Origin of the sequence: Vibrio hepatarius (genome assembly GCF_043642085.1) — a bacterium.
GTDB classification, from domain to species: Bacteria; Pseudomonadota; Gammaproteobacteria; order Enterobacterales; family Vibrionaceae; genus Vibrio; species Vibrio hepatarius_C.
Genome location: NZ_JBHZSA010000009.1, coordinates 57,672 through 115,342, shown reverse-complemented (window position 1 = coordinate 115,342; position 57,671 = coordinate 57,672). Strand labels below are relative to the sequence as shown.

The 57,671-nt window shown below is 45.3% G+C and carries 43 protein-coding genes (1 of these 43 only partly in view); 19 read left to right on the top strand and 24 right to left on the bottom strand.

All coding sequences use genetic code 11. From position 1 onward, the window contains the following. Positions 1-24 precede the first annotated feature (24 nt). The 4 genes from alaS to pncC form a co-directional block, all read right to left on the bottom strand. A complete protein-coding gene (gene alaS / locus ACHUFZ_RS16705) occupies positions 25-2,607 on the bottom strand; it encodes an alanine--tRNA ligase (protein WP_394128028.1) in 2,583 nt (860 codons plus the stop codon). Between the two features lie 142 nt (positions 2,608-2,749). Then, positions 2,750-3,214: a recombination regulator RecX gene (gene recX, locus ACHUFZ_RS16700; protein ID WP_134835016.1), complete on the bottom strand. Its 465-nt coding sequence runs from the start codon at positions 3,212-3,214 to the stop codon at positions 2,750-2,752. 73 nt (positions 3,215-3,287) lie between these two features. After that, entirely contained in the window at positions 3,288-4,334 is a 1,047-nt protein-coding gene (recA, locus tag ACHUFZ_RS16695) for a recombinase RecA (protein WP_134835017.1), read from the bottom strand. 192 nt (positions 4,335-4,526) lie between these two features. Beyond that, complete coding sequence (gene pncC, locus ACHUFZ_RS16690) at positions 4,527-5,018, bottom strand: nicotinamide-nucleotide amidase (RefSeq protein ID WP_394128027.1); 492 nt, start codon at positions 5,016-5,018, stop codon at positions 4,527-4,529. Positions 5,019-5,144: 126 nt separating this feature from the next. Here pncC and mutS point away from each other — a divergent pair, with 126 nt between their 5' ends. Then, positions 5,145-7,682, top strand: a complete 2,538-nt coding sequence (gene mutS, locus ACHUFZ_RS16685) for a DNA mismatch repair protein MutS (RefSeq protein ID WP_394128040.1) — start codon at positions 5,145-5,147, stop codon at positions 7,680-7,682. Positions 7,683-7,742: 60 nt separating this feature from the next. On the opposite strand, the gene lptG is transcribed toward mutS, so the two are convergent. Both lptG and lptF read right to left on the bottom strand, forming a co-directional pair. After that, a complete protein-coding gene (gene lptG / locus ACHUFZ_RS16680) occupies positions 7,743-8,813 on the bottom strand; it encodes an LPS export ABC transporter permease LptG (protein WP_394128026.1) in 1,071 nt (356 codons plus the stop codon). Positions 8,814-8,816: 3 nt separating this feature from the next. Continuing rightward, positions 8,817-9,923: an LPS export ABC transporter permease LptF gene (gene lptF, locus ACHUFZ_RS16675; protein WP_394128025.1), complete on the bottom strand. Its 1,107-nt coding sequence runs from the start codon at positions 9,921-9,923 to the stop codon at positions 8,817-8,819. A gap of 191 nt (positions 9,924-10,114) precedes the next feature. Between lptF and pepA the strand changes: the two genes are divergently transcribed. From pepA to ACHUFZ_RS16660, 3 genes are all read left to right on the top strand, one after another. After that, a complete protein-coding gene (gene pepA / locus ACHUFZ_RS16670; protein ID WP_394128024.1) occupies positions 10,115-11,623 on the top strand; it encodes a leucyl aminopeptidase in 1,509 nt (502 codons plus the stop codon). Between the two features lie 69 nt (positions 11,624-11,692). Further along, entirely contained in the window at positions 11,693-12,142 is a 450-nt protein-coding gene (locus ACHUFZ_RS16665; RefSeq protein ID WP_394128023.1) for a DNA polymerase III subunit chi, read from the top strand. Positions 12,143-12,380: 238 nt separating this feature from the next. After that, positions 12,381-15,269, top strand: coding sequence for a valine--tRNA ligase (locus ACHUFZ_RS16660; RefSeq protein ID WP_394128022.1), 2,889 nt, complete (start codon positions 12,381-12,383; stop codon positions 15,267-15,269). Positions 15,270-15,351: 82 nt separating this feature from the next. On the opposite strand, the gene ACHUFZ_RS16655 is transcribed toward ACHUFZ_RS16660, so the two are convergent. From ACHUFZ_RS16655 to rapA, 3 genes are all read right to left on the bottom strand, one after another. Then, positions 15,352-16,314, bottom strand: a complete 963-nt coding sequence (locus tag ACHUFZ_RS16655) for a D-2-hydroxyacid dehydrogenase (RefSeq protein WP_394128021.1) — start codon at positions 16,312-16,314, stop codon at positions 15,352-15,354. Positions 16,315-16,351: 37 nt separating this feature from the next. Further along, positions 16,352-17,089, bottom strand: a complete 738-nt coding sequence (gene rluA, locus ACHUFZ_RS16650) for a bifunctional tRNA pseudouridine(32) synthase/23S rRNA pseudouridine(746) synthase RluA (RefSeq protein ID WP_394128020.1) — start codon at positions 17,087-17,089, stop codon at positions 16,352-16,354. A gap of 135 nt (positions 17,090-17,224) precedes the next feature. Continuing rightward, entirely contained in the window at positions 17,225-20,134 is a 2,910-nt protein-coding gene (gene rapA / locus ACHUFZ_RS16645) for an RNA polymerase-associated protein RapA (protein ID WP_394128019.1), read from the bottom strand. Between the two features lie 472 nt (positions 20,135-20,606). Here rapA and ACHUFZ_RS16640 point away from each other — a divergent pair, with 472 nt between their 5' ends. Next, positions 20,607-21,983 (top strand): PhoH family protein, encoded by a 1,377-nt coding sequence (locus tag ACHUFZ_RS16640; RefSeq protein ID WP_394128018.1) that lies wholly within the window; start codon positions 20,607-20,609, stop codon positions 21,981-21,983. A gap of 158 nt (positions 21,984-22,141) precedes the next feature. On the opposite strand, the gene ACHUFZ_RS16635 is transcribed toward ACHUFZ_RS16640, so the two are convergent. Continuing rightward, a complete protein-coding gene (locus tag ACHUFZ_RS16635) occupies positions 22,142-23,164 on the bottom strand; it encodes a Mal regulon transcriptional regulator MalI (RefSeq protein ID WP_394128017.1) in 1,023 nt (340 codons plus the stop codon). A 251-nt stretch (positions 23,165-23,415) separates the two neighbouring features. On the opposite strand from ACHUFZ_RS16635, the gene malX reads away from it, so the two are divergent. The 3 genes from malX to manA all read left to right on the top strand — a co-directional run bounded on the left by malX (position 23,416) and on the right by manA (position 27,348). Continuing rightward, positions 23,416-24,993, top strand: coding sequence for a maltose/glucose-specific PTS transporter subunit IIBC (gene malX, locus ACHUFZ_RS16630; protein WP_394128016.1), 1,578 nt, complete (start codon positions 23,416-23,418; stop codon positions 24,991-24,993). An 85-nt stretch (positions 24,994-25,078) separates the two neighbouring features. Continuing rightward, positions 25,079-26,251: a MalY/PatB family protein gene (locus ACHUFZ_RS16625; RefSeq protein WP_394128015.1), complete on the top strand. Its 1,173-nt coding sequence runs from the start codon at positions 25,079-25,081 to the stop codon at positions 26,249-26,251. Beyond that, positions 26,248-27,348, top strand: a complete 1,101-nt coding sequence (gene manA, locus ACHUFZ_RS16620) for a mannose-6-phosphate isomerase, class I (protein ID WP_394128014.1) — start codon at positions 26,248-26,250, stop codon at positions 27,346-27,348. The genes ACHUFZ_RS16625 and manA overlap by 4 nt, the downstream gene beginning before the upstream one ends. A gap of 70 nt (positions 27,349-27,418) precedes the next feature. Here the strand turns inward: manA and ACHUFZ_RS16615 are convergent, their stop codons facing one another. After that, entirely contained in the window at positions 27,419-28,324 is a 906-nt protein-coding gene (locus ACHUFZ_RS16615) for a DMT family transporter (RefSeq protein ID WP_394128013.1), read from the bottom strand. Positions 28,325-28,382: 58 nt separating this feature from the next. On the opposite strand from ACHUFZ_RS16615, the gene ACHUFZ_RS16610 reads away from it, so the two are divergent. From ACHUFZ_RS16610 to ACHUFZ_RS16590, 5 genes are all read left to right on the top strand, one after another. Further along, the gene (locus ACHUFZ_RS16610; RefSeq protein WP_394128012.1) at positions 28,383-29,195 is read left to right on the top strand and encodes an AraC family transcriptional regulator; all 813 of its coding nucleotides are present in this window, start codon (positions 28,383-28,385) and stop codon (positions 29,193-29,195) included. 75 nt (positions 29,196-29,270) lie between these two features. Next, on the top strand, positions 29,271-30,275 hold the full coding sequence (locus tag ACHUFZ_RS16605; RefSeq protein ID WP_394128011.1) for an ornithine carbamoyltransferase: 1,005 nt from the start codon (positions 29,271-29,273) through the stop codon (positions 30,273-30,275). Positions 30,276-30,530: 255 nt separating this feature from the next. Continuing rightward, positions 30,531-31,460 carry an aspartate carbamoyltransferase gene (gene pyrB, locus ACHUFZ_RS16600; protein WP_394128010.1) on the top strand — a complete coding sequence of 310 codons (930 nt, stop codon included), beginning with the start codon at positions 30,531-30,533 and terminating at the stop codon, positions 31,458-31,460. A 17-nt stretch (positions 31,461-31,477) separates the two neighbouring features. Then, complete coding sequence (gene pyrI, locus ACHUFZ_RS16595) at positions 31,478-31,939, top strand: aspartate carbamoyltransferase regulatory subunit (protein WP_394128009.1); 462 nt, start codon at positions 31,478-31,480, stop codon at positions 31,937-31,939. 135 nt (positions 31,940-32,074) lie between these two features. Continuing rightward, positions 32,075-32,464: a RidA family protein gene (locus ACHUFZ_RS16590; protein ID WP_134835030.1), complete on the top strand. Its 390-nt coding sequence runs from the start codon at positions 32,075-32,077 to the stop codon at positions 32,462-32,464. A 71-nt stretch (positions 32,465-32,535) separates the two neighbouring features. Here the strand turns inward: ACHUFZ_RS16590 and ACHUFZ_RS16585 are convergent, their stop codons facing one another. Both ACHUFZ_RS16585 and mdh read right to left on the bottom strand, forming a co-directional pair. Further along, positions 32,536-32,727: a hypothetical protein gene (locus tag ACHUFZ_RS16585; protein ID WP_134835031.1), complete on the bottom strand. Its 192-nt coding sequence runs from the start codon at positions 32,725-32,727 to the stop codon at positions 32,536-32,538. Positions 32,728-32,824: 97 nt separating this feature from the next. Continuing rightward, the gene (gene mdh, locus ACHUFZ_RS16580; protein ID WP_004415726.1) at positions 32,825-33,760 is read right to left on the bottom strand and encodes a malate dehydrogenase; all 936 of its coding nucleotides are present in this window, start codon (positions 33,758-33,760) and stop codon (positions 32,825-32,827) included. A 331-nt stretch (positions 33,761-34,091) separates the two neighbouring features. Here mdh and argR point away from each other — a divergent pair, with 331 nt between their 5' ends. The 5 genes from argR (at position 34,092) to ACHUFZ_RS16555 (ending at position 39,767) form a co-directional block, all read left to right on the top strand. After that, positions 34,092-34,562 (top strand): transcriptional regulator ArgR, encoded by a 471-nt coding sequence (argR, locus tag ACHUFZ_RS16575; protein WP_004415727.1) that lies wholly within the window; start codon positions 34,092-34,094, stop codon positions 34,560-34,562. 332 nt (positions 34,563-34,894) lie between these two features. Beyond that, on the top strand, positions 34,895-35,863 hold the full coding sequence (locus tag ACHUFZ_RS16570) for a TAXI family TRAP transporter solute-binding subunit (RefSeq protein ID WP_134835032.1): 969 nt from the start codon (positions 34,895-34,897) through the stop codon (positions 35,861-35,863). A gap of 227 nt (positions 35,864-36,090) precedes the next feature. After that, on the top strand, positions 36,091-38,670 hold the full coding sequence (locus tag ACHUFZ_RS16565; protein WP_394128008.1) for a TRAP transporter permease: 2,580 nt from the start codon (positions 36,091-36,093) through the stop codon (positions 38,668-38,670). Between the two features lie 100 nt (positions 38,671-38,770). Further along, a complete protein-coding gene (locus ACHUFZ_RS16560) occupies positions 38,771-39,208 on the top strand; it encodes a universal stress protein (protein WP_053437936.1) in 438 nt (145 codons plus the stop codon). Between the two features lie 166 nt (positions 39,209-39,374). Beyond that, positions 39,375-39,767 carry a DUF2061 domain-containing protein gene (locus tag ACHUFZ_RS16555; protein WP_134835034.1) on the top strand — a complete coding sequence of 131 codons (393 nt, stop codon included), beginning with the start codon at positions 39,375-39,377 and terminating at the stop codon, positions 39,765-39,767. Here the strand turns inward: ACHUFZ_RS16555 and ACHUFZ_RS16550 are convergent. Together ACHUFZ_RS16550 and rraB are read right to left on the bottom strand one after the other, a co-directional pair. Further along, positions 39,764-40,564, bottom strand: a complete 801-nt coding sequence (locus ACHUFZ_RS16550) for a glycosyl hydrolase 2 galactose-binding domain-containing protein (protein WP_394128007.1) — start codon at positions 40,562-40,564, stop codon at positions 39,764-39,766. The two genes, ACHUFZ_RS16555 and ACHUFZ_RS16550, sit on opposite strands and share 4 nt — an antisense overlap. Positions 40,565-40,694: 130 nt before the next feature. Beyond that, positions 40,695-41,105: a ribonuclease E inhibitor RraB gene (gene rraB, locus ACHUFZ_RS16545; RefSeq protein WP_394128006.1), complete on the bottom strand. Its 411-nt coding sequence runs from the start codon at positions 41,103-41,105 to the stop codon at positions 40,695-40,697. Between the two features lie 565 nt (positions 41,106-41,670). Between rraB and arcA the strand changes: the two genes are divergently transcribed. Continuing rightward, positions 41,671-42,891 (top strand): arginine deiminase, encoded by a 1,221-nt coding sequence (gene arcA, locus ACHUFZ_RS16540; protein ID WP_394128005.1) that lies wholly within the window; start codon positions 41,671-41,673, stop codon positions 42,889-42,891. 176 nt (positions 42,892-43,067) lie between these two features. On the opposite strand, the gene tldD is transcribed toward arcA, so the two are convergent. The 9 genes from tldD to ACHUFZ_RS16495 all read right to left on the bottom strand — a co-directional run. Continuing rightward, on the bottom strand, positions 43,068-44,513 hold the full coding sequence (gene tldD, locus ACHUFZ_RS16535; protein ID WP_394128004.1) for a metalloprotease TldD: 1,446 nt from the start codon (positions 44,511-44,513) through the stop codon (positions 43,068-43,070). A 9-nt stretch (positions 44,514-44,522) separates the two neighbouring features. Then, entirely contained in the window at positions 44,523-45,341 is an 819-nt protein-coding gene (locus ACHUFZ_RS16530) for a carbon-nitrogen hydrolase family protein (RefSeq protein ID WP_394128003.1), read from the bottom strand. Between the two features lie 12 nt (positions 45,342-45,353). Next, positions 45,354-49,223, bottom strand: a complete 3,870-nt coding sequence (locus tag ACHUFZ_RS16525) for a YhdP family protein (protein ID WP_394128002.1) — start codon at positions 49,221-49,223, stop codon at positions 45,354-45,356. Positions 49,224-49,232: 9 nt separating this feature from the next. Beyond that, positions 49,233-50,702 carry a ribonuclease G gene (gene rng, locus ACHUFZ_RS16520; RefSeq protein WP_134835041.1) on the bottom strand — a complete coding sequence of 490 codons (1,470 nt, stop codon included), beginning with the start codon at positions 50,700-50,702 and terminating at the stop codon, positions 49,233-49,235. A gap of 21 nt (positions 50,703-50,723) precedes the next feature. Further along, complete coding sequence (locus ACHUFZ_RS16515) at positions 50,724-51,284, bottom strand: Maf family protein (protein ID WP_134835042.1); 561 nt, start codon at positions 51,282-51,284, stop codon at positions 50,724-50,726. Between the two features lie 3 nt (positions 51,285-51,287). Then, on the bottom strand, positions 51,288-51,776 hold the full coding sequence (mreD, locus tag ACHUFZ_RS16510; protein WP_004415751.1) for a rod shape-determining protein MreD: 489 nt from the start codon (positions 51,774-51,776) through the stop codon (positions 51,288-51,290). Between the two features lie 6 nt (positions 51,777-51,782). Continuing rightward, entirely contained in the window at positions 51,783-52,652 is an 870-nt protein-coding gene (gene mreC / locus ACHUFZ_RS16505; RefSeq protein WP_394128001.1) for a rod shape-determining protein MreC, read from the bottom strand. Between the two features lie 56 nt (positions 52,653-52,708). Further along, positions 52,709-53,752: a rod shape-determining protein gene (locus ACHUFZ_RS16500; protein WP_004415753.1), complete on the bottom strand. Its 1,044-nt coding sequence runs from the start codon at positions 53,750-53,752 to the stop codon at positions 52,709-52,711. A gap of 152 nt (positions 53,753-53,904) precedes the next feature. After that, positions 53,905-57,671, bottom strand: the 3' portion of a protein-coding gene (locus ACHUFZ_RS16495) for a DUF6701 domain-containing protein (protein WP_394128000.1). 157 nt of this gene lie beyond the right edge of the window; the window shows 3,767 of its 3,924 coding nt (coding positions 158-3,924); the start codon falls outside the window, past its right edge; its stop codon occupies positions 53,905-53,907.

Genomic DNA, 57,671 nt, shown 5'->3' with positions numbered 1-57,671 from the left:
GCGCAAATATTTATAAAGTTTGATTTATAGGCGTTCTTCTAGCCATGGTTGCACAGACTGAATAGCATCAGGCAGTGCAGCAACATCAGTACCACCTGCTTGAGCCATGTCTGGACGACCACCACCTTTACCACCAACTTGCTCAGCAACCATCTTAACTAGGTCGCCCGCTTTCACTTTGCCAATAAGATCTTTAGTTACGCCAGCAATTAGGCCAATCTTATCGTCGTTGATGTTAGCCAGTAGAATCACACCACTACCTACTTGGTTTTTGATGTCATCAACCATAGTACGTAGGTTCTTGTTATCCGCACCTTCTAGAGCAGCAACTAACACTTTAGTACCGTTGATATCCTGAACTTTACCCATGATGTTTGCGCTTTCCGCAGCAGCCATCTTGTCTTTAAGCTTCTGGATCTCTTTCTCTAGAGATTTCGCCTTTTGCGCCGACTCAACAAGCTTCTCTTCGTATTTAGCTTGTTGTTCTTCGATCGCATCTAGTGCTGCTTCGCCAGTCACCGCTTCGATACGACGGATACCTGCTGCGATACCACCTTCAGAGGTAATCTTAAACAGACCAATATCGCCCGTGTTAGAAGCGTGGATACCACCACAAAGCTCCGTTGAGAACTCGCCCATAGACAGTACGCGAACTTCGTCATCGTACTTCTCACCGAACAGGGCCATTGCACCTTTCTGCTTAGCAGATTCGATGTCCATGATGTTAGTTTCAATCACGTGGTTGCGACGAACTTGAGCATTCACAAGACGCTCAACTTCTTTCAGTTCCGCTGGCGTTACTGCTTCTAGGTTCGAGAAGTCGAAACGTAGGTTTTCAGGTTTAACAAGCGAACCTTTCTGCGCAACGTGCTCACCAAGTACTTGGCGTAGAGCTGCGTGAAGTAAGTGTGTTGCTGAGTGGTTTAGAGAGATAGCCGCGCGACGCTCTGCATCTACAACCGCTTCAACTTCATCACCTTTCGCGAGTACACCTTCCGCTAGGACGCCGTGGTGCGCAATTGCATTACCTAATTTCTGAGTGTCTTCTACCTTGAATAGACCTGACTCAGTTTTAAGAACACCAGCATCACCACACTGACCGCCTGATTCTGCGTAGAATGGTGTTTCACTAAGGATGATGATCGCTTTGTCACCTGCCGATAGAGAGTCAGCCGCTTCACCTGCAACGAAGATTTCAGCCACGTTGCTGTTACCTTGAGTACCTGCGTAACCACAGAATTCAGTTTCAGCTTTGGTTTTGATCGTTGCGTTGTAGTCGGTACCAAATTGGCCGGCTTCACGAGCGCGTTGACGCTGCTCTTCCATCGCTTTCTCAAAACCCGCTTCATCGATAGTGAAATCACGCTCACGAGCAACGTCGTTAGTTAAATCAGCTGGGAAACCGTAAGTATCGTAAAGCTTAAATACCGTTTCACCGTCAAGTTCTTTGCCTTCAAGTGCATCCAGTGCTTCATTCAGGATAACCATTCCGCGCTCTAGTGTGCGACCAAAGTTCTCTTCTTCGATGCGAAGGACTTTTTCCACAACGGCTTGTTGCTTCTTCAGTTCATCAGCAGCAGAGCCCATCACTTCAGCCAATACGCCGACAAGTTTATGGAAGAATACGCCTTGTGCGCCTAGCTTGTTACCGTGACGAACTGCACGACGAATAATACGACGTAGAACGTAACCGCGACCTTCGTTTGAAGGCATCACGCCATCAGCGATTAGGAATGAACAAGAACGGATATGGTCAGCAATAACGCGAAGTGATTGGTTTGATAGATCTTCATGACCAACAACTTCTGCAGTCGCTTTGATTAGCTTTTGGAATACATCGATTTCGTAGTTTGAGTGAACGCCCTGCATGATTGCAGAAATACGCTCAATACCCATGCCTGTATCAACTGCAGGCTTAGGTAATGGTTCCATCGTGCCATCAGCATGACGGTTGAACTGCATGAATACGTTGTTCCAGATCTCGATGAAACGGTCACCGTCTTCTTCAGGCGTGCCTGGACGACCACCCCAGATGTGTTCACCGTGATCGTAGAAGATTTCAGTACATGGACCACAAGGACCTGTGTCACCCATCGTCCAGAAGTTATCTGATTCGAACTGCTTACCGCCTTCTTTGTCACCGATACGAACGATACGATCAGCAGGAACACCTACTTTTTTGTTCCAGATATCGAATGCTTCGTCATCTGTCTCATATACCGTTACCAATAGACGATCTTTTGGCAGTTGTAGCGTTTCAGTTAGGAATTCCCAAGCAAAAGCAATCGCATCTTCTTTGAAGTAATCACCAAAGCTGAAGTTACCTAGCATTTCGAAGAAAGTATGGTGACGAGCTGTAAAACCAACGTTCTCAAGGTCGTTATGTTTACCACCCGCACGTACACAACGCTGAGCCGTAGTTGCTCGTGTGTAGGCACGCTTTTCGGCGCCTAAGAAGCAATCTTTAAATTGGTTCATACCTGCGTTTGTGAATAGCAGGGTTGGATCGTTATGTGGAACCAACGATGAACTGTCTACGATTTGGTGTCCTTTGCTTTCAAAGAACTTAAGGAACGCGTTACGAACCTCATCAGTGCTCATGTACATGCAGCTCTTCCTGAAAATAGTCGAGTTAGAATTTTGCGCTATTGTAGATCATGGTTAACGCTACGACTAGTTTTCTTGCATAAAAGAGCTTTTTGCTTGAGGAACTGAAACTAAATAGTCAAATTGAAGGGAGTTTTTGCTCTCAATCCTCACTTTCTGAACTGAGTGCATAGCTGATTTGCTCAAAGCTATAACCGCGATATTGGAGAAAACGCACCTGCTTTGCGTACTCTTTTTGGTCTTTTGCCTTAATTCCTTTAAATTTCTTCTCTGCAGCACTTTTGGCCAGTTCAAACCAATCCTGCGGTTCTTCTTCCATGGCTTTTTCTATCACTGATTCAGAAACACGCTTTTGATTTAGCTCTTGGCGAATGCGGCGCTCACCATGCCCTTTATAGACATGCTGTCTCACTTGGCTCTTAGCGTAACGAAGATCATCTAAGTAATTATGATCTAAGCAAAAATTAATCGCTTCTTGGATGGCATCATCTTCATAACCTTTCAAGCTAAGTTTCTGATACATCTCATATTCACCATGATCACGGCGACTGAGCAGTTGAATAGCGGCTTCTTTACTCGACAGTGTTGGTGGTTTTCTTTGGAACATGTCGGATTAAATTCTCATATTCTAAATACGACAAAGCCCCGCATAAGCAGGGCTTTAAATTCAAAAGGCAGTGTTATAGCTCTTCTTGCTCAGGCATTTGGCCTAGTTCAGCGTCATCCGGCTGAACTTCTGCTGGTGAAAGCAGCATTTCACGCAGTTTAGAATCGATAGTCTTAGCCGCTTCAGTATTCTCACGTAGGAACTTACCTGCGTTCGCTTTACCTTGACCGATCTTATCGCCATTGTAGCTGTACCATGCACCCGCTTTTTCGATTAGCTTGTGCTTAACACCTAAGTCAATTAGCTCACCTTCACGGTTGAAGCCTTGGCCATATAGAATTTGGGTTTCTGCTTGCTTAAATGGTGCAGCGATCTTGTTCTTCACAACCTTGATGCGAGTTTCGTTACCGACAACTTCATCACCTTCTTTGATTGAACCAGTACGGCGAATATCAAGACGAACTGATGCGTAGAACTTAAGTGCGTTACCACCTGTTGTTGTTTCTGGGTTACCAAACATCACACCAATCTTCATACGGATTTGGTTGATGAAGATACACATACAGTTAGACTGCTTCAGGTTACCTGTTAGCTTACGCATAGCTTGAGAAAGCATACGCGCTTGAAGACCCATGTGGCTGTCGCCCATTTCGCCTTCGATTTCCGCTTTAGGCGTTAGAGCTGCAACCGAGTCAACAACCATTACGTCGATAGCACCTGAACGAGCTAGCGCGTCACAGATTTCCAGTGCTTGCTCACCAGTGTCTGGCTGAGAAACTAGCAGTGCATCAATATCAACACCAAGCTTCTTCGCGTAAACAGGATCAAGTGCATGCTCAGCATCGATAAACGCACAAGTTTTACCTTGTTTTTGCGCCGCGGCGATACACTCAAGAGTTAGCGTCGTTTTACCCGATGATTCAGGACCGTAGATTTCTACGATACGACCCATCGGAAGGCCACCAGCACCTAGGGCGATATCAAGAGAAAGTGAACCTGTAGAGATTGTTTCTACGTCCATTGCGCGGTTGTCACCAAGGCGCATGATTGAACCTTTACCGAATTGCTTTTCAATCTGACCTAGCGCAGCGGCGAGCGCTTTCTGTTTGTTCTCGTCCATCACTTTCTCCAAATGATTCATCTTGTACTGATGATTATCGATCTAAATTCTTCCGTTCAGTCGTATACTCTGAACAATCAATGAAAGTCATTATACTGTTGATTCATACAGTGTCTATAGCTGTATGGTTTTTTTTTGCTTTTTAGTGATATCCAACTGATTTTTAATAACTTAAAATTCATCAGTTAGTTTTTAATCTCGGCTAACCAGTTCTTCATACAGTACTGTCAGTGCACACTCTACCGCCTTACTTCGTACCTCAGCCCTATCACCCAAAAAACAATACGTTGCTACTTTCTGCCAGCCTTGTTTATCTGCCCAAGCAAAGCAAACTGTACCGACAGGCTTGGCTTCGGTTCCACCTCCAGGCCCGGCAATACCACTAATCGAAACACCAATATTGGCATGCGAATGCTTCAAAGCGCCTTGCACCATTTCGACCACGGTTTGTTCACTCACCGCACCATGTTGTTCAAGGGTATCGTTCCCGACACCAAGCATCTCCATCTTGGCTTCATTGCTGTAAGTAATAAACGCGCGGTCAAACCAAGCGGAACTGCCAGCGATGTCTGTAATTGCCGTAGCAACACCTCCACCAGTACAAGACTCAGCTGTCGTCATCACCAATTGGTGTTGCTCAAGTAAGTTTCCGAGTTGCTTTGCCTGATTTTGCTGTGATTCCATGTCCAAATCCCCTTTTGCATCTTTTCGCTCACTGGCTATTCACGTATCCTAAGCCGCAATAGAAATAAACGAAAGATTTTGCCTGTGAAAGCGTTACCTGAGAAAGAAAAGCAAAAACATACTCCCATGATGCAGCAGTACCTCAAGCTAAAAGCTGAGAACCCCGACATCATGTTGTTCTATCGCATGGGCGATTTCTACGAGCTTTTCTATGACGATGCCAAACGCGCCTCTCAATTACTCGATATTTCACTGACTAAACGCGGCGCTTCTGCTGGTGAGCCGATCCCGATGGCGGGTGTACCTTTCCACGCGGTTGAAGGCTATTTAGCAAAGCTGGTTCAGCTTGGTGAGTCGGTGGCGATTTGTGAGCAAATTGGCGACCCAGCAACCAGCAAAGGACCCGTTGAACGCGCCGTGGTACGTATTGTCACTCCAGGTACCGTTACCGATGAAGCACTGCTATCAGAGCGTTTAGACAACCTTATCGCGGCGATTTACTACCATAACGGTAAATTTGGCTACGCAACACTTGATGTCACTTCTGGTCGCTTCCAGCTTATGGAGCCAGAAACCGAAGAAGCGATGGCGGCAGAGCTACAACGCACATCTCCACGCGAGCTGCTGTTCCCAGAAGACTTTGAGCCAGTGCATCTGATGTCTGCGCGCAACGGTAATCGTCGTCGCCCTGTATGGGAGTTTGAACTCGATACCGCTAAGCAGCAGCTCAACCAACAATTTGGTACTCGTGATCTGGTTGGCTTCGGCGTTGAAAATGCAAAGCTTGGTTTATGTGCCGCTGGCTGTTTGATCCAGTACGTTAAAGATACTCAACGTACTGCCCTACCTCATATTCGTTCGTTGACGTTTGATCGCCAAGATCACTCGGTGATTTTAGATGCCGCTACTCGACGTAACCTCGAGATTACTCAGAACTTAGCTGGCGGTAATGACAATACCTTGGCTGAAGTAATGGACCACACAGCAACCGCGATGGGTAGCCGAATGCTAAAGCGTTGGCTGCACCAGCCTATGCGCGACATTGATACGCTCAACCATCGCCTTGATGCGATTTCAGAACTTAAAGATCAAGCTCTGTTTGGCGACTTACACCCAGTACTTAAGCAAATTGGCGATATTGAACGTATTCTGGCTCGTTTGGCGCTGCGTAGTGCGCGTCCACGCGACATGGCTCGCCTGCGCTTTGCGATGCAGCAATTGCCGGAACTGTCTGAACTGATGGGCTCACTCAACCATTCATACCTAGCCAAGTTAGCGCAATATGCTGCGCCTATGGATGAAGTTTGTGAGCTATTGGAGCGCGCCATTAAAGAGAACCCACCGGTTGTTATTCGTGATGGCGGTGTCATTGCCGAAGGTTACAACGCTGAACTAGATGAGTGGCGTAAACTGGCTGACGGTGCCACTGAATACTTAGAGCAGATGGAACAAGATGAACGTGAACGTCACGGCATCGATTCTCTCAAGGTTGGCTACAATAATGTCCATGGCTTCTTTATTCAGGTCAGCCGTGGTCAAAGCCACTTAGTACCGCCACATTATGTTCGCCGTCAAACGCTAAAGAATGCTGAGCGTTACATCATTCCCGAGCTTAAAGAACACGAAGATAAAGTACTTAACTCTAAATCCAAAGCATTAGCTCTGGAAAAACGACTTTGGGAAGAGCTGTTTGACTTACTTTTACCGCATCTTGAGCAGTTGCAAAACTTAGCCTCTGCGGTTTCGCAAATTGATGTACTGCAGAACCTAGCCGAGCGCGCGGATAGTCTTGATTACTGCCGACCTCAGTTAACCAAAGAGCCGGGTATTCATATTCAAGCGGGTCGCCACCCTGTAGTTGAGCAAGTGATGGACGAACCGTTTATCGCTAACCCAATTGACTTAAATCCACAGCGTAAGATGTTGATTATTACCGGTCCAAACATGGGTGGTAAGTCGACCTATATGCGTCAAACAGCACTTATCGCACTGATGGCGCATATTGGTTCATACGTACCTGCAGAGTCAGCTCAGATTGGCTCGGTGGATCGTATCTTCACTCGTATTGGCGCATCAGATGACTTAGCTTCAGGTCGTTCAACCTTTATGGTCGAGATGACAGAGACGGCCAATATCCTACACAACGCCACAGCCAACAGCTTAGTGTTAATGGATGAGATCGGTCGTGGTACCAGTACTTATGATGGTCTCTCTCTTGCTTGGGCAAGTGCTGAGTGGCTAGCTAAAGAGTTAGGTTCAATGACCTTATTTGCCACTCACTATTTTGAACTTACTGAGCTGCCAAATCAGATCCCACACTTAGCTAATGTTCACTTAGATGCCGTCGAGCATGGTGATAGCATTGCCTTTATGCATGCGGTGCAAGAAGGTGCAGCGAGCAAATCGTACGGCCTAGCGGTGGCTGGTTTAGCTGGCGTGCCTAAGAGCGTGATTAAGAATGCACGAGCTAAGTTGACTCAGCTTGAACAACTAGGTCAAAACGAAGCATCGTCAGCACCAAGCAGTGCGGTAGATATTGCTAACCAGTTATGTCTGATTCCGGAGCCAAGTGAAGTGGAAGAAGCGCTGGCCAATATCGATCCGGATGACTTGACTCCACGTCAGGCGTTGGAAGAGTTGTACCGCTTGAAAAAGCTTCTTTAAGAGCGCACATAAACAAAAACGGCAGCCTAGTTAGGCTGCCGTTTTTTATTGGGTCTGTTGCTACAGTTTTCGTCGCAACAACATCAATGCAATGGTTAAGAACACAATACTTGGCATCACCGCACCAAACACAGGTGGAATGTTATATACCAAACTTAGCGGGCCGAAGAACTCACTGGAGATATAGAAGGTAAAGCCCGCTATCACACCAGAAAGAATACGCGCGCCCATGGTTACGCTACGTAGTGGACCAAAGATGAACGACAGCGCCATCAGCATCATTACCGCGATAGAAAATGGCTGAGTCACCTTACGCCAAAACGCCAATTCATAACGAGAAGGATCTTGCTCTGACGCTTTCAGGTAACTGACGTAATCGTATAAGCCACCTAATGAAAGCTCTTCCGGTTTCACCGTCACCACCGCAAGCTTGTCCGGTGCTAACGAGGTTGTCCAACTGTACTCAGGAAGGGTATGCTTGGAAATCTCAATTTCATCGACCATTTCCGTCAACTGAACATCTTTCATCGTCCAAGTGTTGTCAGAGACATAATCAACTCGTTTAGCATGAACTACACTCTCTAGGCGTTTGTTCTCATCAAAACGCCACATGTTCATGCCATAGATGGTGTCATCTTCCACTTTTCCGATAAAGATAAAGTCGTTGGCGTCGCGCGCCCATACCCCAGTTCTCACTGATAATAGTGCACCACCAGAAGTAGATATTGCACGAAGATCACGAGCCGCTTTCTGTGCTTGCGGCGCACCCCACTGACCCAGTAGCGTCACCATAATCATTAACGGGACTGCGGTTTTCAATACCGAAAGGCCGATATCTAGCTTAGAGAAACCTGCCGCCTGCATAACCACAAGCTCAGAGCTTGATGCCAACATGCCTAAACCAATCAAAGCGCCTAACAGAGCTGCCATTGGGAAGAACATTTCGATATCACGCGGAATACTCAGTAGCACGTAAAGTAGCGCTTGCAGCAAATCATAAGTGCCTTGGCCCACTTTACGTAGCTGCTCAACGTATTTGATAATCGCAGACAGGCCAACAAAGGTCGCCAGAACTAAAGAAGTAGTGGCAATGATGGTCTTGCCGATATACAGATCGAGAATTTTAAACACGACTTACGCTGCCTTATTCTTTCTTTGTCTTAGTTTATCTTTAAAGCGGCGAACAGGAATACTGTCCATCGAGTTAATACCGATTGCCGTCAACAGCAGTGCTGCGTTAATTGGCCACATGCCGACCATAATAGGAATTGAACCATCCTCTAACGCTGACTTAGTCGCACTGATCGATAGGAAATACGCTAAATAGATCAAAATCGCAGGTCCCATCTTGGCAAAACGTCCCTGACGAGGGTTAACTGCAGATAATGGTACCACCAGCATCGTCAGTAGTGGGATACAAACTACCAGAGAGATTCGCCACTGCAGCTCAGCTTGAGCGCGTGGATCAGGATTTTTCATCAGCTCCAGAGTCGGTAGCGCTTCCCAGTCTCGACCTTTACGTTTTACGTCTCGTTGACCGATAAGACCTTCATATTGGTCAAACTCCGTCACCATATAGTCAATACGAGTTGGGACACCTTCATAGCGAGTACCGTCGGACATACGAATCACTTGGCGACCGTCACTGAGCTCTTTCACTTCGCCTGACTGAGAAAAAGAGACACTCGGCAAAATCGAATCACGCGGGCGCATCTGAGCAACGAACACATGTTTTAACTGTTTGCCATCGATATCATCGATAAAAACCACTGAAGATCCGTCCGGTGTACCTTGGAACTGGCCTTTTTTCAGCAGGTCAACACTGTTTTCCGCTTCCACCTCTTCTTGAAGCTGAACCAGCTTATCTTGACTGTATGGCGCAAAGTAGAACGAGTTAAAGCCAGCAATTAAACCGGTAATCACCGCTAGGTATAGCGCAGCACGGATCAGGAATTTATTACCAATCCCTGTCGCGTTCATCACGGTAATTTCACTTTCCGCGTATAAGCGGCCAAATGTCAGCAAAATACCTAAGAATAAACTTAGCGGCAGCATCAATAATCCCATCGATGGCATACTCAATGCGACATAATGCATGACCAAACTTGCCGGGATATCACCATCGGAGGCATCAGCCAGTACTTTGATCAATTTTTGGCTGAGGAACACTAAAAACAGGATAAAAAATATCGCTAATTGACTCTTCAGTGTCTCGCGGATCAAATATCTAACAATAATCACGCTGAAATTACCTATACAAAACTTGTTTTTTTAATTGAATCACTATAATTTCCCGTTGAACCTTTTATTTTTAAATTTTTTGGCTAACTGTTAATACGCTTATTTAAAGATAGTTCCGAGTAAGGAATCAACAAGTAAGATGGCATTATCTAACATTTAGTTCTATTTGTCTTCAGGATGTAGGAGTACGCATGGAGTTCAGTGTAAAAAGTGGCAGTCCAGAGAAACAGCGCAGCGCGTGTATCGTTGTAGGCGTGTTCGAGCCACGTCGCCTTTCTCCAGTTGCCGAGCAGCTAGATAAAATCAGTGACGGCTATATCAGCTCATTGCTTCGCCGCGGTGACCTGGAAGGTAAACCGGGGCAAATGCTCCTGCTTCACCAAGTACCAGGAGTGCTATCTGAGCGCGTTCTACTCGTCGGTTGTGGCAAAGAGCGTGAGCTAGGCGAGCGCCAGTACAAAGAAATTATTCAAAAGACCATCAACACGCTTAACGAAACAGGTTCGATGGAAGCAGTATGTTTCCTAACTGAACTGCACGTTAAAGGCCGTGACACATACTGGAAAGTACGTCAGGCAGTTGAAGCAACGAAAGACGGTCTTTACACATTCGATCAATTCAAGAGTGTCAAACCTGAAACACGTCGTCCACTACGTAAGCTAGTATTCAACGTACCTACTCGCCGTGAATTAAACCTTGGCGAAAAAGCGATCGCACACGGTCTTGCAATCTCTTCTGGTGTAAAAGCGTCGAAAGACCTTGGCAACATGCCACCAAACATCGCCAACCCTGCTTACCTAGCTTCTCAAGCACGTCGCCTAGCGGATGACTACGAGACAGTAACGACGAAAATCATTGGTGAGCAAGAGATGGAAAAACTGGGTATGACTTCATACCTAGCAGTAGGTCGTGGCTCTAAAAACGAATCTATGATGTCTATCATGGAGTACAAGGGCAACCCAGATTCAGATGCGAAACCAATCGTTCTGGTTGGTAAAGGTCTAACCTTCGATTCAGGCGGTATTTCACTTAAGCCAGGCGAAGGTATGGATGAGATGAAGTACGACATGTGTGGTGCAGCATCGGTATTCGGTACCATGAAAGCGCTGGCTAAGCTGAACCTACCAATTAATGTTATTGGTGTTCTAGCAGGCTGTGAAAACATGCCAGGCAGCAACGCTTACCGTCCAGGTGACATCCTAACCACTATGTCTGGACAAACTGTTGAAGTGCTAAACACGGATGCTGAAGGTCGTCTAGTACTGTGTGATGCACTGACTTACGTTGAGCGCTTTGAACCTGAGTGTGTGGTTGATGTAGCAACGCTAACGGGTGCATGTGTTATCGCACTAGGCCACCACATCAGCGGCGTTATCTCAAACCATAACCCTCTATCTCACGAACTGGTTAACGCTTCTGAGCAAGCAAGCGACCGTGCATGGCGTCTACCAATGGCAGACGAGTATCACGAGCAGCTGAAGAGCCCATTTGCGGATATGGCAAACATCGGCGGCCGCCCTGGCGGTACTATCACTGCGGGTTGTTTCCTATCTAAGTTCGCGAAGAAATACCACTGGGCGCACATCGACATCGCAGGTACTGCGTGGAAGTCTGGTGCTGCGAAAGGCTCAACGGGCCGTCCAGTCTCAATGCTTGTCCAATTCTTGCTCAACCGCAGTGGCCAAGACGCAGAGGAATAATCCTCACATTGTTTAAAAGGGCCGCAAGGCCCTTTTTTGTATCTCTCGAGTAAGTAGACTGAGACAAGCATGGCAAACGCGACGTTTTACATCATCACTCCCGATTCTCCTCAGACGAAAGCTGAAGGGTTTGGTGAGTATGTATTGTTTCTTGCTAAGCACTTTGCCAAACAAAACGCTAAGGTTTATCTCAACTGCCATGACAAAGCTCATGCTGAACAGATCGCTGAATTGTTCTGGCAAGTCGATGCCAATGAGTTTATCGCCCATAATCTCGTTGGCGAAGGGCCGAAATATGCAACCAACGTTGAAATCGGCTACCAAGGAGTGAGGCCTTCTTGGAATAGACAATTAGTAATAAATTTGGCGGAAAATGATACAACCTTTGCGAACAAGTTTGCTGAGGTGGTAGACTTCGTCCCTTGCGAAGAAAAAGCCAAGCAACTGGCGCGAGAAAGATATAAAATCTACCGCCAAGCAGGCTACCAGCTACAAACGATCGAGATCGCACACAGCTAGCAGCAACAAAATATGCAACCGGTCAATCTTTATAGTTAAGCTCTCCACTTAGAGAGTTCACTTATAATGATTGACTCAGATTTACCATCAACCAGATAAGATTTTCTCTAAATAGTTGGGCTTAGAGCAAGGCAACAAATGAGCAAATTCCTATGAATATACATTGAGTATTAGATTAGGGATTGTGAATACCGTTAACGCCGCTATCAGCCTAAATATGACGAGAAAAAAGGCGACTATGGAAAAGACATACAACCCAACTTCAATCGAACAAGCTTTATATCAAGCTTGGGAAGAGAAAGGCTACTTCAAGCCACACGGTGACACGACTAAAGAAGCTTACAGCATCATGATCCCGCCACCGAACGTCACTGGTAGCCTGCACATGGGCCACGCGTTCCAAGATACGATCATGGATACTCTAATCCGTGCTGAACGTATGAAGGGTAAAAATACTCTTTGGCAAGTAGGTACTGACCACGCTGGTATCGCAACTCAGATGGTTGTTGAGCGTAAGATCGCTGCAGAAGAAGGCAAAACTAAACACGATTACGGTCGTGATGCTTTCATCGACAAAATCTGGGAATGGAAAAACGAGTCTGGCGGCACCATCACTAAGCAGCTTCGTCGCCTTGGCGCATCTGTTGACTGGGATCGTGAGCGTTTCACAATGGATGACGGCCTATCTAACGCTGTTCAAGAAGTGTTTGTTCGCCTGTACGAAGAAGACCTAATCTACCGCGGTAAGCGTCTAGTCAACTGGGATCCTAAACTGCACACTGCAATTTCTGATCTTGAAGTTGAAAACAAAGACAAAAAAGGCCACATGTGGCACTTCCGCTACCCGCTAGCAAATGGCGTGAAGACAGCTGAAGGCAAAGACTACATTGTTGTTGCGACGACTCGTCCTGAGACAATGCTTGGTGATACAGGTGTTGCTGTAAATCCAGAAGATCCTCGCTACAAAGATCTTATTGGTAAAGAAATCCTACTTCCTATCGTTAACCGTCTGATCCCTATCGTAGGCGATGAGCACGCAGATATGGAAAAAGGCACAGGTTGTGTGAAGATCACGCCTGCGCACGATTTCAACGACTACGAAGTTGGTAAGCGTCACCAACTGCCAATGATCAACATGCTAACTTTCAATGCTGACATCCGTGATGCGGCTGAAGTATTCACCACTAACGGTGAAGCAAGCGATGTTTACTCTACTGAGCTACCAGCTAAATACCACGGTATGGAGCGTTTCGCTGCTCGTAAAGCTATCGTTGCTGAATTTGAAGAGCTTGGCCTTCTTGATGAAATCAAAGATCACGACCTAACGGTACCTTACGGTGACCGTGGTGGCGTGGTTATCGAACCAATGCTAACTGACCAATGGTACGTACGCGCTGCACCTCTTGCTGAACCTGCAGTTAAAGCAGTTGAAGATGGCGACATTCAGTTCGTGCCTAAGCAGTACGAAAACATGTACTTCTCTTGGATGCGTGACATTCAAGACTGGTGTATCTCTCGTCAGCTTTGGTGGGGTCACCGTATCCCAGCATGGTACGACAACGACGGCAACGTATACGTAGGCCGTACTGAAGAAGAAGTACGTGCAAACAACAACCTTGCTCCTGTCGTTGTACTGCGCCAAGACGACGACGTACTCGATACATGGTTCTCTTCTGCACTATGGACTTTCGGTACTCAAGGCTGGCCTGAGCAAACTGAAGATCTGAAGACATTCCACCCTTCAGACGTGCTAGTAACAGGCTTCGACATCATCTTCTTCTGGGTTGCGCGTATGATCATGATGACCATGCACTTCAACAAAGATGAAAACGGTAAGTCGCAAGTACCATTCAAGACAGTTTACGTTACCGGACTAATCCGTGACGAAAACGGCGACAAGATGTCTAAGTCTAAAGGTAACGTACTTGATCCTATCGACATGATCGATGGTATCGACCTTGAGTCTCTAGTAGAGAAGCGTTGTGGCAACATGATGCAGCCTCAGCTAGCGAAGAAGATCGAGAAGAACACTCGCAAGACTTTCGAAAACGGTATCGAACCATACGGTACTGACGCACTGCGTTTCACTCTTGCTGCTATGGCTTCTACTGGCCGTGACATCAACTGGGACATGAAGCGTCTTGAAGGTTACCGTAACTTCTGTAACAAGCTATGGAACGCAAGCCGTTACGTACTGATGAACACAGAAGAGCATGATTGTGGCATGTCACTATCAGCTGAAGACCGTGCAAAAATGGAATTCTCTCTAGCGGATAAGTGGATTGAATCTCAGTTTGAACTAGCAGCGAAAGAGTTTAACGCTCACCTAGACAACTACCGTCTAGACATGGCGGCAAACACGCTTTACGAATTCATCTGGAACCAATTCTGTGACTGGTACCTAGAGCTAACTAAGCCAGTTCTTTGGAAAGGTACAGAAGCTCAGCAACAAGCAACTCGCTACATGTTGATCACAGTACTAGAGAAGACACTGCGTCTTGCTCACCCTGTGCTTCCTTACATCACTGAATCTATCTGGCAGAGCGTTAAGCCGCTAGTAGACGGTGTTGAGGGCGACACTATCATGACTCAAGCGCTTCCTCAGTTTAACGAAGATAACTTCAATGCTGAGATTGTAGAAGACATCGAGTGGGTTAAGACTTTCATTACAGCTATCCGTAACCTACGTGCAGAGTACGACATTGCACCTAGCAAAGGTCTAGAAGTAATGATCAAGGTTGCTAACGAGAAAGACGCAGCGCGTATCGAAGCAAACAAGGTTGTTCTGAACTCTCTTGCTAAGCTAGATAGCCTAACAGTGCTAGCTCAAGATGCAGCTCTTGATCACAAAGAACTTCCAGCATGTGCGACTAAACTAGTGGGTCAGTCTGAACTGATGATCCCAATGGCAGGCCTGATCGACAAAGACGCAGAACTTGCTCGCCTTGATAAAGAAGTGCAGAAAACGCACGGCGAAATCAAGCGTATCGAAGGCAAGTTAGGTAACGAAGGTTTCGTTGCTAAAGCACCGGAAGCGGTTATCGCCAAAGAGCGTGAGAAGCTAGTTGGTTACCAAGAGACACTAGCGAAGCTTGAAGAACAGAAAGCAACAATTGCTGCGCTGTAATCTTCGCCTCAAGTAACAACAAAAAAGCTGGTCACTCGACCAGCTTTTTTTATATCTCAATATTTCGCAAACTTGCTTGGAATTAGACTACTCGATTTCGTTGGCGTCCTTCTACAAACGCGACAATATTATCGATGAGGATATTCGCCAGATTCTGAATCGAGGAATCGCTGCCCCAAGCAATATGAGGGGTCAGTAACAAGTTGGGTAGATGCATATTAGCAATGAGAGAGTTGCTTTCGTCGGCTGGTTCATCAGTAAAGACATCAAATCCAGCACCACGAATCACGCCTTGCTTAAGAGCGTCAATTAAAGCCTCTTCATCAACTAAGCCACCGCGGCCTGTATTGATGATGATACTACTTGGCTTCATCGAATTAAGCTCTTGGCGTCCAATTAAGTGACGAGTTTGCTCATTGAGAGGACAATGCAATGTCACCACATCACTAGTAGCCAGAACTTGCTCAAATGGCACATAGCCCTCTCGGCATTGCTCTGCCCCTTTACGCTCAGCAAACAATACCTGCATGCCCAATGCTTTTGCTAAAGCCGCCGTTGCTTGGCCGAGTGCCCCGCGACCAATCACGCCCAGTGTTGAACCCGCGGTATCGCTGATCGGGTGAGTAAAGAAACAGAACTGCTTGTTGCGCTGCCACTCTCCGGCGGCGATATCGTTGTGATAGCCTTTTAAGTTACGCTTAAGAGCAAACATCATTGCAATCACATGCTCAGGTACCGACTGAGTGGCGTAACCTTGAACGTTCGCAACAACAATGTCCAGCTCCTGACAGCATTGAACATCAACGTTATTAAAACCCGTTGCAGAAATAGCGATCATTTTTAGCTTAGGCAACTGACTTAAGACATCACGATCCAAAACCACTTTATTGGTGATGACGATCTGCGCGTCTTGCAAGCGTTCAACAATTTGATCGGGAGATGTGAGATCGTATTCAATCCATTGATGATCAAATGGCAATTGAGGTAATTCGATCTGCAGGGGGATCGTAGCTCGATCGAGAAAAACAACCGTTGGCAGCGACATAGCTTCTCCTTGTGCTGCCAGCAGTTATCCGTATCTGTTATGGGCGAGGCAGCTTTTTATAGTCTGGTAATTCTTTTACTGGATTGAAATAGTTAAAGATTACGCTGTCTGCTTCAAGATAAAAGTCACATGGGACGAAGATAGTTTGCAGTAGTTCACTATCAGGGTGATAAAAGCTCAGTTCGGCAGCATGTAGCTCAAGTCTCTCAGAAAACTCAAACGCTTCCCCTTCGGAGTAGAATTCATCGCCAACAATAGGGTGACCTAGTGCCTGCATATGAACTCTTAATTGGTGAGAGCGCCCTGTAATCGGCAATAAACGCACAATCGCGGTTTTCTCTTCCTGCTTAACCACCTGATATAAAGTCTGCGATGGCTTACCATCTTGAAAGCACACTTTCTGTTTAGGGCGGTTTGGCCAGTCACCAATCAGAGGCAAATCAACTTGTCCACTTTGCTGCTCAGGGTGTCCCCATACTCGTGCATAGTAGACTTTGTGAGTGAGACGATACTGAAACTGCTTCTTCAGCGAACGCTCTGCCTCTTTGTGCTTGGCAAACAGCATCAAGCCCGAGGTATCCATATCCAGTCGATGTACCACTTGAATTTCTGGATAGGTCTCGACCAAGCGTGACCACATACTGTCGTAGTGCTCAGCCAAACGTCCTGGAACAGAAAGTAATCCAGAAGGCTTGTTCGCCACTAAGATATGCTGATCTTCAAATACGATATCAACCCGAGGTTCACGCGGCGGGTTGTATTCGGTCATGGCCATGAAAGGATCTCTTTCCTATAAATACAAAAATGTCATTCCCGATAGTGACGAAGGAGAGTAGTCGGGAATCTCTAACCATTTAAGAGATTCCTGACATCTCGTTCCTCGATTCAGGAATGACCTGTGAAGCGACAATTAGTTGTGTGATACAACAATCATACGTAAAGAATCCAACTGATACTGAGCTTGGCCAATATAACCTGTCAGCTCTTTGATTTGCGCATCAATCGCTTCAATCTCTTCATCACGAATGTTCGGGTTAACCGCTTTCAACGCTTGCAGACGCTCTAGCTCTGAATTCAGACTTGCTTGCATCTCTTGCTGAGCTTGATTACGGATTGCCTCAACTTTCTCGACAATCAGCTTCTCGCCCGCTTCAATCAGTTGATGCACTTGCGCTTGAACTGACGCTACTAGCTTAGTCGCGATATGACGACCCACAGGGCTAAGTTGACGGTTAAAGCTTTCAAATTCAACCTGAGCAGATAGATCATTGCCTTTGCCATCCATCATCAAACGAATTGGTGTTGTCGGTAAGAAGCGGCTAATACCACTACGCTTTGGTGCTTGCGCATCGACCTTGTACACCAGCTCAAGTAGCATAGTGCCGACAGGCAGCGCTTTGTTCTTCAGCAGTGATACCGCCGTAGTACCTACGCCTTCACTCATCAGCAAGTCGATACCACCTTGAATCATCGGGTGTTCCCAACTGATAAAGTTCATATCTTCACGTGACAACGCTGTTTCGCGATCAAAGGTAATCGTCGCCCCTTCATATGGCAGACCTGGGTAGCTTGGTACCAACATGTGCTCAGAAGGCGTTACGACTAGGGCATTTTCGCCTTTGTCATCTTGATCGAGGCCAATGGTATCAAACAGGCTAAGAGCAAAAGTGACTAGGTTTGTATCACCGTCGGTTGCAGAAATTTTCTCAACGATAGCTTGCGCTTTATCGCCGCCATTTGAGTGCATCTCTAGCAGGCGATCACGGCCTTGCTCTAGCTGCGCTTTCAGCTCTTTGTTCATCGCCGCAGATTCAGCAATCACTTCATCCAAATCACTGGTATCGCCAGACGCAAGCATCTCGATTAAGCGATCTGAGTATTGGTCATAAACCGTGCGGCCCGTTGGACAAGTTTCAGCAAAGGCATTGAGACCTTCATCAAACCAACGCGCCAGAATCGCCTGCGAAGTGCCTTCAAGGTACGGCACATGAATATCGATATCGCGATTTTGACCAATACGATCCAAACGACCAATACGCTGCTCAAGCAGGTCTGGATTGAACGGTAAGTCGAACATCACTAGCTGGTTAGCGAACTGGAAGTTACGACCTTCAGAACCAATCTCACTACAGATCAGAACCTGTGCTCCGCCCTCTTCTTGAGCAAAGTAAGCTGCGGCTTTATCACGCTCAAGAATCGACATGCCTTCGTGGAATACCGTTGCACGGATACCTTCACGCTCACGCAATGCCTGTTCTAACTGCAGAGCCGTACTTGCACGAGAAGCGATAACTAAAATCTTTTCGCTGCGCTTATCGGTAATTTTCTCTAGTAGCCAGTTTACGCGACTATCAAATTGCCACCAGCTTGAATCTTCACCTTCAAACTCTTGGAAGATTTCTTCCGGATAAAGGTTTTTCACCGCGCGAGCTTCTGGAGAAATCTTACCGCCAATCATGCCTGATACACGCATCGAAGTGGTGTACTGCTGAGGAATAGGCATAGGCATCAAATGAACGTTACGAGTTGGGAAGCCTTTGATTGCCGCACGTGTATTACGGAACAGAACTCGTCCAGTACCGTGACGGTCCATTAAGTTATCAATCAACTCTTGGCGCGCTGCCGCTTTAGCTTCTTCATCACTGTCGCTTTCAATGATGCGGAACAGTGGCTCGACATCTTGCTCTGAAAGTAGTTCAGTAATTTGATTCTTGGCTTCGTTTTCAAGTTTCTGACCTGAGAACAAGGCACTGACTGAATCAGCGACTGGCGCGTATTGCTCTTCTTCTTTAACGAACTCTTCGTAATCAAAGAAGCGATCAGAATCGAGTAGACGCAGGCGAGCAAAGTGACTTTCTCGGCCAAGCTGCTCTGGCGTTGCAGTAAGCAGTAATACGCCCGGTGTACGTTCAGCTAAGCCTTCAACCACTTGGTATTCACGGCTTGGCTTTTCAGGGCTCCACTCAAGGTGATGCGCTTCATCGACAACCAGTAGGTCCCACTCGCCTTCTAAAGCTTGCTCAAAACGTTTACGACTCTTACGTAAGAAATCTAGCGAACACAGTACATATTGCTGTGTATCAAATGGGTTGTCTGAGTCAGCAAACGCTTCAATACAGCGCTCTTCATCGAAGATAGAGAAGTGCAGGTTGAAACGACGCATCATCTCCACCAACCACTGATGCTGCAATGTTTCAGGAACCACGATCAAGATACGCTCAGCACGGCCCGCTAGCACCTGTTGGTGAATGATCATGCCCGCTTCGATGGTTTTACCTAGACCGACTTCATCTGCAAGCAAGACACGCGGTGCATGACGGCGACCCACTTCATGAGCAATATAAAGCTGATGCGGGATCAGACCTGCACGCATACCACATAGGCCACGCATTGGGCTCTTATGCTGCTCATACTGGTTCATCAGAGCGCGGTAACGCAGTACAAAGTTATCCATACGATCGATTTGACCGGCGTATAACTTATCTTGCGGCTTGTTAAAGCGGATTTGGTTACTGAGCATGATTTCACGTAAAACCACACCTTCTTCACCACTGTCTTCACGTTGACCCACATAGCTAAATAGGCCTTGGTCTTCGACCACTTGCTCAACTTTTAGAGACCACCCTTCTTGGCTTTCGATCACATCGCCAGCGTTAAAGGTTACTCGGGTTACAGGCGCATCATTTCGAGCGTAAACTCGGTTTTCTTCAGAAGCTGCAAACATTAGTGTCACAGTACGAGCATCCAATGCTACAACGGTTCCTAAACCTAAATCGCTTTCCGTATCGCTGATCCAGCGCTGGCCCAAAGCAAATGTCATGAATCGACTACCTCATCTATTTAATTCGAAAATGGGTCTATAAATATTAGTTGTTCTTACGCAACTTGAAAGGCAACTGACGAGGAAAAAAGTGTGTCAGCCGCTGCGCAGAAAAAGGTCGCTAATCTTACTCGAAGCTGTGACATTGGTCACGTACAAAGGCCTCAAAAACCAACAATTTTTTCCTCAAGCTGAGCTTGACATCAAAGTGTAAGAAATCAGTGGCACTTCTAACTAAGAGTGTTGAGAAAGACGATTATACTTATTAATGAGTGTGCATCTTTAGTGTCAGAAAAACGTAGGTACGAAAGATGCATTGATAAGATGACGATCAACACGGGTTTGCAGTATTTGTAGTCAAACCATCAGCGATCTCTGATTACCGGGCTACATCTCTGCAAGCAATGCAGGTAGACCACTTCATGCAAAAGTATGAGGGGTAAGCAAGCCGCAAGTCGGCAAGGAGACGCTTATGGGCGATACAGACCGGAAGCTATTTGTCCTCGATACCAATATTCTTCTTCATGAACCACTAGCCATCTACTCATTTAAAGAACACGATGTCGTCGTACCGATGACAGTCCTTGAAGAGCTCGACCGCATCAAAGACAGCAAGCGGGACGTTGCCAGAGATGCTCGCGTTGCCATTCGAGCACTTGAAGCCATGTTTAAAGATGCCACTCCTGATGAAATTTCAGAAGGGATCCCGATCAACAAAGAGCAAGAATCTACTGGCCATATTTCGATATTGGCAGATTTCGAATTGCAAGAAACCGTCAAAGCCTTTGCAGACAAAGCCGGCGACAACCGTATACTCAACGGTGTGCTTTACCTACAAAACAAGCGCGCCCCTCGTGAAGTTATCCTCGTCACCAAAGATATCAACATGCGATTACGCGCCAAAGGTGCTGGGGTGCGCTTTGTTGAAGATTACCGCACCGATCAATTAATTGATGACGTTCAATACCTGACTAAAGGCTTCCAACAAATCGAGGGGGATTTCTGGAGCGGTGTCAGCCAAGTTGAAAGCAAGAATTACGCAGGCAGAACTTACCATACTCTAGGCAGAGCGCCTTTCGAACCGACCTACATTAATCAATATGTGATTGATGAAGAGAGCGATTTCGCCGGACGGGTTGAAGATATTGAACAAGACACGGTGACGATCAAAGATCTCAGCCGAGAACGCATGATGCATCGCCGTGCGTGGGACATTACGCCGAAAAATATCTATCAAGGTATGGCGCTCGATGCCCTACTCGACCCAGACATCGACTTGGTGATCTTAACTGGCGCAGCGGGTAGTGGTAAGACATTGCTTGCCTTAGCCTCAGCACTTGAACAAACCATAGAAAGAGGCGTATTTGATAAGATCATCGTCACTCGTAATACTCCGGATATTGGTGAAGCGATCGGTTTCTTACCGGGGAGTGAAGAGGAGAAAATGTTACCTTGGCTTGCCGCGGTAACCGACACCTTAGAAGCATTACACAAAAATGATCACTGCACTGAAGGATCCCTCAAGTACATCTGTGATAAAGCCAATATTCAGTTCAAGTCGATCAACTTTATGCGTGGCCGCTCGATCCAAAATGCCTTTGTCCTGCTCGATGAGTGCCAAAACCTCACCGCTTCGCAGATTAAGACCATTATCACCCGCTGTGGTGAAGGCACCAAGATCGTCTGCTCGGGCAACTTAGCGCAGATCGATTCTCACTATTTAACCCCTGTGACTTCCGGCTTGACCTATATGGTTGAACGGTTCAAAAACTTCGAAGGTAGCGCCAATATCCACCTCAACGGTGTGGTTCGCAGCCGCCTTGCTGAATATGCTGAAGAGAATTTATAATCACTAATAAGCTTATTTTTTAAACAAATATAAGCTTGGCGAGTAAAAAATACGTCCTCCTATCTTGGAGGACGTATTAAGTCATTTATGAGTGCATTACTGAATCTAATTCATTAGAACAAAGTTAGATGTGTTCAAGAACACGAGTTCTAGAAAACCTACGCCGAATCACGCGCAATAAGTTCTGGAGCTAAAATTAAGCTCTGTGGAACAGTCGCTTTCCCATCTAACTGGCTCAACAATCGGTAACCGGCTTGTCGACCTATATCCCGTACTGGTGTAGAAACAAACGTCAATGCTGGCTTAACTAGCTCTGCTTCAGGTACATCGTCAAAACCAATAATAGCAACCTGTTGGCCAATATAGTTATCTTTACCAACACTACGATTAGAGCGGTTGATGCCATAAACAGCACCAAAAGCTGTTGACGAATAATGGCAAAGAACAGCGGTTATTTTAGGGTTTTTATTGATAAGTTGATTTACCGCATCAGCTGAAGCCGTTTGACTTTTATCGCACTCAACCACCCATTCAGGTTTAAATGGCAAACCAAATTGCATTAACGTACTGCAATAGCCTCCCAGCCTCTCTGCTCGACTCAGCGAATCTGCACTTCCCCCGACATACGCAATTTGACGATGGCCTTGCTGAATTAAATACTCAGTGGCAATCTTAGCGGCTTGCATATTATCAGGACCAACGAAATCAACTTGTTGACCAACTTTAGCTCTAGCTACACACACGACAGGTAAATTCAGTTCTGTAATTTTCTCTATGTTAGGTACACCGATATCTCGTATAGGGCAAAACACAACCCCCCCAACCCCTTGAGCGACCATCGTTGAAAGACATTGATCAAACTTTTCTTGGCTATTTCCAGATTGGGCTAGAAATAGCATATAACCCTTTTCTTCTAATACTTCGCTAAGCCCAGCCGTCATCTCAGCATAGTATGGGTCACTAAAATCTCTCAAAATCAAGCCAATTAATACAGACTTATGGGAGCGTAGGTTCGCTGCACTGCGATTCTTTACGTAACCTAATTCCTGAACAGCTCGATTAACTTTTGCGATCGTTTCTGAAGAGATACGTCCTTTTTCGCTAAGCACCATCGATACTGTCGTCACGGACACTCCCGCTTGCTCAGCGACATCCTTAATGTTTGCTTTTTTATTTATCATTACTCTTCTTTGCTTTAATTAGATAAAACGTTACACCTAGCCAACTCATTATCCCAGCGATGATTCTATCACTCTTCACTAGCATGTTGAAAAAATACAACGATCACGATCACAATAAAAGTGGTAAAACGTTTCACCACAAATTTATCAAGTGTATTGTTGCGCCAGATAGAGCAGGCATTCACCCTTTGTACGCCATTTTGAATCGCCTCTATTGTTTTATTACATGCCGTATTAATTAGAGATTTTCTATGAAACAACAATCTAATAAATCCACTTTGTGGGAGTTCCTACAAAGCCTTGGTAAAACTTTCATGGTTCCCGTAGCCTTACTTGCGTTTTCAGGCATTTTGCTGGGTGTTGGTAGCTCTTTTTCTAGCTCTGCCTTAAAAGAGGCAATGCCCTTCTTTGACAACGTTCTACTCCAATACCTGTTCATATGGATGACTAAAATTGGTTTAGTTGCCTTTATTTACTTACCGGTAATGTTCGCTATTGCTATACCAATGGGTTTAGCACGTGAAGAGAAAGGGGTCGCTGCATTTTCAGGTCTAGTCGGCTATGCTGCACTAAACTTGTCTATCAATTTTTACCTAACCGTTAATGGCGTTTTAGGAAGTGACATTGAGCGTAAAGCTTATGGTGTGAAGTCAATTCTAGGTGTTGACTCAATTGATACGGGTATTCTAGGTGCGGTAATCGTTGGTATTATCGTGGCTAAACTACATGCTCGTTTCTATACCTTTAAAATGCCAGATGCTCTTGCATTCTTTGGTGGCGCGCGCTTTGTACCAATCATCTCAAGCATCACGCTAGGTCTTGTTGGCTTGCTTGTACCATTCGTATGGCCTTATTTCGCAGCTGGTATCAATGGCATTGGTTATGCTATCGCTGGCGCTGGCGATTTTGGACCTTTCCTATTTGGTGCGGGTGAACGCTTACTGCTTCCTATTGGTCTACATCATATTCTCGTTGCACTTATCCGCTTTACTGAAGCTGGTGGTACGATGGAAGTATGTGGCGAAACCGTTTCTGGTGCTCTAAACATCTTCTACTCAGAACTAGCTTGTTCTGAAACTCAAGGCTTTACGCCATCAGTAACGGCGTTCTTATCTCAAGGTAAAATGCCAGCTTTCCTTGGTGGTCTTCCTGGTGCAGCTTTAGCTATGTACCACTGCGCGAAGGTGGAAAACCGAGGTAAAATTAAAGCACTATTGCTATCAGGCGTTGTTGCCTGTGTGGTAGGCGGTATTACAGAACCTCTTGAATTCCTATTCCTATTCGTTGCTCCTGTTCTCTACTTTGTTCATGCGATGCTAACTGGTTTTGGCTTCATGATCATGGGTATGCTTGATGTCACTATTGGTAACACTGATGGCAACATCATTGACTTCTTTGTCTTCGGTATTCTGCAAGGCACGGCAACTAAGTGGTATCTAGTCCCTCTTGTTGCAGCTGTTTGGTTCACCGTCTACTACTTCGTATTCAAGTTCGCAATCATTAAGTTCAACCTGAAAACTCCTGGTCGTGAAGCGGAAGAAGCACCAGTATCAGAAGAAGCTGAAGCAATTTTGGCTACAGAAGGCGGCAAAGGCGGATTGATACTAGCTGCGCTAGGCGGAGCTGAAAACATCACTTCTCTTGATAACTGTATTACTCGACTACGCTTAACTGTTGCAGATATGAGCTTGGTTGATGATGCAAAACTGAAATCCTACGGTGCTCTTGGTGTAGTTAAACTTGATGAGCATAACCTTCAAGTTGTTATCGGTGCTCAAGTCCACCTAGTAAAAAATGAAATGCAATCTCTTATGACTGCAAGTGCTTAATCCTAAGCGTTAAATAGCGGAGGTATCCCCTCCGCTCATTCCTTTCGACATCATTTTTTTAGCTCAACTGAGCGACAGGCTACCTATGTTCAATTTCTCAGAACAAATCAATCGTAAAGGCACCTATTGCACGCAATGGGACTATGTAGAAGACCGTTTTGGCCAAGCTGATTTACTCCCCTTCACTATCTCTGATATGGATTTTTCAGCACCACCAGTGGTAATTGAAGCACTTAAAAATCGTGTTGAGCATTCCGTATTTGGTTACAGTCGTTGGAATCATAGTGACTTTAAAAATGCCGTTACACAGTGGTTCAAGACCCGTTTTGATGCTGATTTGAATCAAGAGCATTTAGTGTATGGCCCATCCGTCATTTATATTGTTTCACAACTGATCCGTCACTGGAGTCAAGAAGGACAAGGAGTCATTATTCACACTCCAGCCTATGATGCTTTTGAGAAAATGATTCTCGGGTTAAACCGTACCGTCGTAACAAACCCTCTACAAAAAGCATCAACAGAGTTTCGTATTGATTGGCAACAGTTTGAAACACAGCTATCTGATCCAAATAATGCCGTTTTGCTTCTATGCAGCCCTCATAACCCGACAGGAAAGGTATGGAGTAAGGACGAACTCACTCGCATGGCTCAACTGTGCAAAAAATATGATGTAGCTGTTATTAGCGATGAAATTCATATGGATGTGAGCTTTAAATCACATACACCTTGGCAGGGCTTTGGCATGGGAGAGCGATGGGCGCTCGTCAGTTCAGCCTCAAAGTCTTTTAACATTCCTGCCCTTAACGGCTCATACGCTTTCATTACTGATAGTACTGCCCGCGACACTTACCTAAAAAACCTAAAAGAGGTTGATGGTCTCTCATCTCCTTCCATCTTAGGCGTCATTGGATTAATCGCAGCCTACCAACATGGAGCAGCGTGGCTTGATGAGTTAAACGATTATCTTTATGCCAATCATCAATACGTCCAACAGACATTAGCAGAGCAACTTCCAAGCATCGACTATCAAATACCTGATGCTACTTACTTAGCGTGGATAGATCTTTCTTCATTCGATTTAGACATGGATGCACTTAATCAAAACCTAATCGAAAAACACAACGTTGCCATTATGCAAGGGAACACTTATGGCATTGAAGGAAATCAATTTGTCCGTCTAAACCTTGGCTGCCCACGCAGCAAAGTCGAATTGGGCTTGAACGCTTTAATTTCATCAATCAAAGAGTTAACTCGATGAACACATACTCATTAGAAGCAAGGCAACAGCATTACCCATGGGGTTCCCACTTGCTTTATGGCCTATTTGGCTTGCCACAAGAAGAACGTCCTTTAGCAGAATTATGGTTGGGGAGTCATCCAGCATTACCTTCTCAAATTCAGCTAAATGATCACACTTGGCAAAACCTAGATCTGTTTTTAGCGGACAAACCACTTAACTTTCTATTTAAAGTGCTGAGTGCATCTCAGCCGCTTTCACTACAAGTACACCCTAATAGCGAACAGGCTAAAGATGGATTTGAACGTGAAAATGCTCAAGGTATCCCGCTAACGGCCCCGCACCGCAACTACAAAGATGCCAATGCAAAGCCTGAAATGGTGATGGCCTTATCGCCTTTCAAGGTTATGGTCGGTTTTAGAGAATTAGAAGAGATTCGCGATAATTTTCGCTCAATTGAATCAGCGCATCTCGACAACATCACAAACAGTGCGCATTTTGATCACCAATCAATGCTGCTTTCGTTGCTTCAATTAGCAGAAAGTGAAAAGCAACAAGTTATTGAAAAAACGCTTGCGATTGCCATCACTCGTAATGCTCCAATGTGGCAACAAATTGTCGATCTTGCTCATTACTATCCGAGCGATATCGGTATCTTAGCGCCACTGTATTTGAACTGTTTAACGCTAAACCCTGGAGAAGCTATGTTTCTTCCAGCAGGTACCATCCATGCGTACACCAAAGGTACCTGCATAGAATTAATGGGTTGTTCAGACAATGTACTAAGAGCTGGACTCACACCAAAACATATTGATACCGCTGAATTGATTACCTGCACGCAGTTTGCTCCTTTCACCCCCGAAAAGCTCACAGCAAGTACGATCAATAATGAAAGAGTATTAAATCCAAAAGAGACAGACTTTGGCCTAACACTGCGCCAAGTCTCCGAAGATAAACAAACAATTAACGTTAAGTCTCGCTCCATTTTATTGGTAGTAAAAGGCAATGTCTTACTTAACGATAGTGAATTATCTGCGGGACACTCTCTGTTTGTTGAACCTGGTGTGTATCAAGTCTCTGGTGACGGCCTACTGGTCTGCGCTTTTGAGTCTGAATAGAAAAGAAGCCAACATTTTAGTTGGCCTCTTTTCTTCCCGAACCACCACTATAGAAATGTAGTGGTGGTTCTTAAACCCTTATATTTCGCCACTTGAGTATCTGTAAACTTTCTATAGATGGAAGCTTGACCTGAGCGATTAGCAATCCAATCAAAACACCACTTCCCCCAACTACATGATACATAGTCGGTGATAGTCCTAAGAAAAGGAAGTTAATCAACACGGTAACAATAGGAACCAAGTTCATAAATAACGTCGCGTTAGAAGAGCCTATTTTTTGCACTCCTTTAAGCCAGCACCAAGGGGCAATAACTGAAGCAAAAGCGGCTGCAAATAATACCATTGGCCACGCGTCAGTAACAATCGTATATGAGTCACTTACAAGTAATAGAGGCAACTGTAATACCGTACCGATAACCACTTGGCAGAACACCGATGTCCAAGGTTTCAATGGTAACTTCCATTTATTCAATAAAATAGAGTAAAGGGCGTAAGCCAAGCTAGAAATCAGCATTAAACCATCACCTTGCTTAACTCCGTTTACCACTAAACTCATCGGTTGACCTTCACTCAGCATAAAGATTAACCCTGAAAAAGAGATAAATGCTCCAAACAAGGCTTTTTTCTGTAACGGGCTACCTAATATAGGAACCGCCAAAAATAGGCCAAAAAGCGGCATCAAAGAGAGGAATACGGAAATGTTAGTCGCACTGGTTGTATGTGCAGCATAGTAGGCAAGGCATTGATTCAGAACCATACCAAGTGACGCTAAAACAGTCAGCTTAATTAAATGCTTACCTATTAGATGACGTTGCTGCCAAACAACCTTAATACAAAATGGAAGTAAGATTAGCAATGCAAAAAACCAACGATAAAAAGCGATAGCACCAGGCTCAATAACCCCTGTTGCAAGTTTACTGATAACAGCATTTGCTGCCCATATAGATACCGCAAAAACCGGAAAGAGAAAACTCATAACAACCTCTGTCTAAAAATTCAAACAGAATTGTCACATCAAATAAGTGTAGACCCGTATGCCATTTAGGACACTCAATATAGCAAACCCGACAGACAAACAGTTCATGCCGAAAATGGACGAAAAGCTCCCCACTGATGTGTTCTTCCATTACTTTTTTTTAGAGGCTCAGACCGAAACTCTACCTCACACTCATGAATGGGGGCAGCTTCACCTAATCAAGCAGGGGGTGTTTGAAATGAAGGTTGGTCAACAAAAAATGGTCTGCCCAGCAACCTACGCTATTTGGACACCTCCTCACCAGCAACACCAGGCATTTAATCGAAATAACATCGAGTATTGCGCGATTAACATTGCACAAGATCTATGCCATAGGCTGCCGGACCATGCGTGCATGTTATCTTTAACACCTCTACTAAGAGCTATTATTGATGACTTGATTGATCGCAATACAACGGCTATTCATAGTAAAGAAGATAAATGCTTAAGCTATGTCCTAATGGAGCGACTTGCCCACACGCCTCTTATCGAAAACTATCTACCCTCAACCGAGGATAAATTGCTTTCTCCGATCTTAACGTACCTACAAGAAAACCCATCGGATAACGCAAGTCTCTCAGAATGGGCATCACGTGTTTTCAGCACTGAAAGAACATTAGCTCGACGCTTTCAAAAAGAACTCAACATGAGCTTCAACAATTGGCGTCAACGAGCCAAACTCGCGAAAGCCATTATATTATTGAAAGAACCACTTACGGTTAATGAAATTGCCTATCAACTCGGATATAGCCAAGGTTCATCGTTTATCAAAATGTTTCGTCAACTCACAGGGGTAACTCCCGAACAGTTTAGAAAACAACACCTGGAATAAAATAATTATTCACAAAATGAGATAAATTATGTTTAAATGACCACAATGAACGAATAAACATTCAAGGACTGGAGCATGGCCTTTAATCTACGTAATAGAAACTTTGTTAAGCTACTCGATTTCACCCCGAAAGAGATTCAGTTTTTATTGGATCTGTCTGCCGATCTGAAAAAAGCCAAATACGCAGGGACGGAGCAGAAAAAGCTGGTTGGTAAAAACATTGCTCTGATCTTTGAAAAAGCCTCAACTCGTACTCGCTGCGCATTTGAAGTCGCTGCGTTTGATCAAGGTGCGCAAGTCTCTTACATCGGTCCTTCTGGCTCACAAATCGGCCAAAAAGAGTCAATGAAAGATACCGCGCGCGTACTCGGAAGAATGTACGATGGCATTGAATACCGCGGCTTTGGTCAAGAGATCGTCGAAGAACTTGGCGCACATGCTGGCGTACCAGTATGGAACGGTCTGACCGACGAATTCCACCCAACACAGATTTTGGCTGACTTCCTCACCATGCTGGAACATGGCCGTGGTAAACAGCTACACCAATTCAAGTTCGCTTATCTAGGTGATGCACGTAATAACATGGGCAATTCACTCATGGTTGGCGCGGCAAAAATGGGCATGGATATCCGCCTAGTGGCACCAAAAGCCTACTGGCCAGAAACTGAGCTCGTTAACCAGTGCCAAGCTATTGCCAAACAGACTGGGGCAAAAATTACCCTGACTGAAAATGTCGAAGAAGGCGTTAAAGGCTGTGATTACCTCTACACAGACGTATGGGTTTCTATGGGTGAAGCACCAGAAGCGTGGGATGAACGTGTCGCAATGATGACCCCGTATCAAGTTAATATGGACGTAATTGAAAAAACGGGTAATCCACAAGTGAAATTCATGCACTGCCTACCCGCTTTCCATAATGATGAAACCACGATTGGTAAACAAGTGGCCGAGAAGTATGGCATGAACGGACTGGAAGTAACGGATGAAGTGTTTGAGTCTGAATATTCGATTGTGTTTGACGAAGCAGAGAACCGCATGCACACCATTAAGGCCGTGATGGTGGCCACACTTGGACAGTAACAACCAGCCAAAGTCGACACTAAAAGCCTCGATGTAATCGCTTGCGTTCACCAATCTTCAGCGTATAATGCTCGGCAATTTGTCTGGAGGTAGTAAAACAATGCCACGTAATTCGTGCTCTAAAAAGCGTATTACACTGGGTAAGCTAACATGCTTACCGGCGTTAGGTTTTTCTATTTCCGCCGATTTTTAAAGCCTCCCGTAATGGGGGGCTTTTTTATTGCCTAAATTTAGTACTCAGATGGGAAGATGATTATGACCAACACGCTTTATAACAAGCACATTATCTCAATTCCTGAGCTTTCACGTGAAGAGCTTGAATTGATTGTCAAAACAGCGGGTGAGCTTAAGGCCGATCAAAAACCTGAGTTAATCAAAAATAAAGTCATTGCGAGCTGTTTCTTTGAACCTTCGACTCGTACTCGCCTCTCTTTTGAAACGGCAATCCAACGCATTGGCGGCAGCGTGATTGGTTTTGATAATGGTGGTAACACGTCACTGGCGAAAAAAGGTGAAACACTGGCTGACTCAGTGCAGGTTATTTCATCTTACGTAGATGCATTTGTGATGCGTCATCCGCAAGAAGGCGCTGCGCGTCTTGCCTCTGAGTTCTCTAACGGTGTGCCTGTGATTAACGCAGGTGACGGCGCTAACCAGCACCCAACTCAAACACTACTCGACCTATTCTCTATTGCTGAAACGCAAGGCCGCCTAGACAACCTTAACGTTGCCTTTGTTGGTGACCTTAAATACGGTCGTACCGTTCATTCACTGACTCAAGCATTGGCAAAATTCAACAATGTGCGTTTCTTCTTTGTTGCTCCAGAAGCACTAGCCATGCCAGATTACATCTGTGAAGAGTTAGACGAAGCAGGTATTGAATACAGCCTGCACACTGACATGGAAAGCGTGGTGCCTGAACTGGATGTTCTGTACATGACTCGCGTACAGAAAGAGCGTTTCGATGAATCTGAATACGCCCATATCAAATCGGCTTATATCTTGACCGCAGCCCTGCTTGAAGGTGCGCGCGAAAACTTGAAAGTGCTGCACCCGCTACCACGCGTTGATGAAATCACTGTCGATGTCGATAAAACGCCACATGCATACTACTTCCAGCAAGCCGAAAATGGCGTCTACGCGCGTGAAGCTCTACTGGCACTAGTTCTAAACGAAACCCTGTAATCGAGAGGAGAATTACCATGTCTAAAGAAACTCAATTGCAGGTTGAAGCAATTAAAAACGGTACCGTTATCGACCACATTCCTGCTCAAATTGGTATTAAGGTGCTGAAGCTGTTCTCAATGCACAAATCAGAGCAACGCGTCACGGTCGGTTTGAACTTACCTTCTTCTGCTCTGGGCCATAAAGATCTGCTTAAGATTGAGAACGTGTTCATCAGCGAAGAGCAAGCGAGCAAACTGGCGCTCTACGCACCGCATGCGACAGTAAACCAAATTGAAAACTATCAAGTAGTGAAGAAGCTACCACTAGAGCTACCTGAGCAAGTCAATAACGTGTTTGAGTGTCCGAACACCAACTGTATTACTCACGATGAGCCAGTAGAAAGCAGCTTTAAAGTGTTTGAGAAGAAAGAAGACATTCGCTTGAAATGTAAATACTGCGAAAAAGTATTCTCACGCGAAATCGTAACTGAGCGCTAGTTCATAAGTTTCCGTTATAGCTGATATTTCAATCTATCCCCACTGCACGTTAGCGGGGATTTTTTCTTTACGCAGCACGCGATTCGCGGCACACTGAGTTTTCATACTTCCCCCTTAAACAGATGGAACATAATAATGACTAAAGTACTTCACACAGAATCAGCTCCAGCAGCAATCGGCCCATACGTACAAGGCGTTGATCTAGGCAACATGGTTCTGACTTCTGGCCAAATCCCAGTAAACCCAGCAACTGGTGAAGTATCAGCAGATATCGCAGAGCAAGCACGTCAGTCACTAGACAACGTTAAAGCTGTGGTTGAAGCATCTGGCCTAACCGTTACAGATATCGTAAAAATGACAGTATTCGTTAAAGACCTAAACGACTTCGGTACTGTTAACGAGGTTTACGGTAAGTTCTTTGATGAGCACGATGTAGCAAACTACCCTGCACGTTCATGTGTAGAAGTTGCTCGTCTACCTAAAGATGTGGGTATCGAGATTGAAGCAATCGCAGTTCGTAAATAATCGACGCGATTGAGATTAAAAAAGCGAGCTATTTGGGCTCGCTTTTTTATTGCCACTGATTTTTACTGCAACTAGTAGTAACGATCGCAGCCAAGATGCAGTTGTGGGTCATCCATTAAATCCTCAACGTCGACCTCAAACTTTTGATGCGAGATACGCTCTTCTATCACCACGGCATGTGCACTCTCATCCACTTCAAGTACGGTTCCAATCCCTTGGCGACATTCAACCAACATCCCTTTTTCAAGTTCACTGATATCCATCTTCCCTCTCCTCTGTTACTTAACAAGTGTACAGCCGAAAAAGAAAAAGGATCAAAAAAGCCGACTCGAAAGTCGGCTTTTACAATTCTGCTTCGTATTAGTTGTTTACGAAATCAACACCTGTTTGGATATCACCATTTAGTGTTTCTAGCATGCCGTCTAGTGCAGACTTCTCGAAGTCACTTAGCTTACCGTAGCTTAGTACTTCTTCCACGCCATCTTTACCCAGTTTCACAGGTTGTGCAAAGAATGGGGCGTGCTCGCCATCGCCTTCAACGTAAGCGTACTCAACCACTTCTTCACCTTGTGCTGCTTTCACTAGCGCTAGACCAAAGCGACATGCCGCTTGACCCATAGATAGAGTTGCAGAGCCGCCGCCCGCTTTCGCTTCAACAACTTCAGTACCTGCGTTTTGGATACGCTTAGTTAGAGCTTCCACTTCTTCAGCCGTAAACTCAACACCTTCAACTTGAGAAAGTAGCGGAAGAATAGTTACGCCTGAGTGACCACCGATAACTGGCACACGAACATCACCTGGATCTTTGTCTTTTAGATCCGCAACAAATGTTTCAGAGCGGATAACGTCTAGTGTCGTTACACCAAATAGACGACGCTTATCATAAACACCTGCTTTCTTAAGAACTTCAGCTGCAATTGGCACAGTCGTGTTAACTGGGTTTGTGATGATACCCACTAGTGCTTTTGGACAAACATCAGCGATTTTCTGAGCAAGAGACTTCACAATACCTGCGTTAACGTTGAATAGGTCAGCGCGGTCCATACCTGGCTTACGAGCTACACCTGCAGAAATTAGAACCACGTCCGCACCTTCTAGTGCAGGAGATGGATCTTCACCAGCGTAACCTTTGATCGATACTGGCGTTGGGATGTGGCTTAGATCTGCTGCAACACCCGGAGTAACCGGAGCGATATCATAAAGGGCTAGATCTGAACCTGCAGGTAGGCGGTTTTTCAGTAGTAGGGCTAGGGCTTGACCGATGCCACCAGCGGCACCAATAACGGCTACTTTCATCGTAGTTCTCCTTGAGATGACTCTCTTATATATGTTTTGTAAGTCGATTTGAAATCGGTGCGTTCAACCTATAGTAATCACAAGATGATTACAAATGATTAACGTCAGCTTTGCGACCTTGCGCAAGCCATCAAAATCAGGCTTCACACCTTTACGCCATTATGTTCTTAATCCTTTTGGATAACAAAGAATTAAACGGTTTTCTGTCAATAAATCCTGCCATTTTTACAGTGATTTGCTAGACAGATTTTAGGTTTAGCATTGGCACGCATTGCATATCTATGCGAGAATATTCACTTGCTTTTTATAAAACAAACATAGAAAGAGAACCATGCGCCATTCAGAAAAACAAGATAACCTCGTTCGCGCTTTTAAAGCCCTACTTAAAGAAGAACGTTTCGGCTCCCAAGGCGATATTGTAGAAGCTCTTAAAAACGAAGGGTTCGATAATATCAACCAGTCAAAAGTGTCTCGTATGCTGACCAAGTTTGGTGCGGTACGTACACGTAATGCCAAAATGGAGATGGTTTACTGTCTACCTGCTGAACTGGGGGTGCCAACGGTATCAAGCTCACTGCGTGAGTTAGTGCTCGATATCGATCATAACAACGCGCTTGTTGTGATTCACACCGGACCAGGTGCTGCCCAACTTATCGCTCGCCTACTTGATTCACTAGGTAAAGCGGAAGGCATCTTAGGCGTCGTTGCCGGAGATGACACTATCTTTATTACTCCAACACTATCAATTACCACAGAGCAGCTGTTTAACTCGGTGTGTGACTTGTTCGAGTACACAGGTTAGTTTCATATAAAACAACCAAATACAAATTGCGCCGCCAAATTTGCGGCGTGATTGAGATCACATCTTAAAAAAATCATACCTTAGTTAACCCCACCACGTAACACGATGATTTTAAAGAACTTTACCATTGAAATAATCCTAATACATTAGGTTAATATTCAGGCTTTTTGCCTATATTCTTTAACATCCGTGTAATTATGTGCCAATTTTTTGCTATTATTCAGCCACTTTTTCAACATACGGATTGAAAAAGATGCCGTTTCCAGCAAGAGGAAACGCCCAAAGCAACTACACTTGCTAAGGGTTAATAATGAATAAAGGAAGGGAAATTCATGGCATTGAACAAACTTATTAAAGTTGGCGCTATTGCTGCAGCAGTAATGGGCGCAGGCGCAGTTAACGCTCAAGAGTTCATCACAATCGGTACCGGTTCAGTAACAGGTGTTTACTACCCAACTGGTGGTGCAATTTGTAAGCTAGTTAACAAAGGCCGTAAAGACCACAACATTCGTTGTTCTGTAGAATCAACTGGTGGTTCAATTTACAACGTGAATACTATCCGTGCAGGCGAACTAGACTTCGGTATCGTTCAGTCTGACTGGCAGTACCACGGTTACAACGGTACAAGTAAGTTTGCTGAGCAAGGCCCATACAAAGAGCTACGCGCAGTGTTCTCTCTACACACAGAACCGTTCAACATCATCGCTCGTAGCGATGCTGGTATCGAAAACGTTTCTGACCTAAAGGGTAAACGTGTAAACATTGGTAACCCTGGTTCTGGTGACCGTGCAACAATGGGTGTTGTAATGGAAGCTATGGGCTGGACTAACGATGACTTCAAACTGGCTTCTGAGCTAAAAGGTTCTGAGCGTTCACAAGCACTTTGTGATAACAAGATTGACGCGTTTGTTTACGTAGTTGGCCACCCGAATGGATCGATCAAAGAAGCAACAACTTCATGTGATGCGAAACTAGTTTCTGCAACTGGTGCGAAAATCGATGAAATCGTTGCAAACAACCCTTACTACGCATTCAGCACAGTTCCTGCGGGCATGTACCGTGGTACTGATAAAGACGTAAACAGCTTCGGTGTTGCCGCAACTATGGTAACAACAACGAATGTTTCTGATGATGTAGCGTACAATGTAGCAAAAGCTGTATTCGAAAACTTCGATACATTTAAGCGTCTACACCCAGCGTTCGCTAACCTGAAGAAAGAAGACATGGTTCAAGCTGGTCTTTCTATCCCTCTACACCCAGGTGCAGAGAAATACTACAAAGAGATCGGCCTACTTAAGTAAGCACTCTTTGATGACTAAGGAGGCATAGCGCCTCCTTAGTTAATATCACTGTAGTCAAAGCACTACACTCTATTTTGGGTTTCACATTCTTGAAACTCTTTCTCGTTTTATACCTAAGAAAAACACACAACTGAGCAATATTTCATCTTTTCACTACACTAAAAGATGCTAAATAAAGGTTCTCATAACCATAATTATACGGACCATTTATAATAAGGATTAAGTACATGTCGAAGACAAACACTCCGTCTCAAGATGTGCAAGAAATGGTGGCTCAATCCGATACTGGTGCACGCGCTCCTTCTGGGCTGTCTGGTCGCATCTTATGGTTTGTGCCGCTATGTTGGTCACTGTTCCAACTTTGGTACGCTTCCCCTCTTCCATTTATTTTTAATTTTGGCGTACTCAACGATACTGAAGCGCGTTCTATACATTTAATGTTTGCTGTATTCCTTGCCTTTACGGCTTACCCAGCAATGAAGAGCTCGCCAAGGGATAGCATTCCTGTTATCGACTGGTTGCTGGCATTGGCAGGTGCCTTCTCTGCCGCATATATTTATATTTTTTACACTGAACTCGCGGGGCGCTCTGGAGCACCAACCTCATTTGATATTGTTATCGCCGTGATAGGTATGGTGCTACTGCTGGAAGCAACGCGCCGCGCTTTAGGTCCACCATTGATGGTGGTTGCCGCAGTCTTCTTGCTCTACACATTTGGCGGGCCTCATATGCCAGATGTGATTGCACACAAAGGCGCGAGCTTAAACAAGGCGATGTCTCACCTGTGGTTAACTACTGAAGGTGTATTTGGTGTTGCATTAGGCGTATCAACGTCATTTGTATTCTTGTTTGTACTGTTTGGCGCGATGCTTGAACGTGCCGGCGCAGGTGCTTACTTCATCAAGGTGGCGTTCTCGCTATTAGGCCATATGAAAGGCGGTCCAGCGAAAGCAGCAGTTGTTGCGTCTGGCTTATCAGGCCTTGTGTCAGGCTCATCGATTGCTAACGTTGTAACCACAGGTACATTCACCATTCCACTGATGAAGCGTGTTGGCTTTCCTGGTACTAAAGCGGGGGCGGTCGAAGTTGCGGCTTCAACTAACGGTCAGCTAACTCCACCGATCATGGGTGCAGCAGCATTCTTGATGGTTGAATACGTGGGTATCTCTTACGTTGAAGTCATCAAAGCGGCGATCCTACCAGCGCTGATTTCTTACATCGCACTTATCTACATTGTTCACCTTGAAGCGTGTAAAGCAGGCATGACGGGCTTACCTCGTCGTCACACGCCGAAGTTCATTCATAGCCTATTGTCGTTTACTGGCACTATTTTAGGTCTGTGTGTTATCAGTGCTGCAGTCTACTACGGTGTCGGCTGGACAAAAGGTGTCTTTGGTGAAGCAGCAACACCTATCGTTACTGTTGCCTTACTGGTTGCTTACGTGGCACTGGTAAACATCTCAGCGAAATACGCTAAAGAAGGCGCAATTGAAATTGATGCTGAGCTAACTGAAGTACCGGATCCAGGTCCAACGATTAAATCGGGCCTGCACTTCTTGCTACCAATCGTTGTTTTGGTTTGGTGTTTGACTGTTGAACGTTTCTCGCCGGGTCTATCCGCATTCTGGGCAACCGTGTTCATGATCTTTATCTTGATCACGCAGCGTCCATTGATTGCGATTCTTTCTAAGGAAGGCAGTCTCGCTGAGCAAACTAAAGCAGGTTTTGTTGATCTCGCTGAAAGTTTAGTTTCAGGTGCTCGTAATATGATTGGTATAGGTGTTGCGACAGCAGCAGCGGGTACCGTTGTTGGTGTGGTAACGCTTACGGGTATCGGTCTGGTTATGACGGACTTTGTTGAGTTTATCTCTGGCGGTAACATCATCCTGATGTTGCTATTTACCGCTGTGATCAGCTTGATCTTAGGTATGGGTCTACCAACAACCGCTAACTACATCGTTGTATCAACACTGATGGCACCAGTAATTGTGACTCTTGGTGCACAGAGTGGCTTGATCATTCCATTGATCGCAGTCCACCTATTTGTGTTCTACTTCGGTATTTTGGCTGACGATACTCCGCCAGTAGGTCTGGCTGCTTTTGCGGCCGCAGCGATTGCCAAATCGGATCCGATCCGAACCGGTATTCAAGGCTTTACGTACGATATCCGTACGGCAATCTTGCCATTTATGTTTATCTTCAACACCCAGCTACTGCTGATGGGTATTGATAGTATTTGGCACTTGTTGCTGACGATCTTCTCTTCGATCGTGGCGATGTTGATCTTCTCTGCTGCAACGCAGGGCTGGTGGTTTACTAAGAACAAATGGTGGGAAACTGTCCTACTGCTTGTGTTGACCTTTACTTTCTTCCGCCCAGGTTTCTGGTGGGATGAAATTTATCCAGCGAAGATCATGCACCCAGGTACTGAGATCGCGCAGATTACTGAAAAGATGAAAGTCGGTGAAGAGATCGAGCTATTGGTAGCAGGTGAAAACCTAGAAGGCGACTACATTTCTAAAACAGTACGTTTGCCTTTTGAAGACCGTGCGACAACAGCTGAAGAACGCATTGCCTCAATGGGTCTAATGCTAAACGATGCCAATGGTCGTATGTTGGTTGATATGGTCGAATTCGGTAGCCCTGCAGAAGCAGCTGGTGTCGATTTTGACTGGGAAATTCGTTCTGTGGTCGTCGATGCAGACCGTCCTATGAAGGAGTGGGTATTTGTCCCAGCGTTACTTCTTCTAATTGGTCTGGCGATGAACCAGAGAAGACGAGCTCGAAAGGAACAGCTGAGCGCGTAACTTAATCAGCCCTACTCGATGAGTGGGGCTACAATTAAGCTAAGGATGCATTAACTCCCCCTTAAAGAGTTCTTTAAGGTGAACAATAAGAGAAATAATGATGTATAAGCAGATTCTTGTTCCTGTTGATTTAAACGATAAAGGCTTTTCAGATAAAGCGGTCGAGTTAGCCGTTTGGCACGCGAAACACTCTAACGCTGAAGTGCATATTCTCAATGTGTTACCTGGCATCCACATGTCAATGGTCGCAACTTACTTCCCGAAAGATGCGGCGCTAAAAATGAAAGCGGATGTGGAAAAACAGCTTAAAGAGTTTGCGGCAAACCATATTGCTGATGACGTGGTGTACAAGGTACATGTGACTGAAGGCAAACCTTACTCAACCATCTTAGAGTTTGCCGAAAAGTTAGGTGCGGATCTGATTGTTATGCCAAGCCACAAACGCTCTAAAATTGATAAAGTTGTACTTGGCTCGGTTGCAAGCAAAGTGGTTCAGAACTCCCCTATCAATGTGCTAGTGGTTAAGCCTCAAGGCTAATTGACGACTACCAACTCCAAATAATAAAGGCGCGTAATGCGCCTTTTTTCGTCAGTTAGAGCATCAATAGGTATCACCTATTAAAACTATCGCTACAAATCAATTTAATTAATGCGAATAATTATCAATAATAACCACATCAAGTTTACTCGACTAGGTTATTGTTATGAAAAAGACACTCACATTCGCTGCTATTCACTTCACTATCGCGTTCACAGTCGCGTATGTATTAACAGGTGATATTCTGATTGGTAGTCTGATTGCAATGATCGAGCCGACCGTAAACTCAGTGGCTTTCTACTTCCATGAGCGCATTTGGCAACAAAGCACAGCACTTCAGAAATTGGCTCGTTCTGCCAAGGTGAAAACCGCTAGCTTTGCCGTTGTACACTTTAGTGTTGCTTTTGGTGTGGTGTATCTATTGACGGGTGATGCATTTGTTGGCGGTATCATGGCGGCGATTGAGCCAACCATCAATACCTTTGCATACTACTTTCATGAAAAGGTGTGGCTACGTAAGCAAGAAGCCACACTACACTGGGGATGTGCTCACGCTTAAAGTGGGTAGTGGGATACACACATATCTTTACTTAACCCGATGTGTAAACGTCGGGTTTGCCCATCTAAAGTCACTTCCAACAGATATAAATCATCAAGGTTCGGCTTTTCAGCATCGGCATAAATTGGCGCTTCAATTTGGAAAAGTGCGCTGGTGTGATTGTCACGCACATCAATTGGCAGGTGGTAAGTCATACCATTGAACTTGACGGCCGCCGACACAAGCCCTGGAGAATAGGTCTGATAGTGCAAATCGACCAGAAACTCACAGCCACCACCGTGGTGCCAAATTTGCTCCGTAGTGATGTGCTCTAAACGTATGTTGCGGATAAATTGCAGGTAAGGCTCTTTCCAAATCCCAATTCGGCTATCAAGCTTTTGGTATTGCAGCTCGCCGAGTGGGCACACTTCTGGCTGATCTTCTTCAAACAACAGTTCCTCTTCTTCTTCAAGAAACAGAACCTCAAAGCGGTTTCGACCTAACTGCATATAAGGGCGAATATCTTTCTTATATTCAGCTTGGCTGCCATCGCAATCAAATACAGCGACACCGTTCAAACGCACTTCAGCATGATAGTCGACCCCACCGATCACAAGATCGATCGCAGGAAACGCCATCATCGCTTCGTCCACTTCAATATCATGCATCAAGTGCCACTCTTGCGCAGCAATCTCTGCCTCAGATAATGAGTCAGGAAGCTTAGCGCTTAAAGGAGCAGGAAAAGTGATGTCATTTTGTGGAATAGATAGGTCCGTAAGCGGTGAAATCTGCCAAAGACCAGCAAGTGAAAGCTGCATAAACCCTTTTATTAATTGAGCTAGATCAAGTTTGAGAGATTATAAAGCAGCCCATGTGATAAAGATACAAAAATGCCAGTCACTGGGACTGGCATTCTCAATTCTAATTTAACGAGCAAAAAGCTGTTAATTACTCTTCGTCATCTTCTTCAGGGTAAAGCGCATCTTCGCCTTCGTAGTAAGTACCCCAACCATCGTAGATGATGTCGTATTTCTCTGCTAGATGGATAAGCTTTTCAACCTGTGCATCAATCGCCTCTGCATTTAACGCAGATTCCATTGTCGCATCACAACAAAGCAGTTTTTTGCCGTCTTCGTCTTCCGTTTCTTCAGCTTCAAGAACTTCAAAACCCATCTTAAATGCTTCAACTACCGCTTTTTCTAGGGTATTGAAATCTTCAGCGAAAAGGTGGTGTTCGATCTCATATAAAGCATCTGGCTCACTGCCATCTTCTAACAAAGCTTGGATAATATCGCGAGTCTCTTCCTTTTGAATCTCAATTAATTCTTCAACAGATAGATATTCATCTTCGTGAGACATAAGTCGTGCTCCAGATAGTGACAAAATAGATCGTAATTTACAGCGACGAAATATCGCATGGATCCAGCTAAATTACTACCCAGAATATGGCTTGATCGCGATCTTTATCCGTCCTCGCAGGCTAGATCAAACCTGATCAAGCTCACAAGATGGTAAATTTAACATTTTGTTATCAAGTGCCCGATTCAGAATTATCTCTTTTAAACCCTTCGGCACCTATAAGCCAAGATTATGCGTTTTTATCACTATTCTTTGCATATCAAGTACGCGACTGTAATTGCATAAAAATATGCGCCACCGAAAGCAAAGCGCAAATTAGTGAATAGCTATGCTTTTACTTGCTAGAACTTCGCACTTCTAAAGCGTGAAGCTAACGCATAGAGACGCAACTTTGAGAATACAACACCCAAACAACATATTTGGTGATTCTATAAATTACCGCCAATTATCAGTATAAAAGACCAGAATAAAAACAAAAGGCAGTTATTTTTGCCACCAGACAAGCTTGCATCTTTATAACAAACTTGTCATAAATACGCTCTGGAATTAATTGTAAGGATACAAAATGAGTAAGTTGTATGTAGGCTCAGAAGTTGGTCAATTAAGACGAGTATTGTTAAACCGTCCTGAGCGAGCACTCACCCACCTAACCCCGTCAAACTGTCATGAACTGCTATTTGATGATGTACTGGCTGTAGAAGCTGCGGGGGAAGAGCATGACAAGTTTGCTCAGACACTGACCAACCAAGGAGTTGAAGTACTACTACTGCACGACTTACTGGTTGAGACATTAGAAGTTGCTGAAGCACGTACTTGGCTGCTGAATACCCAGATCTCTGATTTCCGCTATGGCCCTACTTTTGCCAAGGATCTACGCAACTATCTATCCGATATGGACAATGAACACTTAGCGACGGTTTTACTTGGTGGTCTAGCCTATTCAGAACTGCCGATCAAATCATCGTCGATGCTACCACGTATGCATCAGCCTCTCGACTTTGTGATTGAGCCGCTGCCAAACCATCTCTTTACCCGTGATACGTCATGTTGGGTATACGGAGGTGTCTCTCTAAACCCAATGATGAAGCCTGCCCGTCAGCGTGAAACTAATCACCTGCGCGCGATTTACCGCTGGCACCCTGTCTTTGCTGGCCAAGACTTTATTAAGTACTTCGGCGATGAAGACCTTCATTACGATAACGCCAACATTGAAGGCGGCGATGTACTGGTTATTGGTAAAGGTGCTGTGCTTGTTGGTATGTCTGAAAGAACTACTGCCCAGGGTGTTGAAAACCTTGCGGCAAGTCTATTTAGGCATGGTCAAGCCAAGGAAGTGATTGCGATTGAGCTACCAAAACACCGCTCATGCATGCACTTAGATACCGTTATGACCCACATGGATATTGATACTTTCTCAGTCTACCCAGAGATCATGCGTAAAGACCTCAACACATGGCGCTTATCAGCAAAAGACGATGGCGATATGAAAGTAGAAACCGTACCAAGCTTCATTCATGCCATTGAAGAAGCTCTCGGTTTAGATTACTTGAAGATCATTACCACTGGCGGTGACAGCTACGAAGCAGAGCGTGAACAGTGGAATGATGCCAATAACGTACTAACTGTCAAACCAGGTGTAGTTATCGGTTATGAGCGTAACGTCTACACCAATGAGAAATACGATAAGGCCGGTATCGAGGTTCTGACCATCCCTGGCAACGAGCTAGGTCGTGGCCGTGGTGGTGCGCGTTGTATGAGCTGTCCTATCGAACGTGACGGGATCTAGTTTCGAGTTTCGAAAATTTAAAGGGTTGGCACAATGGGCCAACCCTTTACTTTTACATCCAGACAATAAACTCCTAAGAAAAGTATCACTGCCTGCAATTATTGTCTCACTTTCCACCGGTATCTCTCGAAGGACGAAGTCCGCTCTAGATACTCGAAGCAATGCGTACTCGATTTCTACTCTGTACCACCGACTGTGATTGAGTCGAGCTTCAATGTTGGCTGACCAACACCAACCGGTACGCTTTGGCCTGCTTTACCACACACACCCACACCACGGTCAAGGCTAAGATCGTTACCAACCATAGAGACTTGCTGCATTGCTTCAATGCCAGAGCCGATCAAGGTTGCCCCTTTCACAGGACGAGTGATCTTACCGTTTTCAATCAAGTAAGCTTCAGACGCAGAAAACACAAACTTGCCTGAAGTGATATCAACCTGACCGCCACCAAAGTTTGGCGCATATAAGCCTTTCTCAACCGTGGAAATAATCTCTTCTGGCGTATGCTGACCCGGTAGCATGTAAGTATTAGTCATACGAGGCATTGGCAGGTGAGCGTAGGATTCACGACGGCCATTACCGGTTGGGTTTACCCCCATAAGGCGCGCATTGAGCTTATCTTGCATATAGCCTTTTAACACACCGTTTTCAATCAATGTGTTGTACTGGCCATTTACACCTTCATCGTCAACATTGAGAGAACCGCGTAAGTCTTTTAATGTGCCATCATCAACAATAGTACATAGATCTGAAGTGACTTTTTGGCCCACTTTACCGCTAAATACTGAAGACTCTTTACGGTTAAAGTCACCTTCTAAGCCATGACCAACCGCTTCGTGCAATAGCACTCCTGGCCAACCAGAGCCAAGTACGACTGGCATCATACCTGCAGGTGCTGCATCGGCTTCAAGGTTAACTAAAGCCATACGAATCGCTTCATCTGCATAGTGGTAAGCGACTTTCGCGCCATCGCTATCAGATAAAAAGAAATCATAGCCAAATCGACCACCGCCACCTGAGCTGCCGCGCTCACGGCGATCGCCTTTCTGAGCAAGCACGCTGATTGATAGACGAACCAAAGGACGAATATCGCCAGCATAGGTGCCATCGGTTGCTGCAACCAGCATTTGTTCATGGACACCGCTTAAGCTAACCGAAACTTCTTTAATTAACGGCTCTTTAGTGCGGATGTAGGCATCTAGCTCTTTAAGCAGCTGAGTTTTTTGCTCTTTAGCCCAACACTCTAGTGGGTTAGCAGCGGTGTAATAACTCTGGTTATCGCTACGTTTAAATGCCTGAACTTGACCATTTTGACCTTGCTGAGCAATACCACGCGCCGCGATTGCACTTTGCTTTAAGCCTTCTAATTGAATCTGGTCTGAATATGCAAAACCCGTTTTCTCACCGGTTACCGCTCGCACGCCTACGCCACAGTCAATATTAAAAGAGCCATCTTTAATGATGCTATCTTCCAATACCAAAGACTCATGCCAGCTTGACTGGAAATAGATATCGGCATAGTCGATCTGGCGAGTGGCAATACTTGCCAAGGTATCTGCAATGTCTTGCTCACTAAGTCCGGCTGGTTTAAGCAACGCGTCTTCTACGTGATTTATGGTCATACTTTGCTCTTAATTTTGTAACTGATTGCTGAATCGAGTGTGCTGCCCCACTGGCATCGCGGCTCTCAACTCATCGACTTGGGTTAGGTCAATTTCGACTAATAAATTACTTGGTTGATCAGATAATGCTCCGATAATCTCTCCCCACGGAGAAATCACCATTGAGTGCCCCCAAGTTTCTCGTCCACACGGATGGACTCCTGCTTGATTCACCGCGATAAGCCACGACTGTGTTTCAATCGCACGCGCGCGCAGTAACGGCTCCCAGTGTGCTTGCCCTGTCACCGCTGTAAAAGCAGCTGGGACAAGAATCAAGTTCGCACCTAACCGGGTGAGTTCACTATAAAGTGCAGGAAAGCGAATATCATAGCAGATACTCAAGCCAAGATGCGCGAATGGAGCTGGATAAGTAACGATTTGAGAGCCTGGAGTAAAAGTTTCAGACTCTCGGTAGCGTTTATGTCCATCGGCCACATCAACGTCAAACATATGCAATTTGTCATAATGCGCGACAAGTTCACCATTGGGAGAAAAAAGTAGCGACGTAGTTGTGACACCTTGTGACTGCTGGATGGGCATACTACCAATCAGTAGCCACACAGAATTATCGCGTGCAATATCGGCCAACTCGTTCTGTAATGGACCGTTTACCAAAGGCTCTGCATGTTGGTGATAATCTTTACGACTACCGAAAACAAGGCTGTTTTCCGGGGTGATGATAAAAGCAGCGCCCTCTTTTGCTAAAGCAATCACCTGTTCACGGATATACGCCAAGTTGTGCTGCGGATTTGGCCCAGACGTCATCTGAATTAACCCTACTCGTTCCATGAGCAACTCTCCTTATTTCACCGCTTCTCGCAGTTTTTGTGGCAATTTAAATTCACCTTGGCTGCGGGATAACTCTTTAACTATAGGCGCATCCAATGAGCCCTTCACTTCATAGTTAACTTGAGTAAAGACTTCCACCACCGGCGAAATCACCGTCGTAATAGCCAGTACGTATAGCGCGGTTTGTGGCGTCACGGCAAACGCGGTCAACACTGGAATTCCTGAAGTGATGTCTGGAGTAAAGTTAACTTCTGCATCTACGGTTCGGGTATTAAGATTCGCCAACCCTTTAATGTTCATCTCACCGGCAACCGCATCCATCTTGATGTCATTGGTGAGAAAAATACCATTGCGGATTGAACCACTACCGGTAATAGAGTTAAACGCCATCCCTTTATCAAACACATCAGTAAAGTCGAGCTGCATTTTACGAATAATCGAGTCAAGGCTGAAAATACCGAGTAATCTCGCCGCGCCGCTGACATCAGAAATGACACCTTTACCTAGCTTGGTTTTCACATCACCTTGCAAGGTCGACACACGGCCTGACCATGGCGAACCATCCCACTCAATATTGGCACTGATGTCAAAAGGCGCACGCTGGATACCTGAAGAAATACCAAAGCGCTCCATCACATCACTGTTGTTCTCGCCCGACATAGCAATATTGAATTTCGTGTGGCTTTGCTTATCGTTTAGTTGCCACCAGCCATCCATATTGACCTTATTGCTCCCGCTTTCAAACGAGAGCGTCTTCCACTCAATTTTTTCACCTTGGCGCTGAAGGTCTAGGTGCGTTTTTCCGACCTTATACCCCTGAAGCCAGAAGTCTTCGATGTTTAACGTGATATTCGGGATCTGCTGATGGAAGGTGCGATCAAACGTGCTCACCAAAGGTTGTTCATCATTAGTCACGTCGAACATGGTTTTATCTTTGAGTTCTTCATCCAGCACTGGTACGTAGACATGGAGGCGATCAAGAGAAACCGATAAATCATACGGTTCAAGGTAACTCGCTTCCCCTTTCGCTTCTTGGCTATCAAGATTCATATACCAACCCAAACCTTTGCGCTTGGCACTGAAGTCAACATCATTCCATTCAATATTTGCCAGGGTCAGCTCTTTTACATCGAGATCAATTCTCGATGGCAGGGGAATCTGTGGTGTATTCATTTGAGCCAATACCGCAGATGAACTTTGTTGCTCTTGGCTAGCGAGTTCAAGCCAATCATCTAGGTTAAATTTTTCAGTGCGAACTTGAGCTTGATGGCCAGTAATCGGACTGATTTTAAAGCTGCCTTTACCCAGTACTAAATTGGTCGCTTTGAGAACCGGAACTTCAGGGCGAATGTCGATTTCAGTTTGATACTTAGCATCAGGTAGTTGCAGCCTTGCGGTAATACTCTCTTGGTTGCCTGAAGCTTGCAGGCGCGCTTTGCCTTTTTCACCGCTCTTTTTACCTAACGGTGCAGGGTAGTTACTACTTACTAACTTAAGGTCAGCAACAGTATCAATTTGGTAAGTAAAACCAACATCATTCAGTTGCAGGTCAATATCCATCTGCCAAGGCGCATGCCCGCCAACAGGCGCTACCCATTGATTGCCAAGGTAAGGAGCCAGCGGTTTGACATCCCAATCCCCAACCACGTTGATCGCCACACCGTAGCCTTGACCAATGTTCTCACCGCCAAAATCGATTGAGACAGGCTGAGTGAGTAACTCTGCGGATAACCCAGCGGCACTGACCACATCGTTATCAAACTCTACCCGACCAGACACAGTTTCGAGTGTCATTGGCGGCGCATCTATCGTTACATGGTTTTTATTTAGGTCAGCGTAACCCCAAGCGCGCGCTTCTTTATCCATATCAAATGGGATATTAAGCTGGAACTTCGATTTCACCGGCCCATCAACTTGAACTGCAGTTAAAGCGGCGCCAACAGAGTCCACCAATGGTGAAGCCGTCATGTAATCACGAACTGCATTGCCTTGCGCACTGGCTTGCGCTTCAATCTCAATGTGCCCATCAGGCCCAAGAACTGGAATACGCCCAGTAATGCGCTGAGCTTTCACATCCATTAATGTTGCGCTGTGCGAATCAAGGTACATCGCATCATTTTGGAACAATAGATCCAGTTGTAAGTCGGTAATCGCTGGCCAAGCAGTATCAAAACTAAATTTAGCCTGCTTTAAACCCACCCAAGCCTGAAACATGCCATTGTTTTTCTGATACGGGAAATCACCTAACTCGCCATACCAAAGCAATTTAGCAGTATTGACTCGACCACCTTGAATTGCGGTACTCAAATAGTCCGTTAGGTCTCGGCCAAGCGCTAAGGTTGGTAAGTAACGCCAAGTTTCACCCGCGTTATAGAGGTCTGCTTCAGCATAAAAAGATAAGAACGGGCTGCGCTGTTTAGGAAAATCGAGACGGAAGGCACCAAGTACTTGCAGGTCGGGAGTTGCGGCAGTGACTTTATCCGCCCACAGGCTCCAGCCTTGCTCGCCATTTTGCCAAACTATGTCCACCTGACCTTGTTTGATGTTGAGCGGAGCCTGAAACACTTCACCATAAGGGAGAACATCATCAATCAGGGAAACACTGGCTTTAGCTTGCTGTAGGTTACCTGCAACACTCGCCGACAAATGATGCACACCTGGCAGTAGCTCCCACTGAGACATGGTGCCACCAGTGAGATCAGCCGAGTACTTCAAGCTATCAAGACCATCGCTCATGGAAACGCGAATATCTTCAACTAAACCACCAAGTGAAAATGTCTCGATTAACTTTGACGTCGCTTGAGAATTTGGCGATAGTTTGACCAAGGGAGTGATCGTTGCAATGTCGAGTTGAGACACATTAAGGCGCCACTGTTCAGGTTGCCAATCAAAGGCTATATCTAGTTCAGGCCACTCTTTCTCATCGGTTCTCAATTCAAGTGAGTGAGCATTTACTTGCCAACCATTCTCTTTCGGCTCAAGTTCGAGAACACCTGACTCAATCGACAATTCATGTCGTCCACCTTCTTGCCAAATCAGCTCAGAAGACTCTAACTCTAAGTAAGCACTTACTGGCTGACTGTTTTCAAGCGTTAGCCAACTATTAAAGCTGATCTGGCCTTTCTCAATACCTGTTTCTGTTTTGAGGTACTTACTCAGCCATGGTGTGACTAACACATTTTGCGCAGAGACATAAAACTCGCCACTCACGTCTGCTAACGAACCGTAATCGACAAAGTTTGCTTTTACCTGCGCTGAATTTAGTTGAGTATTAACTAAACTGATTTCACCGTCTGCAAGGTGGTGACGACCATTATTTTGCCATCTCAGTTTGGCAATATTCAGTTCACGGTCAGTCCCATCAATGCCTAAGAAATGAATTTGCGAATTCGCTAAGGTAAAACTGTCTAACTGGCGAAGAAACAACTGGTCTAACTGCTGTATCACTCCCCTCTGTTCACCTTGCGGTTTTAACTCTGACTTCTCATCATCCCTTGCCCACTGCACGGAAGTGATATCTAAATTGAGCTGGTAGATATTCAAATCCGCGACGACGGGCTGAAGCTGCATGATCGTTTGGAACAGATCAAGTTCAACTTCAACCGTTTCAGCAGAAAAATGGATACCACTGCTCTCAGGCGTTTGCGCTTTAACCCCTTGCAGTGAAATAGATGGGTGAGTGTTGCGCCAAAAACCATGCAGGCCAGAAATCTCAAAATCCAACCCCGAACCTTGGTTAACCCAAGTCTGAATTTGAGGTTTTAAATGGTTGAGCTGAGGTAGGGCGATACGCAGAGCCGTTACTGCGATTGCCAAAACAACCAAAACAGTAACGGTCAGCCAAAGAAAAAGTCGCGTTAGACGAGTTGCAGTCGTAGTCACATACAGCCTTTACATCATTACAACGTCAAACTGCTCTTGAATATAGAGAGGTTCAGCTTGAATCTTCACTTGCTTACCAATAAAGACCTCTAGCTCTGCAAGTGCATGAGACTCATCGCCTTGCAGGGTATCGGCAACCGCAGGTGATGCATAAACAACAAATTTGTCCGCATCATAAGCTCGATTAACACGTGTCACTTCACGTAAGATTTCGTAGCACACTGACTCAACGGTCTTAACGCTGCCACGACCTTCGCAGGTTGGGCAAGTTGAACACAAGATGTGTTCGATACTTTCGCGGGTTCGCTTACGGGTCATCTCAACTAAACCTAGCTGAGTGAAGCCATTGATATTGGTTTTAACGCGATCTTTATCTAGTGCATTTTCCAGTGAGGTAAGCACGCGGCTACGATGCTCGTCAGCGATCATATCAATAAAGTCGATAATGATGATGCCACCTAAATTGCGCAGACGTAGTTGGCGCGCAATGGCCTGAGTCGCTTCAATGTTAGTGTTGAAAATCGTCTCTTCAAGATTACGTCGCCCAACGAAAGCACCGGTATTGATATCGACGGTCGTCATCGCTTCTGTTTGGTCGATAATCAGGTAGCCACCCGATTTAAGCTCAACTTTGCGCTCTAATGAACGTTGAATCTCATTCTCGGTGTCGTACATATCGAAGATGGGCTTTTCACCTTCATAAAGCTCAAGCTTTTCTGTTAGTTCAGGGACATACTCAGAAGTAAACTCTTTGAGGTTTTCAAACTCGATACGCGAGTCGACAAGAATTTTGTTTAGCTCTGTACCGACGAAATCACGTAAGATTCGCTGTGATAGGCCTAATTCACCATACAGGGTAGCGCGAGTTTTATACTTACTGCGGCGCTCAATTACCTTAGACCAAAGGCGCTTAAGGAAAGCGGCATCTTGCGACAGCTCTTTCTCATCCGCACCTTCGGCAGCAGTACGAATGATAAAGCCACCATTTTCATCGCAGTAATGACCCACTACCTTCTTAAGGCGATTACGCTCTTGTTCACTTTCGATACGCTGAGAGACGCCAACATGGCTTGCCCCTGGCATAAAGACTAAGTAACGAGAAGGAAGGGTAATATCGGTAGTTAAACGTGCACCTTTGGTACCTAGTGGATCTTTCACCACCTGTACGACTATGTCTTGTCCTTGGCGAACAAGCTCAGAGATATCTCGAACTTGGAACTGCTGCTTTTCGTTATCAGCAACACATTCGGTATGCGGAACAATATCAGACGCATGGAGAAACGCGGCTTTTTCTAGGCCAATATCAACAAAGGCAGCTTGCATACCGGGCAATACTCGACTGACTTTACCTTTGTAAATATTACCAACAATCCCGCGTTTAGCTTCACGTTCGACATGGATTTCTTGTAGGGTTCCCCCTTCAATCATGGCCACACGAGTTTCACTCGGGGTCACGTTGATCAGCAACTCTGCACTCATGAGCGCACCTCAAAAATAAAATTATAAAAATTTGTGCAAGAGCTGGTCAGTTTCAAATAATGGTAGGCCAACGACAGCGTAGTAGCTGCCTTCAATACGGGTGACAAAACGCCCACCGATACCCTGAATTCCATAACTGCCAGCTTTATCGCATGGTTCGCCCGTTTGCCAATATCGTTCTATTTCTTGCTCTGACAGGGTCTTAAACCATACGTCTGTCGATACCACGACAGTCTCTTGAATCTCGTTAGTTGCCACCGTTACGGCGGTCATCACTTGATGCTCTCGGCCTGAAAGCATCAGTAGCATCTGTTTAGCATGCGCTAAGTCGTCAGGTTTCTCTAATACTTTATCGTCACATACGACAATCGTATCGGAACCTAACACCACTGATTCTGGTTGTAGCTCAACAGCGGCCATCGCTTTATCTAGCGACAATCGCGATACATACTCAAATGGCGTTTCGCCTTGTTGCTGGCTCTCTTCAACATCCGTCTTCAAGACAGAAAATTGAAAGCCCAATTGAGTAAGTAGCTCTTTTCTTCTTGGCGAGCCTGAAGCCAAAATCAGTGGTTTAGTCATTATTTATCGTACATGCCAATGGCGTCTTACTCGACGCATTAATAAGAACATCCAAGGCCACAATATGCAGTTGATCAATCCACTCCACATCGTAACAGGATTGAACATCACATCTTGAATCAGATACTCACCACAGAAAATCAACACATCTAAAACAACCGACATGATTCCTATTAGGATAGCCTGTTGCCACAGTGCCATGTTGCGAATAACCAAGAAGTTAAGCGCCACAAGGTAAACCACAATCGACATCATCATCCCTCGGATACCAAGGGTTGAACCTAATAGTAAGTCCCATAACAGGCCAACAATCAGTGCGGTACCAACATTCACACGGTGAGGCAGTGCCAGCACCCAGTAACAGGTTACGAGCAATAGCCAAGATGGTCGCAACATGTCGAGCACACCAGGCCAAGGAATCGTCTGTAGGGTTAACGCCACCAAGAACGAGCATGCAATGACAAATTTGCCTTTTAGTACACTATTCGCCATGTTTGCTTATTCCTCAAGAGTTCCAGATAAGGACTGTTGAACCTTATCCTGACGCGAGTCGTTCGGCCAAATTAGTAGCAGATAACGTAGACGCTCAAAGTCGACGACAGGCTCTGCTTCAATCAAGGCGAACTCTCGGCTTGTATCACGTTCGACTTCCGCCACATGAGCCACAGGGAAGCCTTCTGGGTAAACGCCACCTAGACCTGATGTCACCAGTAAGTCCCCTTCCTCAATATCCAAGCTGATTGGAATATGATCAAGGTTGATACGATCAGATTTACCCGTGCCAGAAGCAATAATACGAATATCGTTACGGATCACTTGGACAGGAATAGCGCTTAGGCTGTCAGTCAGTAAGAGTACGCGACTATTATGCGCAGAAACAAATGTCACTTGACCTACGATACCTTTCTCGTTGGCAACCGGCTGCCCTACGTAGACGCCATCAATTTGTCCTTTATCAATCACCACTTGGTGACGATATGGAGAAGTGTCGACCGCCATTACTTCGGTCACCACTTTACGCTCATCACGGATGAAAGATGAGCCAAGTAACTTTCTTAAGCGCTGATTCTCTTCTCGATATTGATCGAGCAGCAATAGGTCATTTTTGAGACGCAGCACTTCACGTTTCAGATTATGAGTGCTTTCCATATAATCCCGGCGGATATTGAAGCGCTCATAGGCACCATCAAACATTACTCGAGGCACGTCCGCTAAATATTGGATAGGAGCGACCATGCTATTGAGTAAATAACGCACTTGGGTAAATGCGCCTAAACGACTATCAGCCAGCATAAGGCTGGCTGATAGAATGACGGCAAAAAACAGACGTAGCTGAAGTGAAGGTCCCTGGCCAAAAATAGGCTTCATGAATAGTGAGATCCTTGTATCTTGCCCGCCTCAGCATCACACTGAGGCCACATCGATTATTCTTCGCTGAATAGATCGCCGCCGTGCATATCGATCATTTCTAGAGCTTTACCGCCACCACGAGCCACACACGTTAGTGGATCTTCAGCGATAACAACTGGAATGCCTGTTTCTTCAGTTAGAAGACGATCAAGGTCTTTTAGCAGTGCACCACCACCAGTTAGAACCATACCGTTTTCTGAGATGTCTGAAGCTAGCTCTGGTGGACATTGCTCAAGTGCAACCATCACAGCTGATACAATACCTGTTAAAGGCTCTTGTAGCGCTTCTAGAATTTCATTTGAGTTTAGGCAGAAGCTGCGAGGCACACCTTCAGCTAGGTTACGACCGCGAACTTCGATCTCTTCTACATCATCACCTGGATATGCAGAACCAATCTCATGTTTGATCTTTTCAGCGGTTGCTTCACCGATCAAGCTGCCGTAGTTACGACGTACATAGTTGATGATCGCTTCATCAAAACGGTCACCACCAATACGTACAGATGAAGAGTAAACCACACCGTTTAGTGAGATTACCGCAACTTCTGTTGTACCGCCTCCGATATCGACAACCATTGAACCTGTTGGCTCAGATACACGCAGGCCGGCACCGATTGCTGCAGCCATTGGCTCATCAATTAGGTAAACCTCACGCGCGCCAGCACCTAGCGCTGATTCACGGATAGCACGACGCTCTACTTGTGTTGAACCACAAGGTACACAAACTAGAACACGTGGGCTTGGTTTTAATACGCTGTTGTCATGCACTTGCTTAATGAAGTGCTGTAGCATTTTTTCGGTTACGTAGAAGTCAGCAATAACGCCATCTTTCATAGGACGGATCGCCGAGATATTCCCTGGCGTACGACCCAGCATTTGTTTTGCTGCGTGACCAACCGCTGCAACGCTTTTGCCCGCACGGTTACGGTCTTGGCGAATAGCGACTACAGAAGGCTCGTCTAGGACGATACCCTGTCCTTTAACGTAAATAAGAGTGTTGGCAGTACCTAAATCGATAGATAGGTCATTTGAAAATATGCCACGAAGTTTTTTGAACATATTCTTCGCTCGTCCTGAAAGAGTTAGAAGATAGAAAATTGCACTAAATGTACCAATGCCTTGCCGTCACAGCAAGGCATTGAAGTGTAAACATGGGCTGAAACCCGCAATTTCTAACAGATTCCTTACTTAAGCCAAAGAATTTACAATTATTATTGGCCAGTTAGACCCGGTTCACCGCGGAAGATCACTCGATCGTTACCTCGGTAGATGCCGAATGTCACCACGGTTGAAGGATCTTCATCACCTAAATTGCGCCAATCATACTGTAACCATGGCTGAGATAAGGTGCTCGTACAACCAGTATCGACACCATCAGGGCGATTTAAACCTAATCTCATCCAAAACTGTAACTGTTCTCGGGTTCCACTGCTATCAGGTGTTGCACTAACTGCATTGCTCGCCCCTGTCGCAACGTTTTCCCACGGGACTGAGTCGGAACCAACTAGCGCAGAATCAGAGGTTCCTGGGTTATCACTCCATAAGACCTGTTTACACACATGGTTATCTGCTGTTGCAAGCAACGACGCTGAATCCTCTGGGTTTTGAACAAATGCATCTCCATCCCAAAACTCGATACGGAGAGGTATAGGAATCGCGGTGGCTGTCGTTCCTCCAACACTATCAAGCACCATACGACCATAGCGAGCAGGTGGCTGTGTTGGTAGGTCTTGTTCATCCACCACACTTTGTTGGTCAAACGAAACAGGATCCGATGTTGATGTCACTCGCAGTGAAAACTCGGTCTCCACAGAGTTCAAGTCACCAGTATTAAATGGACCATTTTCTTCAGAGGTTAGCGGTGTAGCCGAAACATAATTACGTTGCAATAAGGCATTATTATCAGTCACAGACCATACTGATTGACCATTAATACCCGCCCCCCATAAGCCTGAAGTGATATCAAACGTCAATACATTTGGAATCACGTCGTCTTGTTGTAGCTCAAAGTCAGCTAATAAGCTTGGTGCGAAAAGGTGGTAATTACTTAGTGGTTCAACATTATCTTCATCGCTACTGAAAGCAAATGCCTCTATATTCACTCCAGCACTCTGATAGCTCTGATCTAGATAAGTTATATTGCCTTGATTATCAACAGCCGACCAAGGTGAGGACTCTATATTAAAGCGAGCTGGATAGAAGCGGCCTATGTGTGCAGGAACACTAGGGATATCAAAACCAGACTGACTGAGGTAGTTATTCTGCCGGCCAAGAACAGACAGCGTGCCAACTTCATCCCAGCTCAGTACTCTTGCTAAATATCTATTTGATTCACTCAGCTCGATACTTTGGCCATTGAACATTGTGCCATCTAGCATCAAATTACCTAGATTCCCTCCAGTTGGGTATACAAGTGGCAGTTGCTCTAACTCTACTAGCGCTGGATAACCGTTGTGAGTGTAATAACTGTCCGTTTGCGTTAAAGATGGACAAATATTACTGGCCAAAAGGCCGTTATTTGGTACGCCATCATTATTACTATCAAAGTTTAATGACCAGTTAAACGCTTTAAGGTATACGTCAACATCACGCCCCGCTGCCTGAAAGCCACCATTGGTTTGTGTTGTATTATTTGGTAAAGATCCATTCTGGTCACAAAACGTCTGCACAAAAGGCCTGAAGTAGAATCGCTCTGTCGATGTAATCGACTGGTTTCCTGAAGTACCGCTACCAGTAAAGTCCACAATCCCAGCATCATCAAGTCTTAGCTTTAAACTGCCATCAGCAGCCGTTTCTGTTCCACCCGCGACGCCATCTTTAAATGTAATAGGAAGTGTCGTGTTAGCATTTTTCCATGTACCGCTATTATGAGAGATCAATAATGGGTTTGGGCTGCTAGACGGTAACTGTAGGAATGAAAAGTCCACGTCCACCGAACCATCAACATCAATGACCTTGCAATTTAATTGGTTACCATTACCTTGCGTACCTCGCACTTTTAGGCGAAAAGGAAATTCGCGTCCAGCTACCTGATAAAACTCATTGCCATCAACGCCATTGGAGGGAACGATACTGACACTTTGTGCTAGGAACGTATATGGACCTGCTGATTTAGATAAGCCTTCACTATTCACAAAAGCGGTAATGTTGTAGTCATTAATAAACTTACTATGAATATAACCTCTCACTGTGGCAGGCGCACCGATAGGAAAACTAGCATTGTAGTCATGATCACTCTTACATTGACTCGTCGGCATATTGCCGTCACTGCTCCAACAAGCGTAGTTACTGCCACTAACAGGTGATGCATCGACAAAAAGTGACTGACCAGAACCATCAACGATGTTTCCTGTCGCGCTATCAACTAATGAGAAATCAATTGGAATACCATCACAAGCAATACCTGACCCAGTTGTTGGGGTAATAACGAGCTGAAGACTTGGTGGAGTCGGAGAAAAACAATCACTCTGACCAAACACTTTGGCGCGTCCGGACATAGTCAAGTATACAGTTGAAATTGATCCTGTTATTTCCACTTCACCAGATAAAGTTACGGCAAATCGAGCTAATATCAACGCTCTGATTTTATCCTTTGCCGACATAGTTACCGAAGAATTAATACCATGAACCTTGAAAATGAGATTATCAGGGTCTCCCTCGTGGTTAATATCTGTATTGCCTTGAAGAGACAGTAAATCCTGTACGTTTATCAGGGTCTTAAACTCTGGAAGGTTATTCGGGTTATTCTCGAAGTGCAGCCTTTCGCTACCGGACAGCTCAAAGCTACGAAACCAGTATACTCCTGGTTCGAAACGATACCCTGTCGCCCCTGAAAGTGGAGGAAGACCTTCATAAATACCTGGGGACAAAACTAACAGGCCATTTTCTCTACGAGGTGAGGGGTGAGTACCAGAAGGGAAGGTCTGCCATTGAGGCTCCGCAATCGTTAGAGTGGCTTCAGCTTTACAAGCTGAAGCAACACCATTATCTGAACAGGTTGCCCCATTAATAATTTGCCCTTGTCCGAAAAAGCCGAGCTGGTGATTAGGTGTTTCAATAGCATTTGTTGGTGAAGCAGTAAGAAAGGCAAGGTTACTCCAAGTCTGAACTGCCGATTTAACAAAAGTACATTGGTCAGGAGGTGAAATTTTAGATTTCACCCCATATGCTAGCGTGCCCGTCGGTTGATAGTTATTTTTCCTTAATGTGTCGGACCAAAGCATATCTTCAATTACCACCGAAACTGAATCGTTGCTGCCTTTACAATGTCGAGTCCATCCACCAACCGAACCTAATCGCCACTGAGAACGGGTAAATAGGTAAGGTTCGCTATCAAAAACTGTACCTAAATCAATCTCATGTTTACAAGACTCTTCAACGTAATAGTCATTCCATCCCATTGGTTGGTAACTATTCCCTGTTGAAAAAGAAATGTAATTATCCCCATCTAAATACCCTTCACCGTAACCAACAAGATAGGCTAAACTTTCAACCAACGAATACTTGTTGTTATAAACATAGCTGAGCTCGGTGCGTTCAAGTCCAGAGTGGAAACCATCATCTTCAATATGTACAGGGTCACTAGTGAGCCAGTATGTCGGTTTATAGCTGTAACCATACGTAGCACTTTGTAGTTCGGTAATCACGACGTTATCTTGATCATCAAACCTATTTGGAAATACATGCCACGGATAGTTATGGTCATCGACATCATAGGTATAGCCGCTATGTATTTGCTTGTTCGAATTTACCGTCTGAGCATAAAAAGCCCCCCCTTCAAACTCAACGATTTTACCTTTCTCAACAATTAAATATTGAACCTCGCTCATTGGGTTGGATTTGTAGGAGTGATTGACAGATTCAGGTGCCGTGTCTTGAACTACATAAAAAGTACTTCCCCATCGGCCCAATACTCGTAAAGTAGCTGGTAAGTCTTTATCCAATGCAGACTGATCTATCGTTGGCATTAAAAATATGG

Coding starts and splice junctions, on each gene's coding strand:
- alaS (WP_394128028.1), bottom strand. CDS start 2,607: ATGTACATGAGCACTGATGAGGTTCGTAACGCGTTCCTTAAGTTCTTT.
- recX (WP_134835016.1), bottom strand. CDS start 3,214: ATGTTCCAAAGAAAACCACCAACACTGTCGAGTAAAGAAGCCGCTATT.
- recA (WP_134835017.1), bottom strand. CDS start 4,334: ATGGACGAGAACAAACAGAAAGCGCTCGCCGCTGCGCTAGGTCAGATT.
- pncC (WP_394128027.1), bottom strand. CDS start 5,018: ATGGAATCACAGCAAAATCAGGCAAAGCAACTCGGAAACTTACTTGAG.
- mutS (WP_394128040.1), top strand. CDS start 5,145: ATGATGCAGCAGTACCTCAAGCTAAAAGCTGAGAACCCCGACATCATG.
- pepA (WP_394128024.1), top strand. CDS start 10,115: ATGGAGTTCAGTGTAAAAAGTGGCAGTCCAGAGAAACAGCGCAGCGCG.
- ACHUFZ_RS16665 (WP_394128023.1), top strand. CDS start 11,693: ATGGCAAACGCGACGTTTTACATCATCACTCCCGATTCTCCTCAGACG.
- ACHUFZ_RS16660 (WP_394128022.1), top strand. CDS start 12,381: ATGGAAAAGACATACAACCCAACTTCAATCGAACAAGCTTTATATCAA.
- ACHUFZ_RS16655 (WP_394128021.1), bottom strand. CDS start 16,314: ATGTCGCTGCCAACGGTTGTTTTTCTCGATCGAGCTACGATCCCCCTG.
- rluA (WP_394128020.1), bottom strand. CDS start 17,089: ATGGCCATGACCGAATACAACCCGCCGCGTGAACCTCGGGTTGATATC.
- rapA (WP_394128019.1), bottom strand. CDS start 20,134: ATGACATTTGCTTTGGGCCAGCGCTGGATCAGCGATACGGAAAGCGAT.
- ACHUFZ_RS16640 (WP_394128018.1), top strand. CDS start 20,607: ATGGGCGATACAGACCGGAAGCTATTTGTCCTCGATACCAATATTCTT.
- ACHUFZ_RS16635 (WP_394128017.1), bottom strand. CDS start 23,164: ATGATAAATAAAAAAGCAAACATTAAGGATGTCGCTGAGCAAGCGGGA.
- malX (WP_394128016.1), top strand. CDS start 23,416: ATGAAACAACAATCTAATAAATCCACTTTGTGGGAGTTCCTACAAAGC.
- ACHUFZ_RS16625 (WP_394128015.1), top strand. CDS start 25,079: ATGTTCAATTTCTCAGAACAAATCAATCGTAAAGGCACCTATTGCACG.
- manA (WP_394128014.1), top strand. CDS start 26,248: ATGAACACATACTCATTAGAAGCAAGGCAACAGCATTACCCATGGGGT.
- ACHUFZ_RS16615 (WP_394128013.1), bottom strand. CDS start 28,324: ATGAGTTTTCTCTTTCCGGTTTTTGCGGTATCTATATGGGCAGCAAAT.
- ACHUFZ_RS16610 (WP_394128012.1), top strand. CDS start 28,383: ATGCCATTTAGGACACTCAATATAGCAAACCCGACAGACAAACAGTTC.
- ACHUFZ_RS16605 (WP_394128011.1), top strand. CDS start 29,271: ATGGCCTTTAATCTACGTAATAGAAACTTTGTTAAGCTACTCGATTTC.
- pyrB (WP_394128010.1), top strand. CDS start 30,531: ATGACCAACACGCTTTATAACAAGCACATTATCTCAATTCCTGAGCTT.
- pyrI (WP_394128009.1), top strand. CDS start 31,478: ATGTCTAAAGAAACTCAATTGCAGGTTGAAGCAATTAAAAACGGTACC.
- ACHUFZ_RS16590 (WP_134835030.1), top strand. CDS start 32,075: ATGACTAAAGTACTTCACACAGAATCAGCTCCAGCAGCAATCGGCCCA.
- ACHUFZ_RS16585 (WP_134835031.1), bottom strand. CDS start 32,727: ATGGATATCAGTGAACTTGAAAAAGGGATGTTGGTTGAATGTCGCCAA.
- mdh (WP_004415726.1), bottom strand. CDS start 33,760: ATGAAAGTAGCCGTTATTGGTGCCGCTGGTGGCATCGGTCAAGCCCTA.
- argR (WP_004415727.1), top strand. CDS start 34,092: ATGCGCCATTCAGAAAAACAAGATAACCTCGTTCGCGCTTTTAAAGCC.
- ACHUFZ_RS16570 (WP_134835032.1), top strand. CDS start 34,895: ATGGCATTGAACAAACTTATTAAAGTTGGCGCTATTGCTGCAGCAGTA.
- ACHUFZ_RS16565 (WP_394128008.1), top strand. CDS start 36,091: ATGTCGAAGACAAACACTCCGTCTCAAGATGTGCAAGAAATGGTGGCT.
- ACHUFZ_RS16560 (WP_053437936.1), top strand. CDS start 38,771: ATGTATAAGCAGATTCTTGTTCCTGTTGATTTAAACGATAAAGGCTTT.
- ACHUFZ_RS16555 (WP_134835034.1), top strand. CDS start 39,375: ATGAAAAAGACACTCACATTCGCTGCTATTCACTTCACTATCGCGTTC.
- ACHUFZ_RS16550 (WP_394128007.1), bottom strand. CDS start 40,564: ATGCAGCTTTCACTTGCTGGTCTTTGGCAGATTTCACCGCTTACGGAC.
- rraB (WP_394128006.1), bottom strand. CDS start 41,105: ATGTCTCACGAAGATGAATATCTATCTGTTGAAGAATTAATTGAGATT.
- arcA (WP_394128005.1), top strand. CDS start 41,671: ATGAGTAAGTTGTATGTAGGCTCAGAAGTTGGTCAATTAAGACGAGTA.
- tldD (WP_394128004.1), bottom strand. CDS start 44,513: ATGACCATAAATCACGTAGAAGACGCGTTGCTTAAACCAGCCGGACTT.
- ACHUFZ_RS16530 (WP_394128003.1), bottom strand. CDS start 45,341: ATGGAACGAGTAGGGTTAATTCAGATGACGTCTGGGCCAAATCCGCAG.
- rng (WP_134835041.1), bottom strand. CDS start 50,702: ATGAGTGCAGAGTTGCTGATCAACGTGACCCCGAGTGAAACTCGTGTG.
- ACHUFZ_RS16515 (WP_134835042.1), bottom strand. CDS start 51,284: ATGACTAAACCACTGATTTTGGCTTCAGGCTCGCCAAGAAGAAAAGAG.
- mreD (WP_004415751.1), bottom strand. CDS start 51,776: ATGGCGAATAGTGTACTAAAAGGCAAATTTGTCATTGCATGCTCGTTC.
- mreC (WP_394128001.1), bottom strand. CDS start 52,652: ATGAAGCCTATTTTTGGCCAGGGACCTTCACTTCAGCTACGTCTGTTT.
- ACHUFZ_RS16500 (WP_004415753.1), bottom strand. CDS start 53,752: ATGTTCAAAAAACTTCGTGGCATATTTTCAAATGACCTATCTATCGAT.